Below are 53,457 nucleotides of genomic sequence, written 5' to 3' on the forward strand. Positions count from 1 at the left end.
CATGGCAGCCATATCCTCTCCTAAGCCAATTAAGCTTTCTGAGCTTTTTCTACGGCTTCTTCGATTGAACCAACCATATAGAACGCTTGTTCAGGAAGATCATCGTAGTCGCCAGCCAGGATTCCTTTAAAGCCAGCAATCGTGTCTTTCAGAGAAACGTACTTACCAGGAGAACCGGTGAATACCTCTGCCACGAAGAACGGCTGAGAAAGGAAACGCTCAATCTTACGAGCACGGGCTACAGTTTGCTTATCTTCTTCAGATAGCTCATCCATACCCAGAATCGCAATGATATCTTTTAGCTCTTTGTAACGTTGCAGTGTTGATTGAACACCACGAGCAATATCATAGTGCTCGTTACCAACGACAAGTGGATCCAACTGACGTGAAGTAGAATCTAGTGGATCGATAGCAGGGTAAATACCCTGTGCTGCGATATCACGAGAAAGTACAACAGTTGCATCCAAGTGAGCAAAGGTTGTTGCCGGACTTGGGTCAGTCAAGTCATCCGCAGGTACATATACCGCTTGGATTGAAGTGATTGAACCAGTCTTAGTTGACGTGATACGTTCCTGTAGAATACCCATCTCTTCTGCAAGAGTTGGCTGGTAACCTACCGCTGATGGCATACGACCTAGAAGTGCCGATACCTCAGTACCCGCTAGGGTATAACGGTAAATGTTATCTACGAAAAATAGTACGTCACGACCTTCGTCACGGAATTTTTCAGCCATAGTTAGGCCAGTCATCGCAACACGAAGACGGTTACCCGGTGGCTCATTCATCTGACCGTAAACTAGCGCTACTTTATCAAGTACGTTAGATTCGCTCATTTCGTGATAGAAATCGTTACCCTCACGAGTACGCTCACCAACACCAGCGAATACTGAGAAACCACTGTGCTCAATCGCGATGTTACGGATAAGTTCCATCATGTTTACGGTTTTACCAACACCGGCACCACCAAACAGACCAACTTTACCACCTTTCGCGAATGGACATACAAGATCGATAACCTTGATACCAGTCTCTAGAAGTTCGTTAGAAGCGGATTGCTCTTCATAAGAAGGCGCTTCACGGTGAATCGTCCAACGTTCGTCAGTTGCGATGTCACCAGCTTCATCAATTGGGTTACCCAAAACATCCATGATACGACCAAGAGTCGCTGTACCAACTGGTACCTGGATAGGGTTACCTGTGTTCTCTACATTCAGACCACGACGCAAACCGTCAGATGAACCCATGGCGATAGTACGAACTACGCCACCACCTAGCTGTTGCTGTACTTCGAGTACGCGACCAGCCAGATCACCTTCGGTGATAGTTAATGCCTCATATACCTGAGGTACAGCATTTTGTGGAAACTCAACGTCCACAACTGCGCCAATAACTGACACGATATTACCTGCACTCATGTTTATTCCTCTAAACTTTAATTAAATCTCTGCCTATACCGCAGCCGCACCTGCAACGATTTCACCCAATTCTTGAGTGATCGCCGCCTGACGGGCTTTGTTGTATACCAATTGTAAGTCGTCAATTAAGTTGCCAGCGTTATCAGTAGCGGATTTCATCGCTACCATTCGCGCGGCTTGCTCACTGGCGAGGTTTTCAACCACACCTTGATATACCTGGGACTCAACAAAACGAACCATTAGCTGATCAAGTAACACTTGAGCATCTGGCTCGTAGATGTAATCCCAGCGATGGGTAATTTCGTCATCATCGGACTTAGGCAAAGGTAACAATTGATCGATAGTCGGCTTTTGACTCATAGTGTTTACAAACTTGTTATACACTACGAAAAGTCGGTCGATATCACCCTTGTCATAGGCGTCTAACATCACCTTAACAGAACCGATTAAATCAGTAACTGAAGGTTGGTCGCCTAAACCGGATTTTTGGGCAACTACATTGGCGCCGAAACTTGTAAAGAAACCGGCTGCTTTCGAGCCGATTAATGCAAATTCCACTTCAGCGCCTTGTTCCTGCCATTGGGCAGAGTCTTTTAATACAGACTTGAACAAGTTGACATTTAAGCCGCCACAAAGACCACGGTCGGTAGAAATAACGATATAGCCTACACGCTTAACTTCACGCTCTTCCAAATAAGGATGGCGATATTCAAGTTGACCGCATGCAATGTGACCGATCACGTTTCTGATTTTCTCAGCGTAAGGACGAGTAGCGGCCATCGAATCTTGCGCACGACGCATTTTCGATGCTGCAACCATTTCCATTGCGCTGGTGATCTTCTGTGTATTTTTAACACTTCCAATCTTGTCTTTAATTTCTTTACCACCGGCCATGACTATTGTCTCCGAAACTAATAATTACCAGGTTTGAGTTGCTTTGAATGTATCAAGCAACTTAACAAGACCTGCTTCAATATCTTTACCATAGTTACCAGTTTCGTTGATGGTAGCCATAAGCTCTGCGTGCTCGTTATTGGCGTAGGCTAATAACGCTTCTTCGAAATCGCCGATTTTGTTGATTTCGATGTCAGTTAAATAACCTTTTTCAGCCGCGAACAGAGAAACTGCAGTTTCAGCCACAGAAAGTGGGCTGTATTGCTTTTGCTTCATCAGTTCAGTAACACGCTGACCATGCTCAAGTTGGGCACGAGTCGCGTCATCTAAGTCAGATGCGAACTGTGCGAACGCTGCTAATTCAGCGTATTGAGCAAGGGCTAGACGAATACCACCACCAAGCTTCTTGATGATCTTAGTTTGAGCTGCACCACCAACACGTGATACCGAGATACCTGCGTTAACAGCAGGACGGATACCAGCATTAAATAGGTTTGACTCAAGGAAGATCTGACCATCGGTGATTGAAATTACGTTAGTAGGAACAAACGCAGATACGTCACCCGCTTGAGTTTCAATGATCGGAAGAGCGGTTAGTGAACCAGTCTTACCTTTCACTTCACCATTAGTGAATTTCTCAACATACTCTTCGTTAACACGAGCAGCACGCTCTAGTAGACGAGAATGAAGATAGAAAACATCACCTGGGAATGCTTCACGACCAGGCGGTCGACGAAGTAGTAGTGAGATTTGACGATAAGCAACAGCTTGCTTTGACAAATCATCATATACGATTAGGGCATCTTCACCGCGGTCGCGGAAGTATTCACCCATAGTACAACCAGAGTATGGCGCTAAGTATTGTAATGCCGCAGCTTCAGAAGCCGAAGCGACAACAACAATCGTATTTTCAAGTGCACCGTGCTCTTCTAGAGAACGTACTACGTTAGCAACAGTAGAAGCCTTTTGGCCAATAGCTACGTAGATTGACTTGATGCCAGTATCTTTCTGGTTGATGATTGCATCTAGTGCGATCGCAGATTTACCAACCTGACGGTCACCAATGATAAGCTCACGCTGACCACGACCGATTGGAATCATCGAGTCAATTGACTTGATACCAGTTTGCACTGGTTGGTCAACAGATTTACGCTCGATAACACCTGGCGCTACCACTTCAACAGGAGAGAAACCATCGCTTTCGATAGGACCCTTTCCGTCAATTGGCTCACCTAGAGTGTTTACCACGCGGCCTAACAGACCACGACCTACTGGTACTTCCAAAATACGGCCAGTACCTTTAACTTTTACGCCTTCAGCAAGGTCCGCGTAAGGACCCATCACTACCGCACCGACCGAATCACGGTCAAGGTTTAACGCGATAGCGAAGCGGTTGCCAGGAAGTTCAATCATCTCACCTTGCATTACATCTGCAAGTCCGTGGATGCGAATGATACCGTCAGTTACAGAAACGATAGTACCTTCGTTACGAGCTTCACTAACAACGTCAAATTGATCAATACGTGATTTGATCAACTCAGCGATTTCAGTGGAATTCAATTGCATGCTCTTTTCCCCGATTAGGATTGCATTGAGTTTGCCAAACGATCCAGTTTACCACGGACTGAACCGTCGATAACTGTGTCTCCTGCCTTGATAACAAGACCAGAAACCACATTGGCATCTACTGTGCAATTTAGCTTAACTTTACGAGCCAGACGCTTTTCAAGCGCGGCGCTCAATGAAGTAACTTGTTCTGCGCTTAATTCAATCGCAGAAGCTACGTCTACAGAAACTTCTTTCTCATATTCCGCTTTTAATTCAACGAATTGAGAAATGATCTGTGGTAGCACCAACAAGCGTCCGTTTTCAGCCAAAACTTTAATAAAGTTCTGACCTTTGTCGTTGAGTTGTTCCCCACATACTTTCAGGAACAGGTCTGTCACTTGCTCAACGCCCATGCCACCAGCTATATAGCCAGCAACAGTTTCGTTCTGGCTAACTTCAGATGCAAAAGCAAGCATCTCTAACCAGGCATCGACAGATTTCGCCTCAATGGCATACTCGAACGCTGCTTTCGCGTAAGGACGAGCAATCGTTGTCAATTCAGACATAGCTCAATCCTCTCTTAAAGTTCAGCAACTAGTTTGTCTAAGATGTCGCTGTGTTCAGCGGCACCAATAGAGCGCTCAAGAATTTTCTCGGCACCGGCCACAGCAAGAACAGCGACTTGTTGACGCAATTCTTCTTTCGCGCGGTTACGCTCTGATTCAATTTCTGCATGGCCAGAAGCAATGATTTTCTCACGCTCGGCTTTCGCTTTGTCGGCGGCTTCTTCGATAAGTTGAGCTTCACGTTTCTTAGCAGCTTCAACAATCTCAGCAGCTTGAGCTTTCGCTTCTTTAAGCTGTGCTTTGACGTTGTCGCGAGCTAACTCAAGATCTTTCTCAGCTTTCTCACCGGCCGCAAGGCCATCAGCAATGGTCTTTTGACGTTCTTCGATGGCACCAATAATCGGTGGCCAAACGAATTTCATACAAAAGATCACAAATACGATAAATGCAATAGATTCACCGATTAAGGTAAAATTCATATTCATATTCGTATCTCCTAATATCTAATTAATTCGCAAGGGTTCGGTAGTGAATTACGCACCAACAGCGAATAGTAGATATAGACCGATACCAACACCGATCATCGCGATCGCATCGATAAGACCGGCTACGATGAACATTTTTACTTGTAGCTGTGGAGCCAGTTCAGGTTGACGAGCAGCAGATTCTAAGAACTTGCCACCTAAAAGACCGAAACCAATCGCAGTACCTAGTGCACCTAAGCCGATTAGTAGAGCAACAGCAATATATAACATGTGTATCTCCAGTTATTTTCTAGTTAGTTAAAATTAAAAGTTAAAAAAGGTAAATTTGTATTCCCGACATCCTTGCCGTCACTCGCGGGCAAGCGATTAAGCCAGCCCGAGCTCATCCTGAGTCTTAGTGATCTTCGTGCGCCAGGCTTAGATACACAATGGTCAACATCATGAAAATAAACGCCTGAAGCGGAATTACTAGTAAGTGGAAAGCTGCCCATAAGAAATGTACAGGCAACTGGAACAAACCAATGGTTGCAATCAAAATAAAGATCAACTCACCCGCATACAAGTTACCGAACAAACGCAGTGCTAATGACACTGGACGGGCGATAAGGGTAACGGATTCGAGGATAAAGTTAACCGGAATAAAGGCCCAGTGGTTAAATGGTTGAAGGGTTAATTCCTTCATAAAACCACCAACACCTTTTATTTTGATTGAGTAATAAATGATCAGGAAGAATACACCAATACTGAGTGCAAACGTCATGTTCATATCCGTGGTAGGTACTGATTTGATGTATACATCATGTGGATCCATGCCCATACCATACTGACCGATAAGACCAGCTATAGTAGGGATCCAGTCAACAGGGACCCAATCCATGGCATTCATAAGAAGAATCCAGACAAAAATTGTCAGAGAAAGCGGAGCAATTAACGCGTTTTTACCGTGGAAAGTTTCCTTCACACTTTTGTCGACGAAATCGACAACCATTTCTACCGCGCATTGTAATTTTCCTGGAACGCCCGTGGTTGCTTTTTTGGCAACGGAGCGGAATGTAAGAAGAAAAATCAAACCAAGAACAATTGACCAACCCAGAGTATCAACGTGCAAAGTCCAGAAGCCAGCGTCGGCGCATGCTTTGTTAAAAGCAATACCGCTGTCCGTGGAACACATTGTCCAGTTAGTCAAATGGTGTTTGATATAAGTGCCTGTATCTGCAGCCATCTTTTATCCCAATTTTTGTTGATTAAAATGAAACTTGTTAACAATGGCGTTCAACCATGGAACCAGCATTGTTGTTGAATATGTAATAAAAAAGGCGACCACGTTTAAATCGAGAAACTTGAAACACAAGGCAAAAAGAATCGCGGTTAATACCAATTTTAATTTCACGCCGCCGTAAAACGAATCAACCACTTGTTGGGCTGCGCGTGCACCGGCAAACTTAAAAGCCTTATGTGCAAATACAAAATTAGGGATTACACTAACCATGCCACCAGCTATCGCTGATGCTGCGGTAGTTAATCCCCAACCGAAATAACAAATTATAAAACTTAGAAGAGTCATCAAAACTTGCAGAAATACCTGTCTGTATGCGTATTTTCTGCCGGGTTTTGCTAGCGTATTTTGCACCCGTTACTCCTAAGAAATCGTCCCAAATCTTTGATTAAACATGAATTCAATTTGGTTCTGATTTTTTTCTCGCCAAAAGCCAGCGCAAGTATACTGAATTAGGTTTTTTTTGCAACTTTATGAGGCATAACAAGCGCTAAAAGTGTGCAATAATCGCAACATAGTTACAAAGCGCCAATATTAATGAATTTTGGATAAAATTCCGTCTAACTCATCAAGAGATGTATAACTGATCACCATTTTACCTTTGCCTTTACGATTGTGTTGAATTTCAACAGCAGAACCAATGCGCTCAGCCAGTTCCTGTTCCAGCTTGACCGTATTGGCATCTTTAATTTTGGGTTCTTTCGGTGCGACCGGTTCAAGGACTTTTTTAACCAAAGCCTCGGTTTCCCGAACGGTAAGTTCTTTGGCAGCCACGGTTCGAGCAGTTACCGTCTGCACATCACCGTCGAGCGCGAGCAGGGCACGAGCGTGGCCCATATCGATATCACCGTTTTCCAGGAATGTTTTTACATCGGTATTTAAGCTATTTAAACGCAAAAGGTTGGTTACGGTTGTTCGAGATTTCCCGACCGCCTCAGCCACTTCTTGATGCGTTAATTCAAACTCACTCAATAAACGCTCCAGTGCAACGGCTTCTTCCATCGCATTCAAGTCTTCACGCTGAATATTTTCAATCAGTGCAATGGCAACTGCAGCTTCATCGGCAACATCTTTGATAATACAAGGAACGGTATCCATTTTGGCAAGTTGCGCTGCACGCCATCGACGCTCACCGGCAATGATTTCAAAGCTACCAATACCAACAGGACGGACAACTATCGGTTGAATAATCCCTTGTGCTTTAATGGAATGGCTTAATTCTTCCAATGCCTCTTCAGACATATCTTTTCGAGGTTGGTATTTACCCGGTTGCAAAATATCGACCGGTAACATACGCAGCGTATTGTCTTTGTTTGTAGATGGCTGTCCATCAGCGCTATCCGAAGCAAGTCGAGGTGCAGACGTTAATAATGCATCAAGGCCTCTACCAAGACCCCGGCGTTTTGAAGTGCTCATTGTTGTTCCTGCCTAAACTATTTCTTCGCTCACTGCGACTTGCTGTTTTTTAAGTAATTCACCGGCCAAAGCTAAATAGGCTTTCGCACCAGTAGATGATTTATCGTAATACATCGCCGGGGCACCAAAACTAGGCGCTTCAGCCAAACGAACATTGCGAGGGATTACCGTGCGGTATACTTTATCGCCAAAATGGCGTTTTAGTTGTTCCGACACATCATTGGCCAAGCGGTTACGAGGATCGTACATGGTACGCAAAATACCTTCAATATGCAGATCTTTATTTACGACTTGCGCAAGCTTTGCAACGGTATCCATCAACGCGGTTAACCCTTCCAGCGCATAATATTCGCACTGCATTGGTACCAATACAGAATCGGCTGCTCCCATCGCATTGACGGTAAGCATATTCAGTGAAGGTGGACAGTCGATAATAATAAAATCGTAGTAATCACGGGCTTCTTTCAGTGCCGTTTTTAAACGTAACTCGCGAGCGAACACTTCCATCAACTTGATTTCAGCGGCGGTAACATCGGTATTCGCGGCGATTAGGTCATACTGGCCCATGGTATCTTTGACGATAACCTGTTCGAACGGCTGTTCATCAATCAATAATTCATAACTGGTCGCATGGACTTCATATTTGTCAACGCCGGAGCCCATCGTGGCATTACCTTGAGGATCTAAATCAATCAGCAAAACTTTTCTTTTGGTGGCAGCCAGGGAAGCGGCTAGATTCACCGATGTTGTTGTTTTACCGACACCACCTTTTTGGTTGGCGATTGCAATTATTTTTCCCACAGCGTCCCCGCAAAATTCGAATAAAGCGATTAAAGTGCGTTAGTTTTTTTTAATTCGATTAAATGTCGTTGCCCTTCAAGTTCCGGCACCTGAACCTGATGATAAGTCACCAACTCTATGCCAGCAGGCAATTGTTGCAGTTCTTGCTCAGGAAGAACACCTTTAAGTGCAAATAAACGACCATTTTCATCAATAAGATGTTCACACCAGCTTACCATATCTAGCAGAGAAGCAAAGGCTCGGCTTAACACCCCGTCAAACGGGACCTCTGGCTGATATGCTTCAACCCTGCTAAGTACCGGAGTTACATTGGAAAGTTTTAACTGAAATACAACCTGACGTAAAAAAGTGATGCGTTTTCCCAAGCTATCCAATAATACAAAATTTCGTTGTGGGTATAAAATCGCTAAAGGGATTCCTGGCAAACCCGGGCCAGTACCAACATCAATAAAACGTTCGCCATGCAGGTAAGGACCGTTGGCAATACTATCGAGGATATGTTTGACCAGCATTTCCTCAGGATCGCGCACAGAAGTCAGGTTATAGGCTTTGTTCCACTTATGAAGAAGTTCAACATAAGCCACAAATAAATCTATCTGATGTTCGGTCACGGATAACTCTGACTGAGCAATCAAATCGGTTAAACGGGATTTTAAATTTGTCATTGGGATTTCACAGAGTCAGGATGCAGACCAGCAATTATCGCTGGTCTGTTTGAGAATATTAAGCAGTTTTTCGCAATAATCCATGTTTTTTTAAGTACACCAGAAGCAAAGATATCGCCGCCGGAGTAATACCAGATATGCGTGACGCTTTGCCTAAAGTTTCAGGGCGGGCATCGCTGAGTTTTGCCACCACTTCGTTGGAAAGTCCCGATATTTGTGAAAAATCAAAATCCGTGGGAATTAACGTACCTTCATGGCGTTTCTTCTTGTCGATTTCATCCAGTTGACGTTCGATATAACCGGCATATTTAATCTGAATTTCAACCTGCTCAGCGGCTTGTTTATCGTCAAGCCCTGGCGCGAACGCATCGATTGTCATCAATTCCTGATAACGGGTTTCCGGACGACGCAACAGATCTTCGAGATTGGCTTCACGAGAGATCGGGTTTTTCAGCATCGGATTCAGTTGTTCCGCTGCTGGATGATCTTTTTGTATCCAAACGCCACGTATCCGCTGACGTTCTAACTCAATGTTTTCCATTTTCTCACAGAAACGCTGCCAACGGGCATCGCCAACCAGACCAAGTTCTCGGCCTTTTTCGGTCAGACGAATATCGGCATTATCTTCGCGCAGTAACAAGCGATATTCAGCACGAGAGGTAAACATACGATACGGTTCCTTGGTACCCAGGGTCGAAAGATCATCGATCAATACGCCCATGTATGCTTGTTCACGACCGGGAGTCCAACCTTCTTTGCCCTGAACCCGGCACGCGGCATTCATACCCGCGACCAAACCTTGAGCACCTGCTTCTTCATAGCCCGTGGTACCGTTTATCTGTCCGGCAAAAAACATGTTCTGGATAAATTTGCTTTCCAGAGTCTGTTTAAGATCGCGAGGATCAAAATAATCATACTCGATCGCATACCCTGGTCGAGTGATATGGGCGTTTTCAAAACCTTTGATAGAACGTACCAAATCCATTTGCACATCAAACGGCAAACTGGTGGAAATCCCGTTGGGATAGACTTCATGAGTCGTTAAGCCCTCCGGTTCGACAAAAATCTGATGTGATTCTTTATCGGCGAAGCGCATGATTTTGTCTTCAATCGATGGGCAGTATCGAGGACCAACACCTTCAATGACACCTGTATACATTGGCGATCGATCTAAACCTTCACGGATCACAGCATGGGTTTGCGCATTCGTATGAGTGATGTAACAAGGAATCTGCTGGGGATGATGCTCTGTTTTTCCCATAAAGGAAAATGTCGGAACTGGCGTATCACCTGGCTGTTCCTGCATCACTGAAAAATCTAATGTTCGGGCATCTAAACGTGGTGGAGTACCTGTTTTCAGGCGTTCGATGCGAAATGGCATATCCCGTAAACGGCTAGCCAGATCAACCGAAGCCGGATCGCCAGCACGTCCGCCTTGGTAATTATTCAGGCCAATATGAATTTGTCCGGCAAGGAAAGTACCAACGGTTAACACCACGGTCTTACCTTTAAATTTCAGACCCATTTGCGTAGAAACACCAACGATTTGATCGTTCTCTAAGATCAAGTCATCACAGGGCTGTTGAAATATAGTCAGGTTTTCTTGGTTTTCCAGATAGTTACGTACGTAGGCTTTGTATAACAAACGATCCGCTTGGGCGCGAGTAGCACGTACAGCAGGGCCTTTCGATGAGTTCAAGGTACGGAACTGGATTCCGCCGTGATCAATCGCTTCAGCCATTAATCCACCTAACGCGTCGATTTCTTTTACCAGGTGTCCTTTGCCGATCCCACCGATCGCAGGATTACAGGACATTGCCCCTAAAGTATCAATGTTATGAGTCAACAATAATGTTTTACAACCCATACGAGCTGCCGCCAAGCAGGCTTCCGTACCAGCATGACCACCTCCAACAACGATGACGTCAAAGGAATCTTGATACCACATAAAAGAAAAACCTCGAATAGTAAAAACTGAATATAACCTGATACCAATTGGTATTAGATAAGGTTGACTATTCTACCGTTTATTGGTGATTTGTGAAACGATCAAAGTGTTAAAAGATCGAACGCTCGATCCTTTAATAATATATAAAGATCTATATATAGATCTTATTATTATCTCTTATTAGTGATCGCCTTTTCTGTTGATAAGTAAAAAAAAGCCTTTATTGGTACAGGTTTAGGATAGATCAGATCCTGTGATCAAGGTTGGATCAAATCATGTATTGCCTCTGATCAAAAGGCCTGTTTATCCACAGGGGATTTGAAGTGAATAATTGTGCACTGAATAATAAGTGTAAATTAACGGTTTGATCACCGTTTTATACACAATCCCCTTATTTTGGATCGTAAACTGTGCATAAGTTATTTATAACTGATCCAAATGATCGCGTATCCATTGTTCTGCGATCTGTTCTGGATCGATATCCTCATCCATATCAATACATAACATCTCGATAATTTGTTTAGCACCCTTACCTAACATGTTGTTTTTTATGTTTTTTCCAGCCAAGCAAAAGGTGTCGTAATTACTATCACCGACGGCGATCACCAAAAAAGGCAGATCCTGCAGTGATTGATCATATGCACAGAGCTCTTCGACGAAGTTTTCGATATTTTCCGGATAATCGCCTGCACCGTGAGTTGACGTGCAAATAATCCAGGTTTGATTATTTTGAGATATTTGCGAAAATTCCGGCTGAAAATGTATTTCGCATTGATGATTTGCGTCATTAAGAACCGATTCAACGGCCTCAGCAATGTATTCTGTCCCACCTAACATGCTGCCAACGATGATTTGAAATGATGACATGGAGAGTCCCTGTAAGTAATTAATCTTCAATTACGGTGATTATTTTGTCGAATTAACCCCGTTGTTTGCGGACATTATACTCCCCATTTTTAAAAGCGGGATCTTTATTCTTTGCTGAATAATGGCAATAAATGAGCGTGGTAAATACTGATAAACAGTCCGTTCGAACGGTTTTTAGCTGGGATAAAGAAGGTTTGCTTATGCTTTTTTAATGCATAGTGAATGACTATCGACTGGCAAAAAGCCCAAAGAGAATGATCATTTTAATTTTGTATTGGGGAAATATAAGCGCTTTGAGGTTGTATTGATTAATTGCATGTTATCGGCAATTGCTTACTGCATAGCGATGACTCGGACCAGCCCCAGACGAGGTTGGGGCCTCGTCATTTACCTATACAGAATGACGAGAATATTTGGCCAAGCAGATCGTCACTGGTAAATTCTCCGGTGATTTCATTTAACGCCTGTTGAGTGATGCGCAGTTCTTCCGCAAGAATTTCTCCCGCCATAAAGGACAGCAATTGTTCCTGGCCTGTAAGTAGGTGTTGTTGTGCGTTTTCCAAGGCCTGTATATGGCGACGACGAGCCATAAATCCGCCTTCCGCATTGCCTTCGTACCCCATGCACTGTTTAAGGTGCTCTGTTAACGCATCGATGCCATCGCCAGTTTTTGCTGACAAGGTTATGGTTGGCTTTTCATGAGATACTTTGTAACCACAGACTTGGCCACTGATATCGGCTTTATTGCGGACAATGGTCAATCCCATATTGTCGGGTAGTTGATTAAAAAATTCTGGCCAAAACTGGGTAGGATCAACGTCTTCGTCCTGAAGCGAGTCAATCATCAGTAGTACTCTGTCTGCTTGTTTGATTTCCTTCCAGGCTCGTTCAATACCAATTTGCTCCACTTTATCTGGGCTTTCCCGAAGACCGGCGGTATCAATAATGTGTAATGGCATTCCATCAATATGGATCTGTTCTGATAGCACATCCCGCGTAGTACCTTCGATATCGGTTACGATTGCCGATTCGCGGCCACTTAATGCGTTCAGCAAGCTGGATTTTCCAGCATTGGGCCGACCGGCAATCACCACACGCATACCTTCGCGAATAATGGCGCCTTGTTGAGCTTTGGCGAGGACATCTGCAACTTGAGTGATCAGTCCATTTAAGGAGTTACTGACATTTTCATCCGCAAGAAAATCGATTTCTTCTTCCGGGAAATCAATTGCCGCTTCAACATACATACGTAAATGAATAACGTCATCGACCAACTGGTGAATTAAGTTTGAAAAATCCCCCTGCAGGGAATGCAAAGCGGCACGAGCGGCTTGTTCCGAGCTCGAGTTAATCAGATCGGCGATTGCTTCTGCCTGGGTTAAGTCCAGTTTGTCATTAATAAATGCCTGCTCAGAAAACTCCCCAGGTTTGGCCATACGAATATTGTCCAATCCAATAATATGTTTAAGCAACATATCTAGAATTACCGGACCACCATGGCCCTGAAGTTCTAATACATCTTCACCAGTAAACGAATTTGGACCTTTAAAAAATAATGCGATGCCCTGATCTATCACTTGTTTATTTGCATCCAAAAATTGCAAATATTCGGCATATCGAGTTTTTGGCACTTTACCAAGTAACTGCTCAGCAGCATGACTTGCCAATGGGCCCGAAACCCGAATAATGCCAACACCGCCGCGACCAGGAGGTGTGGCCTGGGCTGCGATGGTTTCGATATTGGTTAAGCTTTTATTTGCACTGTTATCGGACATAAACACGTTAAATTCAATTTGATATGGGGTGAATTATAAACGAGTTAGTCGAAGAGGGGATAGAGGATAAGTGAATAACCGGATACTTTATAACAAACAAATTGGTGATTCGTTGAGTTGATTATAACTGTTAGCTTGGTTCTGGTAGAGCAAACACCATCCGGAAAAAGTTTTGATGTGATCCGTGAGTCATGGTGCGCAAGCACTTTTATTGTAGTCATAAAAAAGACCTGCATAAGCAGGCCTTTTTCAATCACTGAATTATTGATTAGCCAATCGACTTAGCTATTTTTTCGCGGATTTCGCGTTAGCTTTCTCATCCGCTTTTTCAATCGAACGGAAGATAATTAACATTTGGATAATCGTGATTACGTTCGAAACCAACCAGTAAAGTACTAAACCCGATGGGAACCATAGGAAGAATACGGTGAAAAATACTGGCATCCACTGCATCATTTTCTGTTGCATTGGATCGGTTGCCATATTCGGTTGCAACTTCTGCATTAAGAACATGGAAGCACCCATCAATAGCGGTAATACATAGTATGGGTCTTGCGACGATAAATCGGTGATCCAAAGCGCAAATGGCGCATGACGCAATTCAACACTTTCAATAAATACCCAATATAACGCTAAGAATATCGGCATCTGTACAAGTAAAGGTAAACAACCTCCTGCAGGGTTAACCTTTTCTTTCTTGTATAGCTCCATCATGGCTTGCGACATTTTCTGACGGTCATCACCATAACGCTCTTTCAAAGCAGTCATTTTAGGTTGGATCTTACGCATTTTGGCCATTGACGAATATTGCGTCTTAGTCAATGGATACATAATGGTTTTCACCACTATGGTAATACAGATAATTGCCAGACCCCAGTTAACCACAAGACCTTGAATCTTAATCAATAACCAGAAAAGCGGTTGACTGATAAACCATAAAATCCCGTATTCAACGGTTAGGTCCAAGCCATTGGCAATTTCTGCTAATGAATCCTGATCTTTGGGTCCAACGTAAAACGTTGCGGTTAAAGTTTCAGAATTACCAGGAGTGACGATAACGGATGGTTGTTTAAAACCAATCACCGCCTGACCTTTGGCCCCGAGATATTGCGTATATATATCATTCGTTGTGCTCGGATTTGGAACCCAGGCACTGACAAAATAATGTTGTAACATACCGACCCAGCCGGCTTTGGTTTTGATGTTAAGATTGGTATCTTCAATATCGTCAAACGGCAGCTTTTCGTAGCGACTCTCGCTGGTTGAATACGCTGCCCCACGATATGTCGGCATAAACATAGAGCCATCGTCTTCGATATACGTATCTTGCTTTAATTGACCGTACAACTGAACACTGGCGTTGGCGGCACTGTTGTTATCAACGATATACTCAACGGCCACATCATATTTACCACGTACTAGGGTAAAACGTTTAACGTAGTTGATGTCATTATTTTGGTACGTTAAGTCGACAACTAATTCGTCACCAGAAATTTGATACTCGGTTTTATCAGCCGCATAGATGGCACGACCATTTCGGGTTGCGTCGCCTTGCGCGCCAATCAGACCAGACTGAGCTACATAGGTATAACCATCAGAGGTTAAAATTGGCATCGCCTGACCGCTACCTTGTTCGGTCTCAAACTCTAGTAATTTGGCTGCAACGATATCACCACCACGAGTGTCAACTTTTAACTCAAGGACATCGGAAGAAAGGGTAACGATGCCGCCTTTTTCTTCGCTTGTTTGCGTTGCAGGGGCTTGCTCACTGGCCTGCGGTATAAAATCATCGTCGCCAGATTGAGTAGGTGACGTGGTCGCAGTTTCTGTTTCTACGGGTTGTTGTGGCGCATTATCAACTTGCCACTGTTGAAACAGTAAGAAACTAACTACCAGTAATGCTATGAATAGCAAACCGCGTTGTGATTCCATAATTTGTTAATTCTCTTGTTTAGATTTAGGAACGGGATCATTGCCACCCGCGTGCATAGGATGGCATTTTAATATACGTTTAATCGCTAACCAACACCCTTTTACGACACCAAAGCGATTTATCGCAGTAATTGCGTAATTTGAGCAGGTTGGATTGAATCGACAATTGTTACCCAGTAGCGGGCTAAGCCAGCGCTGGTAGGCTTTTATCGGGGCAATAACTATCGTTTGTGCCGCTGAATGATTTTTCGCCATATTTTTTCCAATTGCTGATTAATCTCTTCATTATCGAGCTGATCAATCCCTGACTTTACCATAACAACTAAATCAACGGCAGGAAGTTTATGCTGATTTAAGCGAAAACTTTCACGGGTTAGGCGTTTTATTCGATTTCTTTGTACGGCATGCTTAACTCGTTTTTTGGCAATAGCCATGCCTAAACGATTATTCGCGTCTTTGTTGGAAGTAATTAATATGGTGAAATGGCTTGAGCCAAACCGAGAGGGGTGGTTAAAAACTTGCTGGAAATGACCGGGAGTCAACAGACGTGACTCCCGATTAAAACTGTAGGTACCCATGTGGGTAATAATCCTTATTAAAAAGGATTAAGCGCTAAGCTTAGCACGACCTTTAGCACGACGACGTGCAATTACAGCACGACCGTTTTTCGTAGCCATGCGAGCACGGAAACCGTGGTTACGTTTACGCTTTAATACGCTAGGTTGAAATGTTCTTTTCATGACGCTATCCCGTTATGTTTGTTTGCTATGCGAAAACAAACGTTTTCGAGCACTGTGTTAAAAAATTGAGGGCGAATTCTAAATAGATTAGGTGATAAAGTCAACGATATTTATAAAAAGAGTTTTTAAAGGATCCTTAACAGGATCCTTGTGTTTACGTTGATAACCCCGAGTTACGTATATGAGTATAGTAAAGGGATCCTTTGTTTTTAACATTAAGTATATTTTGTAAAAAAAACGGTATTTATTGTGAAAATATTGCGATCAAGATCTTGATGCCGATCTCGAGTGGTATTTTCGATCGTTCGATGCCATTTATTATAAGTAAATAGTCTTTATATCCACAGTTTTATAACAAAATATTTGAATTTATTGCGCACATGCAAATATATCGGTAAAAAGATGTGGTTTACGCGTAAAAATGGAACATTATTTTTATTGGTGGGTTCCTTAAAAGCCTTTAAAAATGCTCGCTTTATAAAAAAGATCGATTTTTTTGATGATAATCCCCAACCTCGTATTGCACTTGTGGATAACTGAGGTGATAATGGCTCGATAATAAAAAAAATTCACAGGATAATCTTGCTACCTTCTCTGTTCATTACCCATTAATACATCGGATAGTAGCCCCTTATTTCCAGGAGTATTGAGTGGAAGATTCCCTCTGGCAAAGCTGTTTGTCAATTCTCGAAGAAGAGTTACCGGCGCAACAATTTAGTATGTGGATTCGCCCCCTACAATGTGAAGTCTCAGGCAATATAATGACCTTGTATGCCCCCAATCGATTTGTTTTGGATTGGGTAAGAGAAAAATATTTGGGTCGAATTACCCAGCTTGTTGCCTTGCAAAACCCTAATCCTCCGGAAGTTCGCTTCGATGTGGGCAGCAAACCCGTTGCTGCTGCTCCCGTGGCGACACCGAATATTGTTAACCAATCAGCACCGATATCTGCACCTAATAGTAGCGACAGTAATTCAATACCGAATATCCGCAAGTCGACGAATGTCCGTGACAAGTATACTTTTGATAATTTTGTTGAAGGTAAATCGAATCAGCTCGCACGTGCTGCGGCATCTCAGGTTGCGGATAACCCTGGCCAGGCATACAACCCGCTATTTATCTATGGCGGTACCGGACTAGGTAAAACTCACTTATTGCACGCCGTTGGTAATGGCATCTTGTTGAAGAAACCCAATGCCAAAATTGCCTATATGCATTCCGAAAGGTTTGTACAGGATATGGTGAAAGCGCTGCAAAATAATGAAATTGAAAAGTTTAAACAATATTATCGCAGTGTCGATGCGTTATTGATTGATGATATTCAATTTTTCGCCAATAAAGAGCGTACTCAAGAAGAGTTTTTTCATACCTTTAATGCATTATTGGAAGGTAATCAGCAAATTATTTTAACCAGTGATCGTTACCCAAAAGAAATCACTGGGGTTGAAGATAGATTAAAATCTCGTTTCGGCTGGGGACTTACCCTGGCGATTGAACCGCCAGAACTGGAAACCCGTGTTGCCATCCTTAAGCGTAAAGCCGAAGAAAGCCAGATCAATATTGCCGATGAAGTGGCATTTTTTATCGCCAAACGTCTTCGTTCTAATGTACGGGAACTGGAAGGGGCATTAAACCGCGTCATTGCGAACGCGAATTTCACCGGTCGTCCAATTACCATTGATTTTGTTAGAGAAGCACTTCGAGATTTGCTGGCTTTACAGGATAAACTCGTTACCATAGACAATATTCAACGAACGGTTGCCGAATATTACAAAATTAAAGTTGCGGATATATTATCCAAACGCCGTAATCGTTCCGTTGCCAGACCAAGACAGATTGCGATGGCATTGGCGAAAGAATTAACAAGCCACAGTTTGCCAGAGATTGGTGATGCGTTTGGCGGAAGGGATCACACGACAGTGTTACATGCCTGTCGAAAAGTAAAAGCCCTTCGAGAAGAAACTCATGATATAAAAGAAGATTACTCAAATTTAATAAGAACGCTATCATCGTAGCAGGGAGATCAGAATGAAGTTTTCATTAAATCGAGATTTATTGCTCAAACCATTATTGTTGGTCTCCGGGGCCGTTGAACGAAAAAGTACCTTGCCCATTTTAAGTAATATACTCTTAGAGGTTGGTGGGCAATCACTTACTTTGGTGGCCACAGATTTAGAGCTTGAAATGGTTGCTAAAACTCAGGTGGATAACCAGGGTGGCGACGGTAAAGTAACGATTCCAGCAAGAAAATTACTCGATATTTGTAAAAGTCTTCCTGACCAGTCTTTGCTGACCTTTGAACTTCAGGGGGAAAATATCCTGATTCATTGTGGTCGCAGTAAATACTCATTAGCGACGTTACCTGCCAGTGATTTTCCGAACATCGAACAATGGCAGGGTGATATTGAGTTCAATGTCAATAAATCGCAATTACTACGGTTAATTGAAAGCACTCATTTTTCCATGGCAAATCAGGATGTCCGTTATTATCTAAATGGTATGTCGATTGAAACGGAAGGTAATGAAATTCGTTCCGTTGCGACAGATGGACATCGCTTAGCGATATGTAAAATTGTCGATGACAATTTGCAGCTTCCGACCCGCCAGGTGATTGTTCCAAGAAAGGGTATTTTGGAAATCATTCGTTTACTCGATCCTGTCGATGAGCCAGTTTCCTTATTCCTAGGTTCCAATCATATCCGCATTGTCGATACCGAGTTCTCTTTCACTTCTAAACTTGTGGACGGACGTTTCCCGGATTATCGACGCGTACTACCAAGAAATGGCGACAAGGTTTTATTGGCAAACCGCGATGAGCTAAAACTCGTGTTATCTCGTGCGTCCATCCTCTCTAATGAAAAATTCAAAGGCGTTCGTCTCAATTTTGGCAGTAATGAGTTAAAAATTACCGCGAATAACCCTGAACAAGAACAAGCTGAAGAATACATTGAAATTGATTTCCCTTATGAAGCGTTGGAGATTGGTTTTAACGTAAGTTATATATTGGATGTGTTAAATGCGGTGAAAGAAGAAGGAATTAAATTCACTCTTTCCGATGCAAACTCCAGTGTCATTATTGAAGGGCAGGAGTCCGGTGAAGCACTCTACGTGATTATGCCTATGCGTTTGTAATGAGTATAAAGAAACTTTATGTCGAGAATTTTCGCAATTTAAATATTCAAAACAACGAGTTTGAACCCGCCCTGAATTTTATCCTTGGGGATAATGGCAGTGGCAAAAGCAGTTTATTAGAAAGTATTTTCTTTCTTGGTCACGGTAAGTCGTTTCGTACGACGAAACTGGAAAATTTAGTAAAGCGTGATAGTGAGAACTTTACAGTTTCCATAAAAGATGACCGGGACACACAATTGGGCGTCAGTCGTTACCGAGATGGTAAATGTACCATCAAGGTTAACGGAACACCGGAACATAGATTGTCTGAATTAGCCAAACATGTTGCGGTACAGATTATTACTCCGGAAACCTTTAAATTATTTTTTGGCGGGCCGAAAGAGCGTCGCCGTTTTATCGATTTAGGGATGTTTCACGTGGAACATCAGTTTGCAGAGTTATGGCGTGAGTTTCGAAGAGTCTTGGTTCAACGTAATGCCTGTCTTCGCACCGGTGTACGAGGACAACAATTCGATTATTGGACGCAACTGTTTGTTCAACAATCGGAAACGCTAGCGACACTGAGAAAAGAATACGTTCAGCAGTTGAACGCAGAGCTGCAGCGTTGGCTAGATATTCTCCTACCGGAACTGTCCGAGCGAATCGGCTTGCATTACAGTCGCGGTTGGGGGGAAAAGCATCAGCTGGTAGAGTTATTAGCGGATGTTGAAGATAAAGAACGCCAATATGGATATAGCAGTTATGGCGCGCAAAAATTTGATGTGAAGTTTCATTATCAAAAAATGTCATTAGAACAGGTGTTGTCTCGAGGGCAGCAAAAAATGTTTTTAATGGCTTTAACCGTTGCTCAGGCAACACTAATTTTTAATCAGCAGCAAGTTCGTCCAATTATCCTAATTGATGATATCGGTGCTGAATTAGATACAGGCTCTCGGCAACGTTTAGCCGAAGCTATCGAAGAGTTACAATGCCAGGTGTTTATCACGGCGATTGAAAAAAGTGCACTGGAACCAATAATTCCAAAACACAATAAATATAAAATGTTTCACGTGAAACATGGCATAATAAGCGAAGTTTAATGCCGTATTAAACGGCAATTAAAGTTCGAACACTACGAAGTTCCAGAGTGAATGTTCTGGCAATAACATAGGCAATTAGAATGACAGAAAACAGTTATGATTCGTCCAGTATTAAGGTATTAAAAGGCCTTGATGCGGTACGTAAAAGACCAGGGATGTATATCGGTGATACCGACGATGGTACCGGTTTACACCATATGGTATTTGAGGTTTTAGATAACTCTATCGATGAGGCATTAGCCGGACATTGTAATGATATTGTTGTTACGATTCACGGTGATAATTCCGTATCCGTTAAAGATGATGGTCGTGGTATCCCAACGGATATTCACCCAGAAGAGGGTGTATCGGCTGCAGAAGTCATTATGACAGTTCTTCATGCCGGTGGTAAGTTCGGTGGTGAAGACTCGGGTTATAAAGTATCTGGTGGTCTTCACGGTGTTGGTATTTCTGTTGTAAATGCCTTAAGTTCAAAACTTGAACTTACCATCCGTCGAGCTGGTCAGGTTCACGAACAAACCTATTCTATGGGTGTTCCAGATGCGCCTTTAAAAGTTATTGGCGAAACCGAAAATACCGGTACTCAGGTTCGTTTCTGGCCAAGTGAAGAGACCTTTACCAATACATTATTTCACTACGATATTCTGGCAAAGCGTATTCGTGAATTATCGTTCCTTAACTCTGGCGTTTCGATTCGTTTAATCGATGAGCGTGACGGTAAAGAGGATCACTTCCATTACGAAGGCGGAATTCAAGCGTTTGTTGATTACTTAAATACCAATAAAACACCGGTAAATGATGAAGTGTTTTATTTTGACCTTGCCCGTGAAGATGGCATCGTTGTTGAAGTAGCCATGCAGTGGAATGATGGTTTCCAGGAAAATATTTTCTGTTTTACGAATAACATTCCTCAGCGTGATGGTGGTACTCACTTAAGTGGTTTTAGAACCGCACTTACCCGTACCTTGAATAGTTATATGACCAAAGAAGGTCTAAACAAAAAGGCCAAGGGTGGTGGTGAAACCAGTGCCAGCGGTGATGATGCCCGTGAAGGTTTAACGGCTGTTATCTCGGTGAAAGTACCAGATCCTAAATTTTCTTCGCAAACCAAAGATAAATTGGTTTCCTCGGAAGTGAAAACCGCCGTTGAGCAGGCGATGGGTGAAAAACTAGGTGAATACCTACTTGAGCATCCTGGTACCGCTAAAACCATCATAATGAAAATTATTGATGCGGCGCGTGCCCGTGAAGCGGCCCGTAAAGCCCGTGAAATGACGCGTCGTAAAGGAGCGTTAGATATTGCAGGCTTACCCGGTAAGCTGGCAGATTGTCAGGAAAAAGACCCAGCTCTTTCTGAACTGTATATTGTGGAGGGTGACTCTGCTGGTGGTTCCGCCAAACAGGGTCGTAATCGTAAGAATCAAGCTATTTTGCCTTTAAAAGGTAAAATATTAAACGTAGAAAAAGCGCGTTTCGACAAAATGATTTCTTCACAAGAAGTCGGCACCCTGATCACGGCTCTTGGCTGTGGTATTGGTCGCGACGAATATGATCCCGATAAAATGCGTTATCACTCAATCGTAATCATGACCGATGCGGATGTCGATGGTTCACACATTCGTACCTTGCTATTGACCTTCTTTTACCGTCAAATGCCGGAAGTGATTGAGCGTGGCTACATCTATATTGCACAACCACCACTTTATAAAGTGAAAAAGGGTAAGCAAGAGCGTTACCTGAAAGATGATGAGCAAAAAGAAGCGTACTTCACAACGTTGGCATTGGAAAATTCATCTATCCATGTCAATGAAAGTGCGCCAGGGCTTTCTGGTGTTGCATTAGAGCAGTTGTTCAATCAATACCGAGATACCATGTCGATTATTCGCCGTGTATCTCGTCAGATCCCTGAAAGCATTCTGCAGCAATTGGTTTATTCGCCAGTGGTTGAGCAAACCGACTTTGTAGAACAGGCAAAAGTAGAAGCCTGGACTGAAAGCTTAATCGAATTGCTCGAAGAGAAAGGTGACAAAGGTTCTTTATACAGTGCTGAAGTGCTGAAAGATAATGAGCGCAATATTTACTATCCTGCAATTACTGTGCGTATGCATGGTATCGACAGCGTTTATAACCTTAGCTATGACGTGATTCATTCTTCTGAATTTAAGACCATTATGAACTTAAATAAAGCCATTAACGGCTTAATGGAAGAGGGAGCTTACGTGAAACGTGGTGAGAAGGTGAAATCCGTAAGCTCATTTGTTGAAGCCAGAGCCTGGTTAATGAAAGAATCAGAACGTGGTCAATACATCCAGCGCTATAAAGGATTGGGTGAGATGAACCCTGAGCAATTATGGGAAACAACGATGGATCCTGAAACTCGCCGTATGCTTCAGGTAACGATTGAAGATGCTATCGGTGCAGATCTGTTGTTCACTACCTTGATGGGCGACCATGTTGAGCCGCGTCGAAACTTCATTGAAGACAACGCACTCAATGTTGAAAACCTGGACGTCTAGTTCATTGTTGCAATGAGTTTGTTCAAAAAGCCCGGTTCTCCGGGCTTTTTCTTTTCTAGGTAAATATACAGACACAAGTCGATGACCAGTCTTTACATTCTTTTATTTGGCCACGACGATGCAGATCCCCTAAGGGGAATAACGGCATCGTTTTAACAAAAAACCATCACTACTGCCTTTGTTCATTCCATGAATATCCACCCAATCAATTCGGCGAATGCTTTCTGGTAACGCGTTTCATTACTCCGGTAACTATTTTATGTCACAGTAGCTCTTGCAATACTTTGATTTACGCTAGGTATTTCACCGAATTTTCACTAGGCTATTGACAGGCTTGCCGTTATAATTAGCGCCATTTTCTAACACTAAACGAACTATTTTGAATAGTTGGGGTTTTCTGGATACATGAGCACATTTGATATCAAAACATTCCAGGGCCTAATTCTGAAGCTTCAGGAATATTGGTCTAAACAAGGTTGTGTAATTGTCCAACCATTGGATTTGGAAGTCGGGGCAGGGACATTTCATCCTATGACATTTTTACGCTCTATTGGCCCGGAGCCAATGAGTAGTGCCTATGTTCAGCCATGTCGTCGCCCAACGGATGGCCGCTATGGCGAGAACCCAAATCGTTTACAACATTACTATCAATTTCAGGTAGTGCTAAAACCATCACCGAAAAATATCCAGGAACTGTATCTGAATTCATTGCAGGAATTAGGCCTGGATTTGCTGGTTCACGATATTCGCTTTGTTGAAGATAACTGGGAATCACCGACTTTAGGTGCCTGGGGATTGGGTTGGGAAGTATGGCTCAATGGTATGGAAATTACCCAGTTTACCTATTTTCAGCAAGTCGGTGGTTTGGAATGTGCACCGGTAACCGGTGAGATCACCTATGGTCTTGAACGTTTGGCGATGTATATTCAAAACGTTGATAGTATCTACGATCTGGTTTGGACTGATGGCCCTATGGGCAAAATCTATTATCGTGATGTGTTTCACCAAAACGAAGTTGAGCAGTCGGCTTACAACTTTGAACACGCAGATGTTGATGCGCTTTTTAATCAGTTTGATGTCTGTGAACGAGAAAGTGCCAAACTCATTGAATTAGGTTTGCCATTACCAGCGTACGAACAAGTAATGAAAGCGAGTCATGCATTTAACCTGCTTGATGCTCGTCACGCTATTTCAGTTACCGAACGTCAACGTTTTATTCTGAGGGTTCGCACTCTTTCAAAAGCATGTGCAGAAGCTTACTACGCAGCACGAGAATCTTTGGGTTTCCCATTATGTAAAAACACTTCTGACAATGCCGTGAAGGAGAAATAAGATGTCGACTAATACTCTCCTGATTGAATTGGGAACCGAAGAACTACCACCAAAATCATTAAAGAAGTTAGCGACGGCTTTCTATCAGCAAATCACCAGTCAACTGGAAAGCGCTGACTTAGGCTATGAATCCGCTAATTGGTTTGCATCTCCTCGTCGTATCGCCGTGCAGGTGCAAGGCTTAATTGCCAAACAAGCAGACAAAACCGTAGAAAAACGTGGCCCGGCAGTGAATGTTGCGTTTGATTCCGATGGTAACGCGACCAAAGCTGCACAAGGTTGGGCTCGCTCAAATGGTATTACCGTTGAACAAGCACAGCGCTTAACAACGGATAAAGGTGAGTGGCTTTTACATATTGCCAGCCAACCGGGTAAAACGATTGAAGCGCTGATCCCAGATATGGTTAATCAAGCGGTTAGTAAGTTACCTATCCCTAAACCGATGCGTTGGGGCAGTAGTCGTATTCAGTTTATCCGTCCGGTACACACCATTACGATGATGTATGGTAGCGACGTTATTGCCGGTGAAGTGTTAGGTGTTCAATCGTCAAATCAACTTCAGGGCCATCGCTTCCACCATCAAGGCATGGTTACCCTAACCAATGCCGATGACTATATTTCGGCGCTTGAATCTGCCTACGTTATCGCTGACTTTGAACAGCGACGTAACAAAATATCGAAACAGATCCTTGCTGCGGCACAAGAAATGGATGCTCATGCATTGCTGGATGACGACTTACTGGATGAAGTTACGGCAATCAATGAGTGGCCTACAGTTTTGGTGGGAACCTTTGATGAAGAGTTCTTGCAGGTACCTGCGGAACCACTAATCTATTCGATGAAAGATCACCAGAAGTACTTCCCGGTCGAAAATAAAGACGGTCAGCTGATAAACAAGTTTATCTTTGTTACCAATATTGAATCTAAGCAACCTTCTGAGATTGTGAAAGGTAACGAAAAAGTGATTCGTCCTCGTTTGGCCGACGCTGAATTTTTCTTTAAGACCGATAAAAAGCAATCGTTAGAATCGCGTTTAGAGAGTTTGGCTTCGGTGTTATTCCAGAAACAACTGGGTACTTTGAAAGACAAATCGGAACGAATTGCTCAGTTAAGCCGTTTAGTTGCGGATAAAGTGCAAAGCAATGGTGATGAAGCGTATCGTGCCGGGCTATTAAGTAAAACCGATCTAATGACTGAAATGGTGCTTGAATTTCCTGAAGTTCAGGGAACGATGGGGAAATACTATGCTCGCCATGATGGTGAAGCCGAAGCCGTTGCCCAGGCATTAGAAGACCAATATCGCCCTAAGTTTTCTGGCGATACTTTGCCTGAAGGCGTGACCGGCTGTTGTGTCGCGATTGCCGACAAAGTCGATTCATTAGTGGGTATTTTTGGTATCAACCAACCACCCAAAGGCGATAAAGACCCGTTTGCCTTGCGCCGTGCTGCAATTGGTTTAATTCGCATTATCATTGAAAAGCAATTACCTCTGGATATAAAAGAGTTAATTGCCGATAGTATTGCTGCTTATGGTGACAAACTGTCGAATGACAATACTGCAGAAGATGTGATTGAATTCGTGATGGGTCGATTCCGTGCGTACTACCAAGAGCAGGGTATCAGTGTTGATGTAATCCAAGCGGTGCTTGCCAAAAAACCGACGGCACCACTGGATTTTGAGCAGCGCATTAAAGCGGTAAGTCACTTTAAAGAGTTGCCTGAGGCCGCTGCACTTGCTGCAGCCAATAAGCGAGTTGGCAATATTCTGGCCAAGTTCGATGGTGATCTGTATTCAACATTTAAAGTGGAACTTGCAGAGGCAGAGCAGGAGCATGCTTTAGCCAAAGAATTTGACGCACTGAATGGCCAGTTAACGCCATTATTTGCGAATAAGGACTACCAGCAGGCATTGACCCTTTTATCGGGCCTGAGGGAGCCAGTCGATGCGTTTTTCGATAATGTTATGGTGATGGCCGAAGATGAATCAATCAAAGTGAATCGTTTGACGCTGCTAAGCCAGATCCGCGCGAGCTTTTTTAATGTTGCGGACATTTCGTTGCTGCAGTAATTGAAACCGTTCGAAAATAAACAAAAAAAGCACCTGCGGGTGCTTTTTTATTGGGGCTTATTTACTGGTAGTCATTTAGCCACAAACGCTTCAATCATTGGAACCTATAGGGTTTACTATGGTCTATGAAAGAAAGACCGGTTAACTGGCTTTTCTGATCAAGTAGCGATAGGGCGCACTATCCACTTCTTTGACAATGAGTTCATGTTCCATAAATTCACAAAAACTTGGAATGTCGCGAGTCGTTGACGGGTCATCTGCAATAACTAATAGTGTTTCACCGGCTTGTATTTTACGGATATTTAAGCGCACCATCATCACCGGCTCTGGGCAGCGAAGGCCTATAGCATCGAGTGTATGATTGGCAAAATGGCCGTTGATAGCGTCGGAATCTGTCATAATTTAATCATTGAGAAGCATGTTGTTTGGCGTATTTTAATCGTTATCAATATAAATGCACCAATGAAACGGTTTTTTATTGAGTTTAGCCGGTTAAAGTTACAAATTTATCTACCTTGTTAATTAGATTTGAACTAACCTTGTGATGTTTCGTTGACCCAACGTTTGAGTAGTATATTGTGTGTCTGTTGTATGAAATCAATGAGTAATTATTTTCCCCGGTTCTTGGCGGTATCACTCGCCATTCTGTTTACGGCAAACACTGAAGTCTGTGCCGCGACCTTTTCTGCTGAAACTAAAATGCAAAAGCAGCGCAAGATATATGCGTCGCTAATTAAGAAAAGTTACCAATTTGATTCCCAATCCTACCGAAAAGCATTGCAGCAGCTTGATGGTTATCCATTACAACCTTATTTTGTCCGCAATCAATTGCGCAAAAACCTTTCTCTAAGAAATGAAAAACACATTGCCAAATTTCTCGACCAATATAAAAGTAGCCCATTAGACTGGACGCTGCGTCGTTCCTGGTTAAGTTACCTGGCAAAGCAGGGAGAGGGAGAAAAGTTCATTGAATATTTTCGCTCAACCAGTGATGTGGCATTAACCTGTCAATTCTATCGATTTCAGTTACAACAGGGGGTCAGTAAAGACCAGGTGTTAGCCAATGTTGAAGAGTTATGGTTAACGGGTCGATCGCAACCCAAAGCTTGTGACCCACTATTTAAAGTGTGGAAGCAAAATGACTACCGTACCGATGAATTGATCTGGCAGCGCATATTATTGGCGGAGCGTGCATCTCAACCTAAGCTCTCTGCATACTTGCAAAGACAATTAAGTGCCGAGCAAAAGTACTTAATAGACAAATTCCAGCAAGTGAAGCGTGACCCATTAATGATCGAGGATATGGGAGATTTGAGCCAACGAAACACTCAGGAAGGCGATGTGATTAGCTACGCTCTGACGCGTTTGGTTTGGAATGATGAACTGAAAACCTTAGAAATATTTAACCGAGCCGATGAACAGAATCGGTTAACTGAAGCTCAGCGTAAAAATATATTGGATCCACTGGTGACAGCTTTGGCGCGTTCCGAGCATCAGCAGGCCGGACTTTGGTATGCAAATCTAGACCGCCAATACATACACGATGGCGCCCTGCAATGGCGCATTGCATATTTGCTACGCAGTAAAAACTATCAAGGCATCATCGACGAAATAGAGTTACTCAGAGCCGATATTCAAACCAAGAATCAGTGGCAATACTGGCGCGCCCGCAGCCTGCACGAACTAGATCGTAAAGGGGAGGCGCGTATTATTTTTCGGGAACTGGCCAAGAAGCGAAGCTATTATGGGTTTTTAGCGGCGGTTCGCTTAGGCAATTCCAGTCAGATCAATCACCAGCCTTTGGTTGTTGATGAAAGTGACAAAAGTGCATTAATGAACGATGAGCCAGGTCAAAGAGCGCTGGAACTGTTTCGCCTCGACCAATATATTCTTGCCAGGCGTGAATGGTATTATTGGATGCGGGACCTGAATGAACAGGACAAATTGATTGCCGCTCGTATTGCCTATGAGCAGGGGTGGTACGATAGAAGCATCTATTCGCTGTCACAGCTTGGGAGCTTGAATGATATCGAAATTCGTTTTCCCATGCCCTTTGCGAGTGTCTTTGAACAAGCAGCGCAACAATACGAAGTGGATGAATCCTGGGCCTATGCCATCGCTCGCAAAGAAAGCCTATTTATGAGCGATGCCGCATCCCATGCAGGAGCATTTGGGCTAATGCAGGTTAGGCCAATGACGGCTAATTTTTTACGGCGCCCGGATACCGGTTTTAATCAATGGCAATTGATGGATGTTGATACTAATGTCGATATCGGATTTAACTATCTCAATTACCTTATGGAAAGATTCGATCAGAACTTATTACTTGCTACGGCTGCATACAATGCCGGCCCAGAAAAAGTCGTGCGCTGGATTGAAGATAATGAATCATTACCGGCAGATGTCTGGGTTGAATCAATACCGTATCGAGAAACTCGTAACTACGTGAAAAGTGTCTTGGCGTATACGGAAATTTATCGCCATCGTCAGGAAAAAACCACCAACCCTTTTCTACAATTAATACTGCAAACTATCGAATAAGCCGAGTCTAAAGAAACGTTGCGGATTGTCAGCAGGATGAACTGCTATAGGGCTATGCAGTCTGATGGAAGGGTTAGCAAACGGGTTTAACTGTATTCGCAAGCTATGCTAACATCTGCCACGCATTTAACCGTGATGCATTGAGAATTAAAAGGATAACTACCCTATGTCATTTGCCAGTTTATACCCTAAGCACATCGAAGAGCTGCAACAGCGAAGTGCAACGATTTTACAGCGTCAGGATGCCGCTTCATTAGTGATACATTCTGGCTACCCTGGTCGTATATTTTTAGATGACATGAATTATCCATTCAAGTGCAATCCGCACTTTAAACATTGGCTACCGATCACCGATACACCCAACTGTTGGCTAATCGTCACTGCAGATGCGAAGCCGGTATTGGTATTCTATCAACCGACCGATTTTTGGCACAAAGTGACTCCGCTTGCGGATGATTTTTGGAATGCTAGCTTCGATATTAAGGTGATTAGCAAACCCGATGAAGTAAAATCGATGCTGCCCAGTGACCTGACTTCGTCAATCTATATTGGCGCCCATGAAGACTTGGCAAAAGAGTGTGGGTTTAAACAAATCAATACTCAAACGGTTTTGGATTACTTACATTACCATCGTGCTTATAAAACCGAATATGAATTGTTGTGTTTGCGTGGTGCGAATAAACTTGCAGTTGCAGGGCATACCGCCGCAAGAGATTGCTTTTATCAGCAAGGGTCTGAATTTGACATTCAATTGGCATACCTCAAAGCAACGGGTCATGGCGAAAATGATGTGCCCTATGGCAATATAATTGCATTAAATGAAAACGCAGCCATCTTGCACTACACGGTGTTAGAAAAGCAAAAACCACAGCAACATCATTCATTTTTAATTGATGCCGGGGCAAGCTTTCATGGCTATGCCGCAGATATCACCCGAACCTACGCATTTTCTCAAAATAAATTTGCAGAATTGATCGCGGCGATGGATGTGATGCAAAAGCAGTTAGTCGAAGGTCTGAGACCAGGTAAAAGCTATGTCGATTTGCATATTGAAAATCACCGTTTATTAGCCAACTTGCTTGTCGAATTTGATTTTGTCCGTTTGCCTGCTGAACAGGTCTTTGAACAAGGTGTTACGCGTTACTTTTATCCCCACGGTTTAGGTCATCACCTTGGTTTACAGGTTCATGATATGGGAGGGTTCATGAGTGATGAACTTGGCAACACCGTTGCTGCTCCTAAAGAACATCCATTTTTGCGCACAACTCGTAAGATAGAGAGTAAGCAAGTGTTTACTATTGAGCCGGGGCTTTATTTTATTGATGAGTTTTTAACTCAGTTGGCGTCGACCGAGTTTAATTCTGCCATTAACTGGGGGTTAATTGACGAATTGAAGAAGTTTGGTGGAATTCGGATTGAAGATAATATTATCGTCGATGACCATGGTATTGAAAATATGACGCGAGATCTTGGCCTTGCATAACGGTTGACGTTTAATGATCGATTTGGTGGAGGCTTGCTTCCACCAAATCCCCTTAGTATTCATGCCTGCTGTTATTATGCTTTTCATCTCCTAAGGCACCAATAAATTGACTCAACGCATTCAACAACCATACCGGGTTCCCAAAGATACCATTGAACACAGCATCGAAGTGAACAAGAGCCATTTCATCTGTACCCTTGCTCGTTGCCAATCAAGTGACGCGTGTAAATCCTTTATCTCTTCTATTCGAGATAAATACCCAGATGCGTCGCATCACTGTGTGGCATTTGTTTATGATCGTCCGGATAACAGCCAAAGTTATGGTTTTAGTGATGATGGTGAGCCAAGTGGTACCGCAGGTCGTCCAATGCTGGCTGTGCTTCAGGGGGCTGAAATCGGCGAGATTTGCGCAGTCGTTACCCGCTATTTTGGTGGGACTAAACTCGGCACTGGGGGATTGCAACGAGCGTATGGTGGCAGTGTGCGCGAAGCATTACTGCATCTACAGACGGATTTGATTGTACCAAGTACTGAAATCGGGCTGTTTTGTGGTTATCAACAATTTAATGATATTGAGCATTGCTTGAAACGGCAATCCGGACATATTGTCACTCAAGAGTTTCTTGAACAAATTAAACTCACCGTTTCCCTGCCTATGGATAAGTTGCAACGATTTAAAGACGAAGTGATCCAGCTAACCAGCGGTCAAATTCAATTTGCAGACGAATAACAAAACAATTCTCCTTCTCCTTCTTTCCATTTCCCAAGGTTAGGCATACAATCACTTTACAAGCTTGCTAAGTGATTGCCCCATAAGAAAAACAATTAAGCCATGCAGTATTTAAACATAATTCGAATTCTCGGCCTGCTGGTAACCATTCTAAGCGTTACCATGCTGCCACCGGCATTGGTTTCTCTGATCTACCGAGATGGTGGTGGTGTTGCTTTTTTAATGGCATTTATTTTGTGTTTGATCACGGGCTTCTCTTTTTGGTATCCAAACAGAAATCAAAAGGGAGAACTTAGAGCCCGGGAAGGGTTTTTAATCGTAGTGCTATTCTGGACCGTATTAGCGAGCTTCTCCGCAGTGCCGTTAATGCTGTTGGATAACCCGTCATTAAGCATTACCGATTCATTTTTCGAGGCTTTCTCAGGCCTAACCACCACAGGTGCAACCATAATCACCCACATTGACGGGCTTCCCCACGCGGTATTGTTTTATCGCCAGCAATTGCAATGGTTAGGCGGGATGGGGATCATTGTTTTGGCGGTCGCGGTACTGCCTATGCTTGGTGTTGGTGGTATGCAGTTATATCGTGCTGAAACGCCAGGGCCGGTAAAAGATTCTAAAATGACCCCCAGGATAGCCGATACGGCAAAGCATTTATGGTATATCTACTTGAGTCTGACGGTTCTGTGCGCATTGGCATATTGGTTGGCGGGTATGGGGCCATTTGATGCAATTGCCCATTCTTTTTCAACCATCGCGATCGGCGGGTTCTCCACCCATGACGCTAGCATCGGCTATTTTAATAATCCGATGATTAACCTGGTGTGCGTTTTCTTTTTAATTGTTGCGGGCATTAACTTTGCGTTGCACTTTGCCGCATTTCAGAGCAAAAGTATACGCACCTATATATTCGATCCCGAATTCAAAACCTTCATTTCGATACAGGTTATTTTAACGCTTATATGTTTTGTGGTGCTTATCGCATCTGGCTTTAGCGATAGTTATGAAAGTGCTTTTGACGATGCGTTATTTCAGGCAGTTTCGATCAGTACCACCGCGGGATTTGCGACAACGAATTTCTCTGAATGGCCAACCTTATTGCCACTAATGCTAATTTTCGCCAGTTTTATCGGCGGCTGTGCCGGCAGTACTGGCGGAGGAATGAAAGTTGTCCGGGTGATTCTTTTGTATTTACAGGGGATTCGTGAGTTAAGTCGATTAATACACCCGAAAGCGATAATTAATATTAAATTGGGGCGCAAAGCCTTGCCCGATAGGGTGGTTGATGCAATTTGGGGGTTCTTTAGTGCTTATGCGGCGATATTTACCATATGTATGTTGCTGTTAATTGCTTCGGGTATCGATGAATTTACCGCATTCACCGCAGTCGCAGCCTGTCTGAATAACTTAGGTCCAGGGCTAGGTGAAGTGGCGGCGAATTTTGCCAGCATTAATGACTTTTCAAAATGGGTACTGATTCTCGCCATGTTATTTGGCCGATTGGAAATATTTACTTTACTCGTCCTGTTCCTGCCATCTTTCTGGCGCGACTAGCCTAATATGGGCGGCGTTAAAAGAAGATAGCGCTTACCGCAAACAGTTTTTCCACCTGATGAATGTATTTTTTGTCGACCAAAAACAGGATGACGTGATCGTCTGATTGGATAACCGTCGTTGAATGAGCAATCAATACTTCATCCCCACGAACAATAGCGCCAATGGTTGTACCCGGTGGTAATTTTATATCCTGTATTTCCCGGCCAACCACTTTGGAGGATTGCTCATCGCCATGGGCGACCGCCTCGATAGCTTCAGCGGCTCCACGACGTAAACTATAAACATTGACGATATCGCCTTTGCGCACATGGGTTAACAGCGCCGAAATTGTAGCTTGTTGTGGTGAAACGGCGATGTCCAGCTCACTACCGTGAATCAGATCATGATAAGCGCCCCGTTGTACCAATACGATGGTTTTTCTGGCGCCAAGCTTTTTCGCCAGCAGCGCAGACATTATATTGGCTTCATCATCATTGGTAACGGCGATAAACACATCCATTTGATCGATGTGTTCTTCCAGTAATAATTCAGTATCAGAAGAGTCGCCGACAAAGACTAAGGTTTGATCCAGTTCATTGGCAATCAATTCCGCCCGTTTGGGGTTGCGCTCGATAATTTTTACTTGGTGATTACTTTCCAGCATCCGAGCCAATCCCGCCCCAATGTGGCCACCCCCGGCAATCATGATACGTTTGTAAGCAGATTCGAGTTTTTGTAATTCACTCATTACCGCTCGAATATGTTTGGTTGCCGCCAGGAAAAATACTTCATCATCGGCTTCGATCACCGTTGTTCCCAATGGGCGAACGGGTCTTCCGTTGCGATAGATTGCCGCTACCCGGGTATCAATATTCGGAATGTGATCGCGAATTGTGGAAAGGGCATGACCGACTAATAGGCCACCATAGTAAGCTTTAATGCCCACCAATGAAATTTTGCCACCAGCAAACTCCCGTACTTGCAAGGCACCAGGGTAGTTAATGAGGCGGGCGATGTCTTTGGTAACCAGTTGTTCCGGGGCGATGATATGATCAACCGGGATGTCCTGATTATGGAATAGTTTTTTCTTATATTTAAGGATTTGCTCGGAACGGATCCTGGCAATTTTGGTTGGCGTATTAAAGACGGTAAAGGCAATTTGACAGGCTAACATGTTGGTCGCATCGTCACTGGTAACGGCAATCAGCATATCCGCGTCTTCGGCACCAGCTTTGGCAAGGACATCGGGATGACTACCGTGACCGGTAACAACCTGGAGATCCATTTTATCTTGTAACTCGCGTAATTTATCAGTGTTCAAATCTACCAAGGTGATATCGTTTTGTTCACCCACGAGATTTTCAGCGAGTGTACCGCCAACCTGACCCGCACCGAGTATGATAATCTTCATCGTCTTAACTTATTCTTTTTATTTAAGCTTTCTTGCCTAGTTTGGCATAATAAAAGCCATCCTTCGAGTCCTGTCCGGGCAATATTTGCCAATCCAGAGAATCAGTTACACCAAGAGGCAACCACTGGGCATCATTATTGGTTGCCACAAACCGTTCGACTTGCTGACGATTTTCCTGTGGCAGAATGGAGCAGGTCGCATAAATCATCGTACCGCCAGGCTTTAAGGTCGACCAAACTGCCGCCAAAATACGCTGTTGTAATACCACCAATTGCTCGATGTCAGATGCACGGCGTAACCATTTAATATCCGGGTGTTTACGAATGACTCCGGTACCTGAGCATGGCGCATCCAATAATATACGGTCAAACGGTTGGCCATCCCACCAGGCATTAGTGTCACTCGCATCGGCACATACGATATCAGCGTCCAGTTGTAATCGGGTCAGGTTTTCTTCTACCCGTGTTAAACGATGTTGTTCCACATCCAAAGCAATAACTTTATTGGCATCCGGTGTCAGCTCGAGAATGTGGCAGGTTTTGCCGCCTGGGGCTGCACAGGCATCCAGGATGCGCATCCCGGCTTGCGCTTCAACAAACACTGCTGCGTGCTGAGCAGCACCGTCTTGAACCGAGACCATGCCATGTTCAAACCCAGGCAGGGTCGTGACATCTCTTGGGCCCGTCAAACGAATCGCTTGTGAATGTGCATCTTGATAAGCAATTTCAATTTCTGCATCGTGCAGTAAGCCAATATATTTATCTACAGTTATCTTTTGTTGGTTAACACGCAACCACATTGGAGGGCGTTCCATATTGGCGGCGACAATTTGTTGCCAGTCTTGAGGGTAGGCATTCTGCAATTTTGTTAGTAACCAGCCAGGGTGGCTGTACTTAACTGGGTCGCTGGCATTGGCAAAAAGAGCTTCATCGCTTTCATCTTCGCTACGCTGAACATTTCTTAATACCGCATTAACCAGGCCTTTCATGTGGCGACCTTTCAAACGATCACAACCCGCAACGGTTTCGCTGATGGTGGCGTGGTCAGGAATACGAGTGTGGCGTAATTGATAAATACCGACCAGTATCAAAAAATGAAATACTCGTTGCTTACCGGTAAGCGGTTTGGTAATAAATTGCCGTGCCTGATGCTCAAGTTGAGGTAAAAAACGCAGTACTCCGTAGCAAATTTCCTGTAATAACCCTTTATCTTTTGGGTTTTCCAACCTGCTTTGGGCTGCCGGAAGCTCATCTGCGAGAGAGCGGCCCTTATCGACAACCTGAAACAATACTTTTGCGGACAACGCGCGCAAATTCAAAGGCTTTTGCTGCCCAGTTTTTTTGACGGGAGAGTTGCTCATTTAATCGTGTCCACAAATAGGGGTGCCAGCCATAAACCATTCGCTGCGACCATTTAAAATATCGGCAACCGCCATCGGTTTTTTACCTGGTGCCTGCAATCGCGTCAAACGTAACGCGTTGTTGCCACACTGGACGATAATGCCTGCTTTATCGGCACTTAAAATGGTACCCGGAGCCTTGCTGCTATCGCCTGTAACCACATCGGCTTGCCAGACTTTGATTCTCTGTAATTGTTGCTTTTCATCAATGAGGTGTATTTGTGCAAAAGGCCAGGGTTGATAGGCGCGTATTTTACGTTCTAGAATTTCGGCGGAAATTTGCCAGTCGAGAATCGCTTCGTCTTTGTTTAGTTTATGGGCATAATTTGCTAATTGATCGTCCTGCGGCTCGGCTTGCGCCTGACCGTCGGACATTAAATTAAGAGTCTGGACCAAAGCATCGGGACCGAGTAGGGCTAATTTTTCATATAAGCTACTGCTGGTTTCATCGACCGAAATATCGCAACAGGCCTTGGATATCATCGCTCCGGTATCTAAACCTTCATCCATTTGCATGATGGTAACACCGGTTTGCGCATCTCCGGCTTCAACGGCGCGCTGAATAGGAGCGGCACCACGCCAGCGTGGTAATAGTGAACCATGGACATTAACACAGCCTAAGCGTGGAGTGTCGAGAATAACTTTAGGTAATAATAATCCGTAAGCCACCACCACCATAACATCCGCGTGATAACTCGCTAATGTGTTTTGGTCGCTAGGATCTTTGAAGTTTTTCGGTTGTTCAACCGCTATGTCATGAGCTAAAGCCAATTGCTTGACCGCGCAAGGCGTTAGTTTTTTACCGCGACCTGCGGGTTTATCCTCTGGGCAATATACAGCAACGATTTCATGTGTGGAGTCAATTAGCCCTTGCAAGTGACGGGCGGCAAAATCCGGTGTACCGGCAAAAATAATCTTTAATGGAGAAGGCAAGGTTCTATCCAGCAGTTATATTGAGAATGAGTTTAGCTTGCACGCATTTGCGCGCGGGCTTCTTTTTCTAATTTAGTTTTGATGCGCTGACGTTTAAGTGGCGACAAATAATCAACAAACAGCACACCTTGTAGGTGATCCAGTTCATGCTGAATGCAAATTGCCATCAATTCGGTTGCATCGAGAGAAAACTTTTCGCCATTTTTATCTAACGCATTGACCGTAACTTCGGTATGGCGCTCTACTTTTGCGTAGCACCCAGGTACCGACAGACAACCTTCTTCATTAATCATGATTTCTTCATTGCGATCAACAATTTCGGGGTTAATTAAGACGATGGGGTCGGCACGATCTTCACTGACATCCATTACCACAATACGTTGATGGATATTTACCTGGGTGGCCGCCAGACCCACACCATTCTCATCGTACATGGTTTCAAACATGTCTTCGATAATTTTACGAGTTTCATCAGTTACTTCGGCTACCGGCTCGGCAACGGTTCTTAATCGTTCGTCCGGAAATCTTAATACATTTAAAATTGTCATGATGCTAAATACGGATCGTTATGTTTTCGGTTGGTTTAATTGGGCTAATTCTAGCCTTTTTCTCATTAAAAAGATATTTCTAAAGGTTTGCTGAAGATTCACCCTAACCGGTGTTTTCACGAGCTACGATAGGGTTCAATACTAAATTTCCAGACAACTGGGGGATTTGTATCGTCGCGGACTTATTGCGAGTAGTTCACGAGAGGAAATTGACAGCTTTGAAGCGCTTAACAGGCAACAGGCTCTAGTCATTTGCTTGATACAGTGATATGTTTATTAAGCCTTTATTTCCCTATGGAGATAGGCATATATACCAGTTCGCGTAAGTATGTGAGCGTTCAGTAAGAGATTAAAATGCTTCAGCTACGCTGGTTAAACCGGTTGTGGGTGATGTATTGCCTGTTTGGCGAGCCATATTGGGCGTTTTGACCGCTTGTTTGAGGGATACCTCTAATGGATTTCTCGAACCTCATATATCTAAATGAGTTGGTATTTTCTTGGCATAGTAATGTAGCCAGTAACTTGTAGGGGAACTTTGTAAGTCTGCTTGCTGCGTTTGCTTAAAATGGAACCAACTAAATGCTAAAAAAAATACTAATAACCACTTTCTGCATTCTGACCTCCGCTATGGTTTTCGCAGATCAACTCAGTATACGAGATGATGCCCCGAAAACGTATGTGGTTGTAAAAGGGGATACTCTTTGGGATATTTCAGCAATGTATCTGGAAGAGCCTTGGTTATGGCCTAAATTATGGCGTTGGAACCCGGAAATTAATAACCCCCACTTAATTTACCCGGGCGATATCCTGCGATTGGCTTTTGATGAAGATGGACAGCCGATTCTGGTGAAAGATGATTCTGAATCCAGCGGTAAGCCTGAATACAAATGGTCGCCACAAATTCGCAAAAAAATGAAGGATGGAAATCCTATCACTATCCTGCCTCTTGAAGAGCTTGCTCCATTGCTTAACTATTCTAATATCCTGACCAAGGATATGCTGGCGGATGCTGCGGTTGTTTTGGGCGCAGATGAGAAGTACAAATCCCATGTGGAAGGCGCTATCTTGTATGCCAAAGGCGATTTGCAAGCGGGTAAAAGCTACGCGATTTATAAGAAAGGTGAAGCGATACTGGATCCGGTGACACATGAACATTTAGGTCACTATGCGATTTTAGCCGGAACCGCAAAAGGTTTACGCGACGGGAATACAGCCAATCGAATCCCTGCATCGTTAATGTTGGATGGATCTCGCCGTGAAATTCGTGCCGGCGATGTTATTCTTGAAGTGAATGATGAACAGTTATTGCCAGCGTTTTATCAAATGCGTTTAGCGGAAGGTAAAGATGTCCAGGCATTGTTTATCAATAATGCGAATAACGCCCGAGAATTTGGAAAGTTAGAAATTGTACTGTTAAATAAAGGCGAGAATGCCAATATTTTACCCGGCGAAATCTACGCAATTCATCGGCAGAGTCCTGCTGTGATTGATACCGAAGAAGGGCCCATTTACGCAGAAGATGCATCTCGTTGGTATCGTCTGACGAAAGACGATGAATCAGAAGATCATTATAAGATGCCAGTAGAAAATATTGGCCAGCTGATGGTTTTCAAAGTTCAGGAAAAAACCAGCTTTGCTGTCGTATTGGCAACCACCAAACCAATACGGCTTTCCGATAAGGTGACTGCCCCTTAAGCAGTTAATAAAAGGGCCTCTGGGCCCTTTTTTATTTTTGGCGCTTCCCTAAACAATAAACGAAAGTTGAGAAGGGTTATGGCCGAAAGCATACTGCATTGGCTAGCACTACTAAAACTTACTGGCATTCGCCATACAAACAAACTGAAATTGCTTAATCAGTATTCGCCTTTGCAATTGTTTCAATTGCAAAAGAATGACCTCATTGCTCTGGGTCTATCTGCCCACCAGGCTGCAGGTTTTAATCAAAAATTGATAGAAGACAGTCAGTCTTTGCTTGCGCAGTGCAGGGCATTGAACATTCATTGTATTGATTTGCACCACCCGGGCTACCCATCATTATTAAGAGAAATCAGTGACCCGCCGCTATTATTGTTTGTCAAAGGGGATCCTGCTTGCCTGCAGCAGGATCAGTTAGCCATTGTCGGCCCCAGGATGGCAACGTTCAGTGCAGTAGATATCGCCGAGGAATTCTCGTACGGATTATCGGAACGTGGACTAACCATCACTTCCGGGCTCGCGCTTGGTATTGATAGTGCCGCACATCGCGGTGCATTAAATCAATCTGGGAAAACCATTGCGGTGGTTGCCACAGGGCTGGATCAGGTTTATCCACGCCATAATCACGACTTAGCTGAGCGGATATTGACGAGCGGCGGTGCGATTGTTTCGGAATATGTGCCGGGGACGCCACCTCGGGCAGGTCACTTTCCAAGGCGAAACCGTATTATTACCGGAATGAGTTTAGGGACTTTAGTGGTGGAAGCCGCATTGAAAAGTGGTAGCCTGATTTCTGCCCGCCTGGCGATGGAACAAAACCGCGAAGTCTTCGCGATTCCAGGTTCAATTTACAATGCCAATGCAAAGGGGTGCCATCAACTGATTAAGCAAGGCGCACATTTGGTTGAATGTGTGCAGGATGTTAGTTCTGAATTAGTGCGGTTAACAGCAAATTTACAAGCCCCGAAAAAACCTAAAAAAATCAAAAAAATCGAATCACAAGGCTTGTTTCTGGATCCATTGTTAGCTAGTGTGGACTATGAAGCAACGCCCGCAGATGTAGTTGCTTCCCGTTGTAAACTTCCTGTAGAAGAAGTGTTAACCCGGCTTACCATTCTGGAGCTAAGAGGGCTGGTTGTTGCGGTACCAGGTGGCTTCCTAAAACAAAAATAGGGGATAGTTATGTTCGATATTCTTATGTACCTTTTTGAGAACTATATTCATAGTGAAGCCGAGGTAATGGTCGATCATGATGTCCTGACCGATGAATTGACGCGTGCTGGATTCCATCAGGATGAAATCTATAAAGCGCTTTCATGGTTAGAGAAACTCGCCAATCTACAAAATACCGATGCATATAACTTTTTAACTAAACGTCCACAACAATCCGTTCGCATCTATACGCCACAGGAAACCCGTTTTCTGGATACCGAATGTCGCGGCTTTTTGATATTCCTTGAAAATGTTAATGTCCTGGATTTTGCTACCCGGGAAATGGTGATCGACCGCGTACTTGAGCTGGATACCAAAGATTTCAATATTGATGATTTGAAATGGGTGGTGTTGATGGTGCTGTTTAATGTGCCAGGAAAAGAGTCAGCTTATTCGCAAATGGAAGATCTCATTTTTGATGAATGCGAAGGTCCGTTGCACTAGCGCTATTGAATTTTTCTGGGTGCAACCAGCAATAGAAAAATTTAACCAAAAACAAGCTCATTCGAAAAAGACCATAAAGATAAGCTGCTCATGGTATAAACGCCGGACGTAAAGTTTGGCGTGCAAACTTTCTGTGTCATAATAGAGCCCTCATTTCATCTTTGGGGTGCGTTAGCATGTCAAAAACCGATAAATCATTGTTCTCTTTGCATGAGCATGCGCTACAAAAGGCCAATGAAACTTGTCCGGTATGTGACGCGCCATTGCAAATCAAGCATTCAAAAGCCGGAAGCTTTTGGGGCTGTAGCCAATATCCTCAGTGTGATTACACCCGCCCGGTAAAAGAAGCTTCGCAATTTGAAGAGCAAGTTATCGCTGGCAGTGAGTGCCCTAAATGTGGCCAAACCCTGGCGGTGAAGCAGGGGCGTTATGGCATGTTTATCGGTTGCTCAAATTTTCCCGCTTGTGATCATATTGAACACGAACAGGAACAAATCCTCGACGTACAATGCCCGAATTGCAAAAAAGGGCATTTACAGGAAAAGAACAGTCGCTTTGGTAAAACTTTTTATGCCTGCGATACATACCCGACATGCAAGTTTGCGGTTAACCATTCTCCGGTAGCCGGCGTCTGTTCTGCATGTGACTATCCATTACTGATTAAGCGAAACATGGCTGCGGGCGAGAAGCTCCAGTGTGCCAATAAAAAGTGCGGAAAGTTTCAGTAACCAACATTTGTTTTAAATAATCGCCAATTTTCAGCTGTTTATCTGACGCTTAACTACACTTGAAAGAGTGTTTTTGGCGGATAATTCCATCATAAGGGTTAACAGATGAAGCGATTCCTTTCATATTTGCTCACAACGGTACTTTTTGTCCCATTTGGCTTAATGGCGTTAGCAGAAGAATTTTCTCTTGATAATGCCAATCTTGACCAGCGTATGACCTATCACCGCTCTGTGGACGCGGTTGTTTGGGCCATGCCTTTAATGAATTTTAAGTTCTATCGGGATGCGCTTGCTGACGCCGGGGTATCTGCCAACGATGTCGGCTATTTCTCTAAGCTTCAGGACTGGCGCTTTCAGACCGCGACCCCTAATAACACGACGCCATACATCATGACCTATTGGAATCTCGAAGATGGTCCCATTGTTATTGAAATGCCTCCGGCAACTGAAGGTATCGGTATTTTCGGTACCATTATGGACGCCTGGCAGCGCCCCTTGGATGATGTGGGTGCTAAGGGCCGAGACGCTGGGCGAGGCGCTAAATATCTGATGGTTCCTCCCGGTTACGATGGCCCCTTACTGACGAATGCTTTGGTTTATACCCAGGAAACCAATTTTGGCTTTGCGGTTTTACGACCAATCATGGCTGGTGGTGCAACCGATGAGAACCTGAAAAAGGCAGTTGATTTAACTCAAGACATAAATATCTATCCGTTAAAAGATATCGATAATCCACCTAAATCCAAATATGTCGATCTTTATGGTAAGTCATTAGAAATGACACCGAAACTGGATCAGGACATTTATCGCCATATCCATGAAATGATCAATCAGGAAGTGGTCTTAGAGCGAGACAAAGCTATGATGGGCTTGTTAGCGCGAATCGGAATACGTCGTGATAGCAACTTTTCTCCCGATGAAGAACTGCAAAGCATTCAGGCAAAAGCAGCGCCTGAAGCTCTAGAATATATGATTGAGCAATACCACCGCGTGCTTAATCCATTTGTCTTTGAAGGGAAAAAGTGGTCGGCATTAGTACCAAATGGCTCAAGGGAAACTGAATGGAGTTACGAATATCCGTCATATTACGATTATCACGCCAGAGGTGCTTTGTATTACGCAATCATCACCAGTGTGAAAAATTATGGTAGCGCCACATATTACCTGGACTTGGCAGAGACTGCTGATGGCCAGTGGCTGGATGGTGGTAAAAACTATCAATTAACCGTTCCCGCAAACGTTCCTGTTCGTGATTTTTGGGCAGTGACTACTTACGATTTGGAAACAGCCTCGTATCTTCGCGATATTGAAAAAAGCAGTATAGATTCGACCATGCAGGATGTGACAAAAAATTCAGATGGTTCAGTCACCATCTACTTCGGCCCTGAAGTAGAAAAAGATAAAGAGACTAACTGGCTGCGTACCGACCCTGACCGGCGCTTCTTTTTGCTGGGTCGATTCTATGGCCCTGAACCAGCACTGTTGGACGGTAGTTTTGAATTGAATAATATTGAGCTAAGACGTTAGTAAATAGGGCGTTTTTCAGTCCATATAACGTCATGCTCTTTGGCTCTTGATTATCACCGATTAAGTTGAGGGAGGATTATAACTTATTGAATAAATGTTGTTTTTCGATAAGATACTTACTTGTTTTGTCTGCCTAAGTGGTCAACAGGTAAGGGGCTATGACCGAAAAATTTCATGATAAGGCCAAGGATGTATCGCATCTGTACGTTGCCGATAAATCACTACTTATCGGCGCAATTTGTTCGCATTAACCGTCGTCCTTTGTTTGGTTGAGCTTATTCTATATGAACAATCGCATTGGATGAGGTAGGGAAACCAAGATTGAACATTACTAAGTTACAAAGCGCAGTGTGCGCTCTCCTGCTTCCATTGTTGATCTCGGGCTGCGTCAGTAATGATGAGCCCCAAGACAGCCCATTGGCTATAACAGCACCACCGGTGAAGGTTGAAACCTCGGAACTTGCTGAAACCGCCAAAACCCTCGAGGTTTATGTCAATAATCCCAATGATATGGTCAATAATGAGAGTGAGGAAACTCAATACCGTCTACCACCAGGGCAAAATGGTGGGGCGGCCATGTTTATTACTGGTACCGATCCATTAATTGGTAAGCAGGTCTGTAAAAATAATGTCGTGGTCAAATATCGGGTACCGGATAATAGTGGTTATAAAGCGTTTCATTCCTCGATTGTACAGGTACAGGGTGTGGTACGGGGAGTAACGACCTCAGGCGAGGACCTACGTATTTCGATAACCGGGTGGTATACCCTGGATTCAACATTGAGAGGTTGGCGTCCCTATTTGGAAGCACCGCCTTTAACTGAAAAATACACCTTGCGTCAGGGAAATGACATTGTCGATGAGCGCGCGGGTTGGAATCCTTGCGTTATTGAACAGCCCAACTTGCAGTCGTAGATATGGGTAAATGAATAGACAATAAAAAAGCGCAGGAAGGCGCTTTTTCTGTTTTAGCTAAGTCCGCTAATATAGGTTTTAACACCTGGAAAGTCTTGCTCCGGCAGTATCTCTGTAATTTTTGCCAATCGTGCTAACAACTCGGCTTTGTCTGCACCACTTACATTGATATGGCCCATTTTACGACCTGGGCGTTTACTTTTACCATACCAGTGCAGCTGTGTGGCTGTAACAGACAGGATTTCATCGGGAACCGTATCGGCGCCGAGAATGTTAATCATTGCTGTTGGCCGTACTAGTTCAGTGCTGCCCACAGGTAATCCGCTAACGGCGCGAATATGATTCGCAAATTGACAGGTGTCCGCTCCTTGTTGAGTCCAGTGACCTGAGTTATGAACCCGTGGCGCAATCTCATTAACCAATAATTTGTCACCAACCTGGAAGAACTCAATCGCTAAAACGCCAACATAGTCTAATGCATTGGCAACTTTCGCAAACGCATCGGCAGCTTGTTGCTGCAGACCTTGATGTTCGCCAGTAGCTAGTGAAACACTAAGAACGCCATTGCTGTGATGATTCTCCGTTAAAGGATATGCGAAAGTATTACCGTGAATATCACGGACACCAACCATGGAAACTTCGCGATCAAACGGGATCATTTTTTCCGCGATGATTCCCTGAGGAACACGGCCTTTAGCTTGCTCTAGAAATGCAGCAATATCGTCCCAAATCCGATCAACATCGCTGTCTGCTTTGATACGCCATTGGCCTTTGCCATCATAGCCTTCTAAGGCACTTTTGAGTACCAACGGAACCTTAAGCGTTTCAATCGCTTCTAACAAATCGTCTTTGCTTTCAATCACACGATACGGGGCATTGGCTACATCGGCTTTATCCAACAATGCTTTTTCCAGACGACGATCGCCTCCGGTTTTAATGGCTTGACTGGTAGGGCGGAGTTTTCCTGATGCTTCACACACTGATAATGTCTGGTGGTCAATGTGCTCAAACTCTGCGGTGATCACATCGGCAAATTCAATACCTTGAGCCAAATCGCCAAAAGTTAATTGCGGCGCCAATGGATCAACAACAGTTTTGCTGCCAACATCATATGCGCGAATCGCGATATTTAACGGTTTGCTCGCCAGAGCCATCATTCGGGCCAGCTGGCCAGCCCCTAACACTAACACATTCATCAGCGATTAAGGCTCCTGTGGATCTGGATTATCGAGTATGGTCTGGGTTTGATTACGACGAAACTCTTCGATCGCTTTCATCACAGTTTCATCATGAGTGGCAAGAATTTGCGCCGCTAATAAACCGGCATTCGCTGCACCAGCTGTACCGATAGCTAACGTTCCAACGGCAATGCCTTTTGGCATTTGCACGATAGACAGCAATGAATCCTGACCGGAAAGGGCTTTTGATTGCACCGGAACACCAAGGACAGGGAGCGGCGTAAATGCAGCTGTCATCCCGGGTAAATGCGCAGCACCACCGGCACCGGCAATAATGACTTTTATGCCGCGATCTTTTGCCGCTTCTGAATATTCAGCAAGCAAGTGGGGAGTGCGGTGTGCAGAAACCACTTTGGTTTCATAACTTACATTTAAAGAATCCAGCATTTCTGCTGCATGTTTCATTGTCGGCCAATCAGATTTTGACCCCATGATAATGCCCACTTTCATGTTACGCGCCTATTCATTAATCGAGTAAAAAATTAGGAAGCCCGCGCTTAACAAGCTCGAGCCGATAAAAATAAGCGGCAATTATACCTGTGTTTATCTAAATCCCAAAACGTTCACCACAGGGAATTGGTTAAGGACTATGAATTTGTTGCAAAAAGATGACACAAAATTTGTTTGTTGGCCTCGACACTTGTTAAAATTGTTTGTGATGAGTAATTGACTTGGAATGAGAGTGACTGAATTAACGGCTGCAGAGGTGTTTGCACAAGGTGGGATTATCGCGTACCCGACGGAAGCGGTGTTTGGCCTGGGGTGCGATCCTGACAATAATCAAGCGATTGAGAATCTTCTGGCATTGAAACAACGGCCAAAGGAAAAAGGCTTGATACTTCTCGCTGGAAATTACTCGCAGTTACTGCCTTATGTGGATGATGGCGCTATTCCTCAGGATAAACGCTTTAGCGTGTTATCCCGCTGGCCTGATGGCATTACCCAAGTGTTTCCTGCAAAGCCCGGTTTATCTGACTATTTGACCGGTAGCTTCTCATCAATTGCGATACGCGTAACCAGTCAGCCCGATGTGGTGGCGTTGTGCCAGGCAACGGGTAAACCAATCGTATCTACCAGCGCCAACCTTACTGGTCATGCACCAGCTCAATGTTGGCAAGATGTCGAGCAAGCGCTCGGAGCACAGGTAGATTTTATTATTAAAGGTAATACGTTGGGCCATACTAAGCCATCCACGATTATCGATGCGTTAACCGGAGAGACATTTCGCCAATGAGTCAGGTAGATATTCAGCCCGTCGTTGATTTTTTAAAACAACTTCAAGATCATATTTGTCAGCAGTTGGAACAAGCCGATGGTAAAGGTAAATTCATTGAAGATGAATGGCAGCGTCAGGAAGGCGGCGGTGGTCGTACGCGCGTGATGACTGATGGGGCCGTGATCGAACAAGGTGGCGTTAATTACTCCATGGTCAGCGGTAATAAATTACCGCCTTCTGCAACGGCTCATCGCCCGGAACTTGCGGGGCGTACCTGGCGCGCCTGTGGTGTGTCTTTGGTCATTCACCCGCACAATCCCTTTATTCCAACCTCGCACGCTAATGTGCGCTTTTTTGTTGCCGAAAAAGAAGGCGAAGTACCGGTTTGGTGGTTCGGTGGTGGTTTTGATCTGACACCCTTTTATCCGTTTGACGAGGATGTCAAACATTGGCATCAGGTTGCTCACGACTTATGCGCGCCATTTGGTAACGACGTATATGAGAAGCATAAGCGCTGGTGCGACGATTATTTTTATCTCAAACATCGCAATGAAACCCGAGGTGTCGGTGGTTTGTTTTTTGATGATCTCAATGAGTGGGACTTCCAACAATGCTTCTCCTACATCAAGGCTGTTGGCCAAGGGTTTATCGATGCCTATGTGCCAATTATTGAACGCCGTAAGGATCACTGTTTTGATGATTCTCACCGTCAATTCCAGCTGTACCGACGTGGCCGCTATGTAGAATTTAATCTCGTATTCGATCGTGGCACACTCTTTGGGCTGCAAAGTGGTGGTCGTACTGAATCCATCTTAATGTCGATGCCACCTTTGGCTCGCTGGCAATACAATTATCAACCACAACTGGATTCGCCGGAAAGCAGGTTAGCGTCATATTTAACGCCAAGAGATTGGCTAAAAGAGCTTACTTAGTCTGGCAGTATTGACTGGGCTTTGTTGTTGCAATTAGGTGCAGACGGTATTTTTTTGTATAGGGAAACTGAGCCAGCAACGTATCGTCTGCGCTTATCGCTAATTGGACATCTTTGCTTTCAATAAATAGCCATAACGCAGGGTTTTTGTTTTCAAATGTGGTGCAGTTTACCGCCGTTATTAAATGCGTTTCATCGTAAAAATAGAGCCCGTGGGAAAGCTTGTGGTCGCCATAGATGCTGATCCTTTGCTCTATTCCTGATGTTTTGCTGCGCCATTCCATATCATTGCGGATTTGATTGATTTGTATCAGCATTGCTTCGATATTGCGGTATTTTTCCAGGCTCTGCTGTCGATATGGCAGGCTATAACTGATATCCACTAATCGTATGCAGATAACCAGCACCATTGAAAAAATGGCGAAGGATTTGGCTTGTTCGATTGTGTTTGGCAAAAGGCGTTGTCTGGTTTTCCGAATCAGCAAAAACATAACAATAACCGACACCGCAATCAGGCCTAAGTTACTTTGCGTGGATACGCCAGCCATGGTAACCAGCACTGCACAGCCAATAATGATGGCACTATAAAATATCAGAGGAATCGTTCTGCTTAATCCTTTGAGATAAATTCGAGCCCAGTCTCTTTTTTCCTGTTGTGATTTCAGTTCGATTGTTTGTCCTGCATCCAAAAGCATAGTGGCTAGCAGTAATGCGGGAATAAACATTGGTAAGAAATAACGTACATTGCTGTCGCCGATAAGCATGATAGGGACTAGATTGCTGAAGGTGGCAATCAGGCAAAAATAATACAAATGGCCATAGTGAGTCTGTAGATACTGGCGATACGTTTGAATGAACAGCAATGGCAATAACAGGCTTGCAGGAAGCAGAGCAACTGCAACCATAAATGGATAGCTGAAAACACTTGTCAGGTAATTAACATTGTTACCTTGGTGTTGACGGGCGGCGACTTCTGCCTGATTGAGTTCAATCGATGCATTCAGGCCAAATTGGATGAGCATCGGCAGCCACCATATTGCGGCACACAATAGGGGAATAAATAACGCCGTAAAAAATTCAGCCTTGTTAATCGAGCGCCATTGTTTTGAATAAACAAGAAAGCCTAAAATGGTTAGGAAATAGCACAATAACGCGGCTTCCCGCTTACATAGATAGGCCAGCCCGATTAGCATCATAGAAACAATCCAGGCTCGTTTAGATTGTTGTTTTTGCCAAAAATAAAACCAGCTGAATAATGACAAGTTAACCAGCACGGTAAAAACGGTATCCAACTCCGCCGAGGTTGCTTTTCGTGTTAATTCCGGTGTAAATAAAACCATTAACAGCAACCAGACCTGCAAACGGTAATGAAAATACTGGCGAGTAAATAGCCACAGCAAAATGGTTAGTGCCAATGTTGATAAGAGTGAAGGCAGGCGGGCGGTAAGCTCGGTGATTTGCCCGTCAGTGAAAATACTCGATAAGATGATTGACCAATTAAATAGTGGTGGTTTAGCCCAATACGCCTGTTGGTTAATTGTTGGAGTAAGCCAGGTGGCATTTTCCATCATTTCCCGGGCTACCAGAGCTCTGCGAGTTTCTTCATGATACAGCCAAATGGTGTCTATGCCCGGAAGGTAAAGCGCAACTATCAAGGCTAGGCACAAAGTTGTAATTAAAAATGCCGAGGTTCGCTTTAACAATTCTGGTGTCATCAACATTCCATTATCCATGACTATTTCTGTTGAATAAAGGGATTAACGTGCAGCTGGTTTTGTTCTTTTCGGTACAACCAGATACTTAACAAAAGGCTAATGCAGAGTAATACACCACTAAGCAGTAATTGCCATTTAGATTGTAGGTTAATGCCACTGCCGCTCAGGCTGAATATAATCATCTGTGGCAAGTAACCTAGGCATGAGGCGCTGAAAAAGGCGAGTTTGTTAACTTGGCTAATGCCAGCGGCAAGGTTGGTAAGTAAATTACTGCCAACTGGAAAGAGTCTGATAATCAGCGTCTTATAGAATACATCGCTGGCGAGAAATGCACTTAATCGCTGGATTAATCTGTATTTGTTTGCAAGTTGGAAATGCTTTGATAGTTTTGTCGCGAAACTGTAGCAAAGCATGCAACCGAGCAATGTTGATGCGGTTGCGAGTAATGTCCCATACCAAAATCCCAGGCTATAGCCAGCGACAAAGGCGATGACCTGACGAGGAAAACCAAGCATGGTGCTGAGCGCAGCCATCGCGATGAAAGCGAATTGCATGCTCAGTGATGATGGCGCGAGTTCACGCCAAAATGATTCGGTAAACCAATCGGCAAAAATGTATTTTTGAAGTAATAAAGCCACACTCAAAAATACAATAAAGCTAAGCACCGTTTTTAACAGGTGCTTTTTAACGCTTGCGGGAACGTTATGACTCATGATTTGTTTCAATGACTTCGGCTCGTTTGTATCGACGAATCAACCAGATCACTCCAAACAAGTCGATCAGCCCCACAAAAGCGCGATTACTAAACGAATAATTTGATTTGCCGGACAAGCGTTCGCGGTGATTAACCTCGACCACTTCAATATGCCCACCCCGGCGCTTTATTAAGGCGGGTAAAAATCGGTGCATATGGTCGAAATAGGGCAGTGACATAAATGTTTCTTTGGAAAACACTTTTAAGCCGCATCCGGTATCTGGTGTTTCATCATTGAGTAACGCTTGGCGAATACTGTTCGCAACTTTAGATTGCCAACGTTTCCAGGCGCTGTCACCAGAGCGGTTTTTACGATAGCCGGCAATACAAAAATGGCTGTGATGTGGTTGGTTTAATGCAGCGTCGATCAGTTTGGGTAAATCTGCGGGGTCATTCTGACCATCGGCATCCAAGGTTGCTATAAGGGTTCCGCGGCTACTTGTAACACCATTAAATACCGCAGTGCTTTGGCCTACGCTATTTTTATGGCGGATAATTCGCAGGTTTGATTGATTATTTTGAATCTCAAATAGCCGTTGCGAGGTATCGTCTTCACTGCCATCGTCAACATACACGATTTCGTATTGATAATTTCCAGATAATGCCTGGTTGATTTCACGGATTAGAGGGGCAATGTTGTGCTGTTCATTTTTTGCCGGTACCACGACAGAAATATCGATGCTCATACTTGTTTTAGTATTTCTTCAATCAAGCCTCAGAAAATCACCCTAATGTTCACTAATTTTGACACTGTGAGCAAAAAGGAATTCTGATAGTTAAATAGAACCTAACTATAGACAATGATTAAATATTTGCTGTTTTTCACCAGCATTCTCACCGGGGTTTGATGTAAATCAATAAGCACCCTATTGGGGATCGACTAAACTTCAGGTGCTGGTCGAATGTGTACAAAGGCTTCAGTCAAACATACTCGAAAGTCAGGTATATAAAGAGATCAGTTATTTTTTGTTTTGTTCTCTGAGGGAGAGAAGTATGAAAAAACAAATATTAACTCTGGTAATAACGGCGGCCCTTTCTGTGGGTGCAGTCAATGCCAACGAAGCTGGTGACTGGGTGATCAGAGCCGGTGCGACGAATGTCGATCCCGATAATGGCAATTCTGGTGTTTTTGTCGACGCGTTAGGCGGGGATACACCATTATCCTTGTCCGTTGAAGATGATACTCAGTTAGGCCTTAACTTTGCTTATTTTTTCAGCTCGAATTGGGCGGTGGAGTTGCTGGCGGCAACGCCATTTAATCATGATGTCATCATCAATGACTCTACGGGCATTGCTCCGGGTATTTTTGGTGTTCCGGTAGATGGCGCCACTCTTGCTGAAGTCCAGCATTTACCACCGACGCTGAGTGTTCTGTACTACTTTACAACCAATGGTAGCTTCCAGCCTTACTTAGGACTTGGTTTAAACTACACCACATTTTTTGAAGAGAAGTTTAAATCAGATCCCGATGCACTTGGGTTTAATGATCTTGAACTGGACGATTCTTGGGGCTATTCCGCTCAGGTAGGTCTGGATTTCTATTTTACCGATAATTGGTTAGTGAATGCATCTGCGAGATACATTGATATCGAATCCGATGCGAGCTTCAAAATAGGCGAAATTCCAGGTTCATCGAGTGTCGAAATTGACCCTATGGTTTACTCGCTCATGCTTGGTTATAAGTTTTAACGTTTAATTAATAGCCAACTCGAATAAAAGCAGCGTTACTAGCGCTGCTTTTTTCATTCCATTATTTACTACGATTCGATAGGATTACGGCATAGTTTTAGTACAAGGAATGCTATGAGCCCCCGTCAATTTTGTGTGTTTGGTAATCCAATCAAACAATCACGCTCACCCTGGATACACCAACAATTTGCTAATCAACTCGGAGTAGAGATTGAATATGAGGCTACATTGGCGCCATGTGATGGATTTGAGCGGAACTTAAAATCCTTTATTGCCGATGGTGGCTCCGGTGCAAACGTTACCGCTCCTTTTAAAGAAGAAGCTTGGCGGTTATGTGATCAACTTTCTGATATTGCCAAGGATAGTGGCGCGGTTAATACCATATATATAAGTGGTGACCACTTATATGGTGATAATACCGATGGTTTCGGTCTGGTGGCAGACCTTCATAGGCAAGGCGCAACATTAACCAATGCTAACATATTATTATTAGGCGCTGGTGGGGCTGCACGCGGTGTGATCCCTGCGTTATTGAAGGAGAATCCCGCGACATTGACTATCGCCAATAGAACAGCATCGAAGGCAAACCACTTAAAAGCGCATTTTGGTGATTCTCAAATTCAATCCTGCGGATTTGACGAGTTAAACGATGCTAACTTCGATTTAATTATCAATGCAACATCGGCAGGTTTATCGCAACAAAGGCCCAATGTGCCATCGACAATAATTAACCAACATACGATTTGTTACGATATGGTCTACCAGGCCACGCCTACAGGATTTATGCAATGGTGTTCACAGCATGGTGCAGCACTATGTATTGATGGTTTGGGGATGCTAGTCGGTCAGGCGGCAAAAAGCTTTTCTATATGGTTTGGGAAAATGCCTCAAATTGAGCCTGTTATTGTTGAACTAAGAGAAATGCTTAGTAAGGGCAGTTAGATGAACCAGTCACTAATCTTTAATGATGATTTTAAACTATCCGGTGATTTATCCACAATTACATTTAGTGGGATGGCGTCGGGTCGACAGATTAACGTGGTGGTGACATTTGTCAATCAACCCAGCCCTACATCGCATCAAGTGACCCAGGCACTAAAACTCGATTTGGAAGCATTAGTTGAAGATTGGACTGAAGACAACGATCTCGATGAGATTACCGAGATCCAATTGCGATATTGATATAGAACTTAAGCGGATTATCTTTTATTTTTTACTGCTCCGCTAAATACTCATCTTTTAAATGCACATAGTTATCGGCTGATTGTTTTAAAAATTCGATTTCGACATCTTTTAGTGGCCTTGCTTGTTTCATTGGGTTGCCCACATAAAGGTAACCCGATGCTAATACCTTGTTGGGGGGCACTAATGTACCCGCACCAATAATGACATCATCTTCTACTATTGCGCCATCCATGATGATACTGCCCATACCAACCAATATTCGATGACCTAATTGACATCCGTGCAACATAGCTTTGTGTCCAACAGTGACATCGTCACCTATAATAAGAGGATGGCCATCGGGTTTTGCTTCACTCTTACGCGTGACGTGCAATATGGTACCGTCCTGTATATTGGTTCTTTTGCCAATTCGGATAATATTTACATCACCACGGGCTGCAACCAATGGCCATACACTACTATGGTCACCAATGTTGACGTCGCCAACGATAACACTGCTTGAATCTATATAGACTTTTGCCCCCAATTCAGGCGTGACATTTTGATAGCTTCGTAGTGACGTGTTGTTTATAGACATATTAGTAATTACTCTATTTAACGATTTGACTTTAAATTTAACAAAAAAACATCAAAACGTTAAAGTTTAGTCGCTTTTATCTGTCTTTTAGGCGTTCATTTAGTGGGGCGGATTAGCTAAGTCACTGATTATTACACGAAGCCTTTAAATAGAGATGTTGATCAAAAGTTAATAGTATTGGGTAATTAAGAGCCTTTAATTACGGGGGTTGTACGGTTATTGTGCAAACGAACAGTTATTTGCAGTTTTTTAAAAAAAAGAGTTGACGGGAAACTCAAAATCTCTAAAATGCGCATCCACTTCCACGGGACATCCCAACGAAGTGTTTTGATACGATAACCACACGGGTTTAACCCGGTTATCACAACCGAAACTGGTAAATAATCGAAAACAACTTTTTCGAATTAATTATCAAAAATCGGTTGACATCAAAATCGGATAGCGTAGAATGCGCATCCTGCTTCGGGCAAGGCCTGCAGCGAATTGAAGACTAAGCGAATGTGATTTAGTTTTCGTCTCGAAAGAGACAATGTCTTTAACAATTAGTTATCAAGCAATTTGTGTGGGCACTCACGTTAAGATTGATTTTACCATT

51 protein-coding genes (1 of these 51 running past the window's edge) are annotated in these 53,457 nt (G+C 43.7%); 21 read left to right on the forward strand and 30 right to left on the reverse strand.

The genetic code is table 11. The features are described 5' to 3' along the window. The 19 genes from FE810_RS08675 to rpmH form a co-directional block, all read right to left on the reverse strand. A protein-coding gene (locus FE810_RS08675; RefSeq protein WP_138319653.1) for a F0F1 ATP synthase subunit epsilon crosses the window boundary here: on the reverse strand, positions 1–12 show its 5' end (the start). 414 nt of this gene lie to the left of the window's left edge; only the first 12 of its 426 coding nucleotides appear in the window; its start codon is at positions 10–12; its stop codon lies off the left edge, out of view. Positions 13–29: 17 nt separating this feature from the next. Beyond that, positions 30–1,415, reverse strand: coding sequence for a F0F1 ATP synthase subunit beta (gene atpD / locus FE810_RS08680; protein WP_138319654.1), 1,386 nt, complete (start codon positions 1,413–1,415; stop codon positions 30–32). A 33-nt stretch (positions 1,416–1,448) separates the two neighbouring features. Further along, on the reverse strand, positions 1,449–2,309 hold the full coding sequence (gene atpG, locus FE810_RS08685) for a F0F1 ATP synthase subunit gamma (RefSeq protein ID WP_138319655.1): 861 nt from the start codon (positions 2,307–2,309) through the stop codon (positions 1,449–1,451). Positions 2,310–2,333: 24 nt separating this feature from the next. Continuing rightward, the gene (gene atpA, locus FE810_RS08690; protein WP_138319656.1) at positions 2,334–3,875 is read right to left on the reverse strand and encodes a F0F1 ATP synthase subunit alpha; all 1,542 of its coding nucleotides are present in this window, start codon (positions 3,873–3,875) and stop codon (positions 2,334–2,336) included. 14 nt (positions 3,876–3,889) lie between these two features. Next, positions 3,890–4,423: a F0F1 ATP synthase subunit delta gene (gene atpH / locus FE810_RS08695; RefSeq protein WP_138319657.1), complete on the reverse strand. Its 534-nt coding sequence runs from the start codon at positions 4,421–4,423 to the stop codon at positions 3,890–3,892. A 14-nt stretch (positions 4,424–4,437) separates the two neighbouring features. Continuing rightward, a complete protein-coding gene (gene atpF, locus FE810_RS08700) occupies positions 4,438–4,908 on the reverse strand; it encodes a F0F1 ATP synthase subunit B (RefSeq protein ID WP_138319658.1) in 471 nt (156 codons plus the stop codon). A 48-nt stretch (positions 4,909–4,956) separates the two neighbouring features. Then, on the reverse strand, positions 4,957–5,178 hold the full coding sequence (gene atpE / locus FE810_RS08705) for a F0F1 ATP synthase subunit C (protein WP_089153031.1): 222 nt from the start codon (positions 5,176–5,178) through the stop codon (positions 4,957–4,959). Positions 5,179–5,302: 124 nt separating this feature from the next. Continuing rightward, a complete protein-coding gene (gene atpB, locus FE810_RS08710; protein ID WP_138319659.1) occupies positions 5,303–6,130 on the reverse strand; it encodes a F0F1 ATP synthase subunit A in 828 nt (275 codons plus the stop codon). A gap of 3 nt (positions 6,131–6,133) precedes the next feature. Continuing rightward, the gene (locus FE810_RS08715) at positions 6,134–6,538 is read right to left on the reverse strand and encodes an ATP synthase subunit I (RefSeq protein WP_138319660.1); all 405 of its coding nucleotides are present in this window, start codon (positions 6,536–6,538) and stop codon (positions 6,134–6,136) included. Positions 6,539–6,718: 180 nt separating this feature from the next. Then, a complete protein-coding gene (locus FE810_RS08720) occupies positions 6,719–7,600 on the reverse strand; it encodes a ParB/RepB/Spo0J family partition protein (protein WP_138319661.1) in 882 nt (293 codons plus the stop codon). A gap of 12 nt (positions 7,601–7,612) precedes the next feature. Then, the gene (locus FE810_RS08725; RefSeq protein WP_138319662.1) at positions 7,613–8,401 is read right to left on the reverse strand and encodes a ParA family protein; all 789 of its coding nucleotides are present in this window, start codon (positions 8,399–8,401) and stop codon (positions 7,613–7,615) included. A gap of 29 nt (positions 8,402–8,430) precedes the next feature. Further along, positions 8,431–9,066, reverse strand: coding sequence for a 16S rRNA (guanine(527)-N(7))-methyltransferase RsmG (gene rsmG / locus FE810_RS08730; protein ID WP_138319663.1), 636 nt, complete (start codon positions 9,064–9,066; stop codon positions 8,431–8,433). A gap of 58 nt (positions 9,067–9,124) precedes the next feature. Beyond that, the gene (mnmG, locus tag FE810_RS08735; RefSeq protein WP_138319664.1) at positions 9,125–11,014 is read right to left on the reverse strand and encodes a tRNA uridine-5-carboxymethylaminomethyl(34) synthesis enzyme MnmG; all 1,890 of its coding nucleotides are present in this window, start codon (positions 11,012–11,014) and stop codon (positions 9,125–9,127) included. Positions 11,015–11,437: 423 nt separating this feature from the next. Beyond that, positions 11,438–11,881 carry an FMN-binding protein MioC gene (mioC, locus tag FE810_RS08740; protein WP_138319665.1) on the reverse strand — a complete coding sequence of 148 codons (444 nt, stop codon included), beginning with the start codon at positions 11,879–11,881 and terminating at the stop codon, positions 11,438–11,440. A gap of 383 nt (positions 11,882–12,264) precedes the next feature. Continuing rightward, on the reverse strand, positions 12,265–13,656 hold the full coding sequence (gene mnmE, locus FE810_RS08745; RefSeq protein ID WP_138319666.1) for a tRNA uridine-5-carboxymethylaminomethyl(34) synthesis GTPase MnmE: 1,392 nt from the start codon (positions 13,654–13,656) through the stop codon (positions 12,265–12,267). Positions 13,657–13,941: 285 nt separating this feature from the next. Next, positions 13,942–15,588, reverse strand: coding sequence for a membrane protein insertase YidC (yidC, locus tag FE810_RS08750; protein WP_138319667.1), 1,647 nt, complete (start codon positions 15,586–15,588; stop codon positions 13,942–13,944). 6 nt (positions 15,589–15,594) lie between these two features. Further along, on the reverse strand, positions 15,595–15,843 hold the full coding sequence (yidD, locus tag FE810_RS08755) for a membrane protein insertion efficiency factor YidD (RefSeq protein WP_138319668.1): 249 nt from the start codon (positions 15,841–15,843) through the stop codon (positions 15,595–15,597). Next, entirely contained in the window at positions 15,810–16,166 is a 357-nt protein-coding gene (gene rnpA, locus FE810_RS08760) for a ribonuclease P protein component (protein WP_138319669.1), read from the reverse strand. Before rnpA ends, yidD begins: the two co-directional genes overlap by 34 nt. A 27-nt stretch (positions 16,167–16,193) precedes the next feature. Further along, positions 16,194–16,328, reverse strand: coding sequence for a 50S ribosomal protein L34 (gene rpmH, locus FE810_RS08765; RefSeq protein ID WP_068547039.1), 135 nt, complete (start codon positions 16,326–16,328; stop codon positions 16,194–16,196). Between the two features lie 650 nt (positions 16,329–16,978). Between rpmH and dnaA the strand changes: the two genes are divergently transcribed. From dnaA to glyS, 6 genes are all read left to right on the forward strand, one after another. Further along, entirely contained in the window at positions 16,979–18,343 is a 1,365-nt protein-coding gene (gene dnaA / locus FE810_RS08770; RefSeq protein WP_138319670.1) for a chromosomal replication initiator protein DnaA, read from the forward strand. Positions 18,344–18,356: 13 nt separating this feature from the next. Then, the gene (dnaN, locus tag FE810_RS08775; protein WP_138319671.1) at positions 18,357–19,460 is read left to right on the forward strand and encodes a DNA polymerase III subunit beta; all 1,104 of its coding nucleotides are present in this window, start codon (positions 18,357–18,359) and stop codon (positions 19,458–19,460) included. After that, complete coding sequence (gene recF, locus FE810_RS08780) at positions 19,460–20,539, forward strand: DNA replication/repair protein RecF (protein WP_138319672.1); 1,080 nt, start codon at positions 19,460–19,462, stop codon at positions 20,537–20,539. The genes dnaN and recF overlap by 1 nt, the downstream gene beginning before the upstream one ends. Before the next feature lie 80 nt (positions 20,540–20,619). Continuing rightward, the gene (gyrB, locus tag FE810_RS08785) at positions 20,620–23,055 is read left to right on the forward strand and encodes a DNA topoisomerase (ATP-hydrolyzing) subunit B (RefSeq protein WP_138319673.1); all 2,436 of its coding nucleotides are present in this window, start codon (positions 20,620–20,622) and stop codon (positions 23,053–23,055) included. Between the two features lie 405 nt (positions 23,056–23,460). Further along, the gene (gene glyQ / locus FE810_RS08790; RefSeq protein ID WP_138319674.1) at positions 23,461–24,387 is read left to right on the forward strand and encodes a glycine--tRNA ligase subunit alpha; all 927 of its coding nucleotides are present in this window, start codon (positions 23,461–23,463) and stop codon (positions 24,385–24,387) included. Between the two features lies 1 nt (position 24,388). Continuing rightward, positions 24,389–26,455 carry a glycine--tRNA ligase subunit beta gene (gene glyS / locus FE810_RS08795; protein ID WP_138319675.1) on the forward strand — a complete coding sequence of 689 codons (2,067 nt, stop codon included), beginning with the start codon at positions 24,389–24,391 and terminating at the stop codon, positions 26,453–26,455. 141 nt (positions 26,456–26,596) lie between these two features. Here the strand turns inward: glyS and tusA are convergent, their stop codons facing one another. Continuing rightward, positions 26,597–26,854: a sulfurtransferase TusA gene (tusA, locus tag FE810_RS08800; protein ID WP_138319676.1), complete on the reverse strand. Its 258-nt coding sequence runs from the start codon at positions 26,852–26,854 to the stop codon at positions 26,597–26,599. 201 nt (positions 26,855–27,055) lie between these two features. Between tusA and FE810_RS08805 the strand changes: the two genes are divergently transcribed. The 4 genes from FE810_RS08805 (at position 27,056) to FE810_RS08820 (ending at position 32,763) form a co-directional block, all read left to right on the forward strand. Further along, positions 27,056–28,996, forward strand: coding sequence for a transglycosylase SLT domain-containing protein (locus FE810_RS08805; protein ID WP_171022314.1), 1,941 nt, complete (start codon positions 27,056–27,058; stop codon positions 28,994–28,996). A 166-nt stretch (positions 28,997–29,162) separates the two neighbouring features. Continuing rightward, the gene (gene pepQ, locus FE810_RS08810; protein WP_138319678.1) at positions 29,163–30,479 is read left to right on the forward strand and encodes a Xaa-Pro dipeptidase; all 1,317 of its coding nucleotides are present in this window, start codon (positions 29,163–29,165) and stop codon (positions 30,477–30,479) included. Between the two features lie 106 nt (positions 30,480–30,585). Continuing rightward, positions 30,586–31,209, forward strand: coding sequence for a YigZ family protein (locus tag FE810_RS08815; RefSeq protein WP_138319679.1), 624 nt, complete (start codon positions 30,586–30,588; stop codon positions 31,207–31,209). Between the two features lie 102 nt (positions 31,210–31,311). Then, positions 31,312–32,763, forward strand: coding sequence for a TrkH family potassium uptake protein (locus FE810_RS08820; RefSeq protein ID WP_138319680.1), 1,452 nt, complete (start codon positions 31,312–31,314; stop codon positions 32,761–32,763). A gap of 16 nt (positions 32,764–32,779) precedes the next feature. Here FE810_RS08820 and trkA read toward each other — a convergent pair whose 3' ends face one another. Genes trkA through def form a run of 4 tightly spaced genes read right to left on the reverse strand, consistent with a single transcriptional unit; the run spans position 32,780 to position 37,036 of the window. After that, entirely contained in the window at positions 32,780–34,156 is a 1,377-nt protein-coding gene (gene trkA, locus FE810_RS08825; protein ID WP_138319681.1) for a Trk system potassium transporter TrkA, read from the reverse strand. A gap of 22 nt (positions 34,157–34,178) precedes the next feature. Next, on the reverse strand, positions 34,179–35,516 hold the full coding sequence (gene rsmB / locus FE810_RS08830) for a 16S rRNA (cytosine(967)-C(5))-methyltransferase RsmB (protein ID WP_212744488.1): 1,338 nt from the start codon (positions 35,514–35,516) through the stop codon (positions 34,179–34,181). Beyond that, complete coding sequence (gene fmt / locus FE810_RS08835; RefSeq protein WP_138319682.1) at positions 35,517–36,488, reverse strand: methionyl-tRNA formyltransferase; 972 nt, start codon at positions 36,486–36,488, stop codon at positions 35,517–35,519. A gap of 32 nt (positions 36,489–36,520) precedes the next feature. After that, on the reverse strand, positions 36,521–37,036 hold the full coding sequence (gene def, locus FE810_RS08840) for a peptide deformylase (protein ID WP_138319683.1): 516 nt from the start codon (positions 37,034–37,036) through the stop codon (positions 36,521–36,523). 579 nt (positions 37,037–37,615) lie between these two features. On the opposite strand from def, the gene FE810_RS08845 reads away from it, so the two are divergent. The 6 genes from FE810_RS08845 to FE810_RS08870 all read left to right on the forward strand — a co-directional run bounded on the left by FE810_RS08845 (position 37,616) and on the right by FE810_RS08870 (position 43,557). Then, positions 37,616–38,731, forward strand: coding sequence for a LysM peptidoglycan-binding domain-containing protein (locus FE810_RS08845; protein ID WP_138319684.1), 1,116 nt, complete (start codon positions 37,616–37,618; stop codon positions 38,729–38,731). Positions 38,732–38,809: 78 nt separating this feature from the next. After that, positions 38,810–39,904 carry a DNA-processing protein DprA gene (gene dprA, locus FE810_RS08850; protein WP_138319685.1) on the forward strand — a complete coding sequence of 365 codons (1,095 nt, stop codon included), beginning with the start codon at positions 38,810–38,812 and terminating at the stop codon, positions 39,902–39,904. Between the two features lie 9 nt (positions 39,905–39,913). Continuing rightward, positions 39,914–40,387: a DUF494 family protein gene (locus FE810_RS08855; protein WP_138319686.1), complete on the forward strand. Its 474-nt coding sequence runs from the start codon at positions 39,914–39,916 to the stop codon at positions 40,385–40,387. Positions 40,388–40,563: 176 nt separating this feature from the next. Further along, entirely contained in the window at positions 40,564–41,115 is a 552-nt protein-coding gene (locus FE810_RS08860; RefSeq protein WP_138319687.1) for a DNA topoisomerase family protein, read from the forward strand. Positions 41,116–41,220: 105 nt separating this feature from the next. Beyond that, positions 41,221–42,642, forward strand: a complete 1,422-nt coding sequence (locus FE810_RS08865) for a DUF1214 domain-containing protein (protein WP_138319688.1) — start codon at positions 41,221–41,223, stop codon at positions 42,640–42,642. A gap of 417 nt (positions 42,643–43,059) precedes the next feature. After that, entirely contained in the window at positions 43,060–43,557 is a 498-nt protein-coding gene (locus tag FE810_RS08870) for a hypothetical protein (protein WP_138319689.1), read from the forward strand. Between the two features lie 53 nt (positions 43,558–43,610). On the opposite strand, the gene FE810_RS08875 is transcribed toward FE810_RS08870, so the two are convergent. Together FE810_RS08875 and purE are read right to left on the reverse strand one after the other, a co-directional pair. Then, on the reverse strand, positions 43,611–44,753 hold the full coding sequence (locus FE810_RS08875) for a 5-(carboxyamino)imidazole ribonucleotide synthase (RefSeq protein ID WP_138319690.1): 1,143 nt from the start codon (positions 44,751–44,753) through the stop codon (positions 43,611–43,613). Positions 44,754–44,759: 6 nt separating this feature from the next. After that, positions 44,760–45,245, reverse strand: a complete 486-nt coding sequence (gene purE / locus FE810_RS08880; protein WP_138319691.1) for a 5-(carboxyamino)imidazole ribonucleotide mutase — start codon at positions 45,243–45,245, stop codon at positions 44,760–44,762. A gap of 232 nt (positions 45,246–45,477) precedes the next feature. Between purE and tsaC the strand changes: the two genes are divergently transcribed. After that, positions 45,478–46,029: an L-threonylcarbamoyladenylate synthase type 1 TsaC gene (tsaC, locus tag FE810_RS08885; RefSeq protein ID WP_246037002.1), complete on the forward strand. Its 552-nt coding sequence runs from the start codon at positions 45,478–45,480 to the stop codon at positions 46,027–46,029. Continuing rightward, positions 46,026–46,943, forward strand: a complete 918-nt coding sequence (gene hemF / locus FE810_RS08890; protein WP_138319693.1) for an oxygen-dependent coproporphyrinogen oxidase — start codon at positions 46,026–46,028, stop codon at positions 46,941–46,943. The genes tsaC and hemF overlap by 4 nt, the downstream gene beginning before the upstream one ends. On the opposite strand, the gene FE810_RS08895 is transcribed toward hemF, so the two are convergent. Genes FE810_RS08895 through FE810_RS08905 form a run of 3 tightly spaced genes read right to left on the reverse strand, consistent with a single transcriptional unit; the run spans position 46,936 to position 50,091 of the window. Next, a complete protein-coding gene (locus FE810_RS08895; RefSeq protein WP_138319694.1) occupies positions 46,936–48,675 on the reverse strand; it encodes an ArnT family glycosyltransferase in 1,740 nt (579 codons plus the stop codon). The genes hemF and FE810_RS08895 overlap by 8 nt on opposite strands. Positions 48,676–48,677: 2 nt before the next feature. After that, positions 48,678–49,370 carry a TVP38/TMEM64 family protein gene (locus FE810_RS08900; protein WP_138319695.1) on the reverse strand — a complete coding sequence of 231 codons (693 nt, stop codon included), beginning with the start codon at positions 49,368–49,370 and terminating at the stop codon, positions 48,678–48,680. After that, on the reverse strand, positions 49,360–50,091 hold the full coding sequence (locus FE810_RS08905) for a glycosyltransferase family 2 protein (protein ID WP_171022316.1): 732 nt from the start codon (positions 50,089–50,091) through the stop codon (positions 49,360–49,362). Before FE810_RS08905 ends, FE810_RS08900 begins: the two co-directional genes overlap by 11 nt. 313 nt (positions 50,092–50,404) lie before the next feature. Between FE810_RS08905 and FE810_RS08910 the strand changes: the two genes are divergently transcribed. From FE810_RS08910 to FE810_RS08920, 3 genes are all read left to right on the forward strand, one after another. Beyond that, entirely contained in the window at positions 50,405–51,100 is a 696-nt protein-coding gene (locus FE810_RS08910; protein WP_138319697.1) for an OmpW/AlkL family protein, read from the forward strand. A gap of 114 nt (positions 51,101–51,214) precedes the next feature. Continuing rightward, positions 51,215–52,042: a shikimate dehydrogenase gene (gene aroE, locus FE810_RS08915; RefSeq protein WP_138319698.1), complete on the forward strand. Its 828-nt coding sequence runs from the start codon at positions 51,215–51,217 to the stop codon at positions 52,040–52,042. Further along, complete coding sequence (locus tag FE810_RS08920) at positions 52,043–52,282, forward strand: hypothetical protein (RefSeq protein WP_138319699.1); 240 nt, start codon at positions 52,043–52,045, stop codon at positions 52,280–52,282. A 31-nt stretch (positions 52,283–52,313) separates the two neighbouring features. Here the strand turns inward: FE810_RS08920 and FE810_RS08925 are convergent, their stop codons facing one another. Further along, entirely contained in the window at positions 52,314–52,862 is a 549-nt protein-coding gene (locus FE810_RS08925; protein WP_138319700.1) for a gamma carbonic anhydrase family protein, read from the reverse strand. Between the last annotated feature and the right edge of the window lie 595 nt (positions 52,863–53,457).

The organism is Thalassotalea litorea (assembly GCF_005843925.1).
Lineage (GTDB): Bacteria > Pseudomonadota > Gammaproteobacteria > Enterobacterales > Alteromonadaceae > Thalassotalea_A > Thalassotalea_A litorea_A.

Bases quoted from the DNA above. Each gene is read 5' to 3' on its own strand.
- atpD (WP_138319654.1), bottom strand. From the start codon at position 1,415: ATGAGTGCAGGTAATATCGTGTCAGTTATTGGCGCAGTTGTGGACGTT.
- atpG (WP_138319655.1), bottom strand. From the start codon at position 2,309: ATGGCCGGTGGTAAAGAAATTAAAGACAAGATTGGAAGTGTTAAAAAT.
- atpA (WP_138319656.1), bottom strand. From the start codon at position 3,875: ATGCAATTGAATTCCACTGAAATCGCTGAGTTGATCAAATCACGTATT.
- atpH (WP_138319657.1), bottom strand. From the start codon at position 4,423: ATGTCTGAATTGACAACGATTGCTCGTCCTTACGCGAAAGCAGCGTTC.
- atpF (WP_138319658.1), bottom strand. From the start codon at position 4,908: ATGAATATGAATTTTACCTTAATCGGTGAATCTATTGCATTTATCGTA.
- atpE (WP_089153031.1), bottom strand. From the start codon at position 5,178: ATGTTATATATTGCTGTTGCTCTACTAATCGGCTTAGGTGCACTAGGT.
- atpB (WP_138319659.1), bottom strand. From the start codon at position 6,130: ATGGCTGCAGATACAGGCACTTATATCAAACACCATTTGACTAACTGG.
- FE810_RS08720 (WP_138319661.1), bottom strand. From the start codon at position 7,600: ATGAGCACTTCAAAACGCCGGGGTCTTGGTAGAGGCCTTGATGCATTA.
- rsmG (WP_138319663.1), bottom strand. From the start codon at position 9,066: ATGACAAATTTAAAATCCCGTTTAACCGATTTGATTGCTCAGTCAGAG.
- mnmG (WP_138319664.1), bottom strand. From the start codon at position 11,014: ATGTGGTATCAAGATTCCTTTGACGTCATCGTTGTTGGAGGTGGTCAT.
- mioC (WP_138319665.1), bottom strand. From the start codon at position 11,881: ATGTCATCATTTCAAATCATCGTTGGCAGCATGTTAGGTGGGACAGAA.
- mnmE (WP_138319666.1), bottom strand. From the start codon at position 13,656: ATGTCCGATAACAGTGCAAATAAAAGCTTAACCAATATCGAAACCATC.
- yidC (WP_138319667.1), bottom strand. From the start codon at position 15,588: ATGGAATCACAACGCGGTTTGCTATTCATAGCATTACTGGTAGTTAGT.
- yidD (WP_138319668.1), bottom strand. From the start codon at position 15,843: ATGGCGAAAAATCATTCAGCGGCACAAACGATAGTTATTGCCCCGATA.
- rnpA (WP_138319669.1), bottom strand. From the start codon at position 16,166: ATGGGTACCTACAGTTTTAATCGGGAGTCACGTCTGTTGACTCCCGGT.
- rpmH (WP_068547039.1), bottom strand. From the start codon at position 16,328: ATGAAAAGAACATTTCAACCTAGCGTATTAAAGCGTAAACGTAACCAC.
- dnaN (WP_138319671.1), top strand. From the start codon at position 18,357: ATGAAGTTTTCATTAAATCGAGATTTATTGCTCAAACCATTATTGTTG.
- recF (WP_138319672.1), top strand. From the start codon at position 19,460: ATGAGTATAAAGAAACTTTATGTCGAGAATTTTCGCAATTTAAATATT.
- gyrB (WP_138319673.1), top strand. From the start codon at position 20,620: ATGACAGAAAACAGTTATGATTCGTCCAGTATTAAGGTATTAAAAGGC.
- glyQ (WP_138319674.1), top strand. From the start codon at position 23,461: ATGAGCACATTTGATATCAAAACATTCCAGGGCCTAATTCTGAAGCTT.
- glyS (WP_138319675.1), top strand. From the start codon at position 24,389: ATGTCGACTAATACTCTCCTGATTGAATTGGGAACCGAAGAACTACCA.
- tusA (WP_138319676.1), bottom strand. From the start codon at position 26,854: ATGACAGATTCCGACGCTATCAACGGCCATTTTGCCAATCATACACTC.
- FE810_RS08805 (WP_171022314.1), top strand. From the start codon at position 27,056: ATGAGTAATTATTTTCCCCGGTTCTTGGCGGTATCACTCGCCATTCTG.
- pepQ (WP_138319678.1), top strand. From the start codon at position 29,163: ATGTCATTTGCCAGTTTATACCCTAAGCACATCGAAGAGCTGCAACAG.
- FE810_RS08820 (WP_138319680.1), top strand. From the start codon at position 31,312: ATGCAGTATTTAAACATAATTCGAATTCTCGGCCTGCTGGTAACCATT.
- trkA (WP_138319681.1), bottom strand. From the start codon at position 34,156: ATGAAGATTATCATACTCGGTGCGGGTCAGGTTGGCGGTACACTCGCT.
- rsmB (WP_212744488.1), bottom strand. From the start codon at position 35,516: ATGAGCAACTCTCCCGTCAAAAAAACTGGGCAGCAAAAGCCTTTGAAT.
- def (WP_138319683.1), bottom strand. From the start codon at position 37,036: ATGACAATTTTAAATGTATTAAGATTTCCGGACGAACGATTAAGAACC.
- FE810_RS08845 (WP_138319684.1), top strand. From the start codon at position 37,616: ATGCTAAAAAAAATACTAATAACCACTTTCTGCATTCTGACCTCCGCT.
- dprA (WP_138319685.1), top strand. From the start codon at position 38,810: ATGGCCGAAAGCATACTGCATTGGCTAGCACTACTAAAACTTACTGGC.
- FE810_RS08855 (WP_138319686.1), top strand. From the start codon at position 39,914: ATGTTCGATATTCTTATGTACCTTTTTGAGAACTATATTCATAGTGAA.
- FE810_RS08860 (WP_138319687.1), top strand. From the start codon at position 40,564: ATGTCAAAAACCGATAAATCATTGTTCTCTTTGCATGAGCATGCGCTA.
- FE810_RS08865 (WP_138319688.1), top strand. From the start codon at position 41,221: ATGAAGCGATTCCTTTCATATTTGCTCACAACGGTACTTTTTGTCCCA.
- FE810_RS08875 (WP_138319690.1), bottom strand. From the start codon at position 44,753: ATGAATGTGTTAGTGTTAGGGGCTGGCCAGCTGGCCCGAATGATGGCT.
- purE (WP_138319691.1), bottom strand. From the start codon at position 45,245: ATGAAAGTGGGCATTATCATGGGGTCAAAATCTGATTGGCCGACAATG.
- hemF (WP_138319693.1), top strand. From the start codon at position 46,026: ATGAGTCAGGTAGATATTCAGCCCGTCGTTGATTTTTTAAAACAACTT.
- FE810_RS08895 (WP_138319694.1), bottom strand. From the start codon at position 48,675: ATGGATAATGGAATGTTGATGACACCAGAATTGTTAAAGCGAACCTCG.
- FE810_RS08900 (WP_138319695.1), bottom strand. From the start codon at position 49,370: ATGAGTCATAACGTTCCCGCAAGCGTTAAAAAGCACCTGTTAAAAACG.
- FE810_RS08910 (WP_138319697.1), top strand. From the start codon at position 50,405: ATGAAAAAACAAATATTAACTCTGGTAATAACGGCGGCCCTTTCTGTG.
- aroE (WP_138319698.1), top strand. From the start codon at position 51,215: ATGAGCCCCCGTCAATTTTGTGTGTTTGGTAATCCAATCAAACAATCA.
- FE810_RS08920 (WP_138319699.1), top strand. From the start codon at position 52,043: ATGAACCAGTCACTAATCTTTAATGATGATTTTAAACTATCCGGTGAT.
- FE810_RS08925 (WP_138319700.1), bottom strand. From the start codon at position 52,862: ATGTCTATAAACAACACGTCACTACGAAGCTATCAAAATGTCACGCCT.